The organism is Streptomyces sp. NPDC030838 (genome assembly GCF_055572035.1).
In genome coordinates this window covers 1-57,671 of the sequence record NZ_JBVIED010000015.1, presented here as the reverse complement: position 1 = coordinate 57,671, position 57,671 = coordinate 1, and the positions used below count along the sequence as shown (strand labels likewise).

Here is a 57,671-nt window from a genome sequence, read left to right as displayed (position 1 = left end):
GCGCTCGCGGTCTACGGCGCGGTGTCCGGCGCCGGCGGCGCCGCCGGCATGATCCTCGGCGGTCTGCTCACCGACTGGTTCGGCTGGGAAGCCGTCTTCTACGTCAACGTCCCCCTCGCCCTGATCGGCGCCCTGCTCGCCCCCCGGCTGCTGCCGGCCGGCGAGGTCGGCGGCCCGCGCGGCGGCTTCGACCTGCTCGGCGCCATCACCGTGACCGGCGGCCTCGGCCTGCTCGTCTACGTACTGGTGGAGGCCGAACGGCAGGGCTGGGCCTCGCTGCACACCCTGGGCCTCGGCGCCGTCGCCCTGGTCATCCTGGCGCTCTTCCTGGTCATCGAGGCCCGCTCCGCCCAGCCGCTGGTGCCGCTGCGCATCTTCCGGCGCCGCACCCTGCGGGCCGCGAACCTGGTCGGCGCGCTGACCCCGATGGCCATCGTCCCGGCGATCTTCTTCCTCACCCTCTACACCCAGCTGGTTCAGGGCTACTCGCCGCTGCGCTCCGGCTTCGCCCTGCTCCCGCTGGCCACGGCGGTGGTCATCGCCGCCACGAACGTGGGCCGGGTGATCCCGAGGATCGGGCTGAAGGCCACCATGGCCCTCGGCACCCTGCTGGTCGTCGTGGGCATGCTGTGGATCAGCCGGATCGACGGCGGCTCGTTCTTCGCCGAGCAGTTCGGCCCCGAGATCCTGATCGGTCTCGGCGGCGGCACCGTGTGGGTCACGGCCACCGTGTCCGCGACCGCGGGCGCCGCCGAGGACGAGGCCGGCCTCGCCTCCGGCCTGTTCAACACCGCCAACCAGATCGGCGCGGCGCTCGGCCTCGCCATCCTGGTGTCCATCGCCGCCCAGCAGACGACGGACGCCACCGCCTCGGGCGCGAGCCCGGCCGCCGCGCTGACCGACGGATACAACGTCGCCCTGCTCGGCTCCGCCTGCTTCGCGCTCCTCGCCACGCTGGTCGTGCTGTTCCTGCTGCCCGGCCGGAACGCCACGGCGGGCCCGGCCGCGGCGGAGGCCGAGCAGCACGAGGCCGCCCCCGACTCGGCCCGCATCCCCGGCTGACCCGCCCGGGAGGGGTGCCCACGCCGCTCACCGCCGCACGGGCACCCCTCCCGGCACGGCAGCCGCACCGAAGGAGAGGACACCCGATGTCCCAGAAGAGCTTCATGGAGTTCCTGACAGCGATCCGCGACGACCCCGCGAAGCTGTCCCGGTACAACGGCCGCAACCTCGCTCAGCTGCTCTTCCACGCCAAGAACGAGGGCTTCGACTTCACCTCCGACGACATGTCCGCCGTGATCTTCAAGCTGGAGATGGGCGTCATCGTCGAGCGCGACAAGGAGGAGGTCGACGGCAACAGCAGCCTGTGGCGCGAGATGTGGGGCCGCTTCCACCTGGAGTACCTGATCGTCTCCGTGCTGCCCCGCTACACCGACGCCGAACTGTGGGCGCTCGTCGAGGACGGCGGGGTGGCGGCATGAGCGAGAGCAACGTCATCGCGTTCCTGCGCACCGTCGCCGTCCGGCCCGACGTGCTGGACAGCCTGAAGGTGCAGAGCAAGGAGGCCGTACTGGAGGCCGCCGAGGCCTTCGGACTGCCGTTCACCACCGAGGAGTTCGACACCCTGGTCTGGGACCTGGAGATCAGGCTCGCCGAGCGCCGCGAGGAGCCCTTCGACGGCACCTTCCCGCTCTGGCAGACCATGTGGGGCCAGTACTACCTGGAGTACCTGGTGCTCGACCTGGTCCCGGCGCTCCAGGAGACCGGTCTCCTGCCCGACCGGCAGCCGACATGACCGAGGACCGCGCCTACGACTACATCGTCGTCGGCGCCGGCTCCGCCGGCTGCGTCCTGGCCCGCCGGCTCGTCGACGCCCTGGACTGCTCCGTGCTGCTCCTGGAGGCCGGCGGCCCCGACGACCAGGAGCGGATCCACCGCACCGACCTGCCCTCGCTGTTCTCGCTGTGGGGCGACGAGGCACTGGTCTGGCCGCATCTGACCACCCCGCAGCCCGGCCTCGGCGGACGCCGGATCCCGCTGGCACAGGGCAGGGTGCTCGGCGGCGGCAGCTCGGTCAACGCCCTGATGTACGTGCGCGGCAACCGCCGCGACTACGACGGCTGGAGCGCGCTCGGCAACGACGGCTGGAGCTACGACGAGGTCCTGCCGTACTTCAGGCGCTCCGAGGACTACCAACGGGGCCCCTCGAAGTACCGGTGCGCCGGCGGCCCCCTGTCGGTCGTCGACCACACCGACCCCGCCCCGGTCTCGCGAGCCTTCGTCCGCAGCGCCGGCACCGCCGACGAGCACCGGGACTACAACGGCGCCGAACAGGAGCCCGGCGGCTTCTACTACCAGTCCACGCGCACCCCCGACGACCGGCGGGCGAGCACCGCCCGGGCCTTCCTGGCCCCGGTGCTCGACCACCCCCGCCTCACCGTGGAGACCGGCGCGCACGCCACCCGGGTCCTGTTCGACGGGACCCGCGCGGCGGCCGTCGTCTACCGGCGTGACGGGCGGGAGCACACCGCCGCGGCCCGCGCCGAGATCGTCGTCACGGCCGGAGCGCTGGCCACCCCGCAGCTGCTGATGCTCTCCGGCATCGGACCGGCCCGGCACCTGGTACCGCACGGCATCACACCCTTGGTGGACCTGCCCGGAGTCGGCGCCAACCTCCAGGACCACCTGCTGCTCGGCGTCGGCTACACCAGCCCGGAGCCGCTGCCGCCGGCCGGACTGCTCGCGGAGGCGGGACTGTTCCTGCGCACCCGCCCCGGGGGCACCGGAGGCGGACCGGACCTCCAGTTCTTCTTCGGACCGATCCCCTTCGTGCCCGAGGAGTATGCCACCGACGAGCCGGTCTTCACCGCCGTACCCGTGCTGATCCGCCCCGAGAGCCGGGGCACGGTACGGCTGCGCTCGGCCGACCCGGCGGAGCTGCCCGAGGTGGACCCGCACTATCTGGAGGCCCGCGCGGACGTGGACGTCCTGGTGCGGGGCATCCGGATCGCCCGCGACCTCATCGCGAGCCCCGAGTTCGACGCCTACCGCGGGCGGGAGATCGCCCCCGGACCGGACGTCACCGACCGGGCCGCGCTCGCCGCGTACGTCCGGCGGCACGTCACCACCGTCTGGCACCCGGCCGGCACCTGCGCCATGGGCACCGGGCCCGAGGCCGTGGTCGACCCCCGGCTGCGGGTGCGCGGCGTCCGCGGGCTGCGGGTGGCCGACGCGTCCGTGATGCCCACCATCACCAGCGGCAACACCAACGCCCCCACGATCATGATCGCGGAGAGGGCCGCTGACCTGATCATCCGGTCCGCCGAGGGCCCCTGAGGCCGCGCCGGACACGGCCGGACCGGCGCACCCGCGGGTGCGCCGGCCGAGGAAAGGATGCGAGTGAAATGCCCGAATCCTACGACGTCGTCATCGTCGGCGGAGGCACCGCGGGCCTGGTGGTCGCGAGCCGGCTGACCGAGCTGCCCGACCTCACCGTCCTCGTCCTGGAGGCGGGAACGGCCGAGAACCACATCATGCTCGAGGACCCCGAGCTGTGGTCGGCGACCAACCTGAGCCAGTACGACCGGGCCTATCTCACCGAGCCCCAGCCCGAGATGGGCGGGGAGACCGTCTACAGCCCGGCCGGCCTCGGGCTCGGCGGGAGTTCGAACATCTACCACATGATCCACCAGCGGGGCCGGGACGCCGACTACGACTTCTGGGCCTACGGCGGCGCCGCCGGCTGGACCGCCCGGGACGTCCTGCCGTACCTCCGGAAGCTGGAGAACCAGGAGGACGGCACCAATCCGACCGCGGGCCTGGGCGGCCCGATCAACGTCATCAACGGCGGCCACGAGGGCAACCCGGTCTCGCAGAGCTTCCTCGACGCCTGCGCCGAGCTGGGCTATCCGATCGTCGAGGACACCAACGCCGAGCAGTTCGGCGCCACCTGGCACCACCTCGACATCCGCGACGGCAAGCGCAACGGCGTCCGCATGGGCTACTACGAACCGGCCGCCGCCCGCCCCAACCTCACCGTGCGCACCGAGGCCACCGCGAGCCGGCTGCTGTTCGAGGGCGACCGCTGCGTCGGCGTCGAGTACCTGCACGGCGGCCGGGTGCACACCGTCCGTGCCGAGCGGGAGGTCGTGGTCAGCAGCGGGGCGATCGAGTCCCCGAAGCTGCTGCTGCTCTCCGGCCTCGGAGACCCCGCGCAGCTCGGCGAGTTCGGCATCCCGGTCGTCGCCGACCTGCCCGGCGTCGGGGAGAACTTCCAGAACCAGCCCCTCGTGGTCGGCCCCACCGGCTACATGGACAAGCCGGGACCGACCGAGGGCACGGTCAACGAACCGGTCCTCTACTGGGGTTCACAGCCCGGCCTGCCCGCGCCCGACCTGGAGCTGTGGCTGCTGCCCCGCGCCCCGTGGGGCGAGAAGCTGATCGCCAAGCTCGCCCACTGGAAGCGCACCGGCGAGCGCTCCGCGGTCCTGGAGCAGAACGACGTCGACCCGCACCTGGTCATCCTGCTGTGCGGGGTGGTCCGTCCGCTCTCGCGCGGCTGGGTCCGGCTGGCGAGCACCGACCCCACCGCCCAGCCCCGTATCAACCCCAACTTCTACGCCGAGCGCGCCGATCTGACCCGGGCCGCCGACCTCACCGAGATCGGCCGCGAGGTGCTGCGCAGCAAGGCGTTCACCGACTCCTGGGGCATGAAGGAGGTCGCGCCCGGCCCGGACGTGGCCGGCCGCGCCGAGCTGGAGCACTGGGTCTCCCGCAACACCGGCTCGTTCCACCACTACGGCGGCTCCTGCAAGATGGGCATCGACAGCCTGGCCGTGGTCGACCCCCGGCTGAAGGTGCACGGGGTGAGCGGCCTGCGGGTCGCGGACGCCTCCGTCATGCCGACCGTGCCCGGCGGACACACCCACACCACCACGGTGATGATCGGGGAACGGGCCGCCGCGTTCATCAAGGACGATCTCCGCTGACGACCTCTGAGAGGCTGCCATGATCCATCAGCTGATCTTCGCCCACCCCAAGCCGGGGATGAGCGAGGAGGAGTTCCAGAAGTACTGGGTGGACGTGCACGCGGTGAACTACGCGAGCAAGATCCCCCAGATCCGCAAGTACCTCATCGACACCCGCATCCCCTTCGGCCCCGAGCCGGAGGACCCGATGTGGAGCGGGATCGCCGAGATCTGGCTGGCGAACGAGGAGGAGCAGCTCGCCTCGCTGCAGACCCCCGAGTTCCTGGAGGGCGCCCGCCTCGACGAGCCGCGCTGGGCGGCGTTCTGGCGGACCGTCGTGCTGGACACCGACGCCCATGTGGTGCGGTCCGGCGACCACCCGATGCCGGCCGACGGCGTCAAGCTGGTCGTCCTGGTCAAGCGCCGCAACGGCACGACCGTCGAGGAGTTCCGCACCCGCAGCCGCGACGAGCACGCCCCGCTGATGAACCAGGTGCCCGGCCTGCGCCGCTACCTCCAGTGCTTCGTCCGCGACGGCGCCTACGCGGTCGGGGAGTCCCTCCTGGACGCCGCGTACCTGCTGTCCTTCGACAGCGCCGCCGCCCTGGAGGAGGCCGTGGCCTCGCCCGAGTACGCCAAGGCCACCGAGCACCTGCTGGAGCTGGTCGAGCCGCGCTATGTGCACCGCATGGCGGTGCGGGAGCACTGGATCATCGGCGAGGAGAGCGACGAGAGCGAGGAGGGCGACGACTGACCCTCGCCCCCCTCGCCCCCACGCACCACCCGGGACGCACTGCGCCGGTACCGCACCGCCGGTACTTGACGCAGTGCGTCCTCGCATGTCGCGCAGTCGGCCGCCGAGATCGCCGTACGAGGAAACAGGAGCGGATCGTTCCGGAGACTGCTGAGTCGGGCGCCCCCCAGTCCTGATGTCCCGTCGTCAGGTCCCCGACCCGAGAAGGACAGCCATGTCTGCGACCGTTGCCGCGTACGCCGCCCCCGCTCCCGCGGCACCCCTGGAACCCACCACCGTCACCCGCCGGGCCACCGGGCCCTCCGACGTGCGGATCGACGTCCGCCATGTCGGCCTGTGCCACTCCGACCTGCACCAGTTGGCCGGCGCCTGGGGCGGGAGCTTCCCCATGGTGCCCGGCCACGAGATCACCGGGATCGTCCGTGAAGTGGGCGACGAGGTCACCCGGTTCGCCGCCGGGGACCGCGTCGGCGTCGGCTACTTCGTCGACTCCTGCCGTGCCTGCGCCGCCTGCCGCGGCGGCGAGGAGCAGTACTGCGTGCGCGGCGTGGTCACCACCGCCGGCGGCACGGGCCGCGACGGCACACCCACCCAGGGCGGCTGCGCGGCCGGCATCGTCGTCGACGAGCGGTATGTGCTGCGCGTCCCCGACGCCCTCCCGCTGGACGCGGCGTCCCCGCTGCTGTGCGCGGGCGTCACCGCCTACGCGCCCCTGCGGCGGTACCAGGCGGGCCCCGGCCGGCATGTCGCGATCCTCGGCATGGGCGGCCTCGGCCACCTCGGGGTGCGGATCGCCCACGCGCTCGGCGCCGAGGTCAGCGTGGTCAGCGGCTCGCCGCACAAGCGGGCCGACGCCCTGCGCCTGGGCGCCGACCACTACCACACGGCCGCCGACCCGGCGACCTTCGAGGCCCTCGCCGGTCGCCTTGACATGATCCTCTCCACCGTCGACCACCTCGACCTCGACGCCCACCTCGCCCTGCTGCGCACCGGCGGCACCCTCGTCAACGTGGGCGCCCCGCGCGAGGCGAGCACGCTCAACCTGTTCTCCCTGATCACCGGGGGCCGGCAGCTCGCCGGATCGCTGGTCGGCGGGATCGCCCGCACCCAGGAGACGCTGGACTTCTGCGCCGAGCACGGCATCGTGGCCGAGATCGAGCCGATCGCCGTCGAGGAGATCAACGACGCCTACAAGCGGATGCGGGCCGGCGACGTCCGCTACCGATTCGTGGCGAACCTGACATCCCTGGGAATGCCGGACTTGCCGTAGTGCCGCCACCCACTTGAGTATGTGCGCCCTCCGCGCGCCCCCGCTCTGGTGGCGCGCGGACCGCGAAAAATAGACAGGGGTTCGGTAGTTCACGCGTCCGAGCGCGGCCGTCCGCGAACGGCCCGGCGCCGACCGAGAGGAACCCCCATGAGCAGGCGCATCCTCGTCGTCCTGTCCGAGTACGGCTACTGGGGCGAGGAACTGATCGGCCCCCTCGAGATCTTCGACAAGGCCGGCTATCACGTCACCTTCGCCACCCCCACCGGCAAGCGGCCCGTGGCGCTGCCGCCCAGCATGGACCCCGACTACGTCGACCCGCCGCTCGGGCGTTCCGTCACGACGCCCGAGATGGCGGCCAAGGTCAAGGCGGTCGAGGCCTCCGACCGCCTCGACCACCCGCTCGACCTGTCCTCCTGGCTGCCCGACCGCCCGTACCGCTCCAAGCCGTACTTCCTGCGCGACTGGGAGGCCTACAACACCCGGCTGGAGAAGGTCCAGGAGCAGATCGCCGACCGCTACGACGCCCTGCTGATCGTCGGCGGCAGCGGTCCCATCGTCGACCTGGGCAACAACTGGCGGGTGCACGACCTGGTCCTGGCGTTCTACCGCCTGGACCGGCCGATCGCCGCCGAGTGCTACGGCGTCACCTGCCTGGCCTTCGCCCGCGATCAGGAGGACCGGCAGAGCATCATCCGGGGCAAGCACGTCACCGGGCACTGCATCGAGTACGACTACCTGGCGGACACCGGGTTCGTCGGCACCGACTTCGTCATCGGCCCGCCGCCCTACCCGCTGGAGTACATCCTGCGGGACGCCACCGCGCCCGGCGGCGCCTTCCACGGCAACTTCGGCAAGACCACCTCGGTGATCGTCGACTACCCGTTCATCACCGGGCGTTCCACCCCCGACTCCTACCTCACCGGCCAGAAGACCGTCGAGGTCCTCGACCACGGCCTGCGGCAGTGGGGATTCAAGGCGCAGCCGCAGAACTGACGGCCCGCCGCGCACCCCGACGGACGACTGAGAGGCGTGAGGACATGGACAGCAGGCCGGCCCGGGCAGCGTTCCTGGAGCAGTTGGCGGCCGACGGCGTCACCCATATGTTCGGCAACCCCGGCACGGTGGAGCAGGGATTCCTCGACGAACTGCGCCATTTCCCCGGCATCGAGTACGTGCTGACCCTTCAGGAGTCCGTGGCCGTCGGCATGGCGGACGGGTACGCGCGGGCCACCCGCCGCCCGGCCGTCGTCCAGCTGCACTCCGGGGTGGGGCTCGGCAATGGCATCGGCATGCTCTACCAGGCCATGCGCGGCCACGCCCCGCTGGTCGTGGTGGTCGGCGAGGCCGGACTGCGCTACGAGGCGATGGAGGCGCAGATGTACGCCGACCTCGTCGGCATGGCGAAGCCGGTGACCAAGTGGGCCACCCGCGTGGTCGACCCCGACTCCACCCTGCGGGTGCTGCGCCGCGCCTTCAAGGTGGCCGGCACCCCGCCGTACGGGCCGGTGCTCGTGGTGCTGCCCGCCGACGTGCTGGACCGGCCCACCCGCGAGGAGGCGGTGCCGGTGTCGTACCCCGACACCGCCTCCGCACCAGACCCGGCGGCCCTGGAACGGGCCGCGGGGCTGCTGGCCGGCGCCCGGCGACCCATCGTGATCGCCGGGGACGGCGTCCACTTCTCGGGGGCCCAGCCGGAACTGGCCCGGCTGGCCGAGATCTGGGGCGCCGACGTGTGGGGGGCGGACTGGGCCGAGGTCAACCTGTCCGTCGAACATCCCGCGTACGCCGGCCAGCTCGGCCACATGTTCGGCGCGAACAGCCGCCGGATCACGGGCGCCGCCGACGCCGTGCTGTTGTGCGGCACGTATGCGCTGCCCGAGGTCTTCCCGGCCCTCGACGGCGTCTTCGGCGACGGCGTCCCGGTGGTCCACATCGACCTGGACACCGACGCCATCGCCAAGAACTTCCCGGTGGACGTCGGCCTGGTGGCCGACCCCAAACGGTCCCTCGGCCTGCTCGCCGACCTGCTCGCCGAGCGGATGAGCGAGGCCGAACGGGAGGCCGCGACCCTGCGGCTGCGCCGGACGGCCGCCGAACGCGAGGTGAGCCGGGCCGTCGCCGCCGAGCGCGCCCAGGAGGCGGCGGTCCGCCAGGACCTGCCGCACATCGCCTTCGCCGAGGAGCTGGCCCGGCAACTGCCGGACGACGCGGTGCTGTTCGACGAGGCGCTGACCGCCTCCCCGGACCTGTTCCGGCCGCTGCCGCCGACCCGGCCCGGCCACTGGCACCAGACCCGCGGCGGCTCCCTCGGCGTCGGCATCCCCGGCGCGCTGGGCGCCAAGCTGGCCCACCCGGAGCGCACGGTGGTCGGCCTCACCGGCGACGGCGGCAGCATGTACACGGTCCAGGCCCTGTGGACGGCGGCTCGCCACGGCATCGGCGCCAAGTTCGTGATCTGCAACAACGGGAGCTACAAGCTCCTGGAGGACAACATCGAGCAGTACTGGCGGGAACAGGACATCCCCGCGCACGCGCACCCGGAGATCTTCGATCTCTCCCGGCCCGCCATCGACTTCGTCGCCCTGTCGGCGTCGCTCGGCGTGCCCGCGCTGCGCGTGGAGAAACCGGGCCGGGCGGCCTCGGCGGTCGCCGAGATGCTGTCCCACCCGGGCCCGTTCCTGATCGACCTGGTGACCGGACGGGGGAAGGGACGGTAACCGTGCGACTGACGGGGCACAAGATCGCCGTACTGATGGAGAGCGACTTCTACGAACCAGAGATCCTGTACTACCGGCACCGCTTTCCCGAAGAGGGTGCGGAGATCCACTTCCTGTCCCGGCTGTGGGGCGAGGCCCGGCAGACCTTCACGGGCCACGAGCACCGGATGCCCTTCACGGTCACCGAATCCTTCGAGGACGTCGACGAGTTCGCGCTGAAGGAGTTCAGCGCGGTCATCGTGCCGTCCGGCATGGTCGCCGACCGGCTCCGCTACACCGAGGACCCGCGGCGGCTGCCGCCCGCGGCCCTCTTCCTGCGCCGGGCGTTCGCCGACCCGGCCATCGTCAAGGGCATCATCTGCCACGGCATGTGGCTGGCCGCCCCGGTCGCGGGCATGGTCCGCGACCGGCGCGCGGTGGTGCACAACAACCTGCTCGGCGATCTGCGCAACATGGGCGGGGTCTACGTCGACCAGGACGTGGTCGTCGACGACGACCTGGTCACCGCTCGCACCGGCGACCACTGCCATCTGTTCGCCCGTACGATCATCGACCTCCTCGCGACCCGGCCGCACGGCGGCACGGCCCACCGAGGAAACGGTTCATCCGCCGTGGCGGCACCACGATGAGCGCCGCCACGCACCACGGAGCCGCGGTCGGCGGCACGGGCCGCCGCCCGGCAGGCGCCACCGTGCGGCAGGGGGAGACCGTGCGGCAGGGGGAGGCCGTGCGGGTGGGGGAGACCGCCCGCCCGCACGCGGAGGCACTTCTCCGCCCGCTGCTCCCGGTCCTGACCCCCTGGCTGGCGACCCGTCGCTGGTACCAGGGGGCCTCTTCGAGCACCCTGCGCCCGGTCGAGGCCACGGTGATCGGCGGCGAGGGCCGGCCCGACCTCCTCGTCGCCGTCGTCGAGACCGACTCCGGCACCGCCTACCACCTGCTGCTCGGCGTCCGCCGCGAGCTGCCCCGGCGCCTGGAGCCCGCCGCCATCGGCACGGTCCCGTACGGCCCGTGGGCCGGACACCGGCTGTACGACGCCGTCGCCGACCCCGTCCTGATGGGCGCCCTGCTGCGGGCGCTCGCGGCCCGCCGGGCGGGGGCTCTGCACCTGGACCCCGCCGGCCGGCATCCGCTGCCGGTGGGCCTGATCCCGCGCCCGCTCGCCGCCGACCAGAGCAACAGCGCGGTGGTGTACGGCGACCGGCTGCTGCTGAAGCTCTACCGCCGCCCCGAACCCGGCCCGAACCCCGAGGTCGAGGTGTTGCGCGCGCTCACCGACCAGGCCTGCCCGCGCACCCCCCGGCTGTACGGCTCCCTGCACCTGGACGGGCTCACCCTCGGCCTGGTCGAGGAGTTCCTGCCCGCCGCCGAGGACGGCTGGCAGCGCGCGGTCGCCCACGCCCGAGCCCACCTCACCGGCTCCCCGGACACCGGTCCGGCCGACGCCTTGACCTCGGGCTCGTGGGGCACTGGTCCGGACGACGGCTTCATCTCCGGTTCGTACGGCACCGGTTCGGTCGGTGGCCTGGCCTCCGGCTCCTTGGGAACCGGTCCGGTGGGTGGCTTCACTTCCGGTTCCCCGGGGACCGGTCCGGCCGGCGGCGTGACCTCCGGCTCGTATGGCACCACCCCGACCGGCGCCTCGCCCACCGGCTCGCGGGCCGCCGGCCAGGCCGGTGGCTTCACCGCCGGTGCGCAGGCGCTCGGACAGGCCGTCGCCGAGCTGCACGCGGCGCTCGCGCAGGCCTTCCCGCGGACGCGGATGAGCGCCGAGGAGATCGCCGCGGACGCGGCCCGGATGAAACGCCGGCTCGCCGCCGCCGTCGCGGAGGTGCCGCAGCTCGCCCGCCATCGCACCCGGCTCGCCGCGCTGTTCGACGAGTACGGCCGGCTGGCCGCCCGCGGCTGCCCCGTCCTCGCCCAGCGCACCCACGGGGACCTGCACCTCGGCCAGGCCCTGTACGCCGACGGCGGCTGGCACATCGTCGACTTCGAGGGCGAACCGGCCACGCCCGCCGCCGAACGCGCCCTGCCCCAGCCGGTGCTGCGCGATGTGGCGGGCATGCTCCGCTCCTTCGACTACGCGGCCCGCGCGGCCCTGCTCTCGCTCGACGCGGACGACGGCCCGGCCGACACGGACACCGGACCCGGGCGCCGGCTCAGCCTGCTGCGCCGCGCCGGGGCCTGGGCGCTGCGCAACCGCCGTGCCTTCTGCGCCGGTTACACCGCCGCCGGCGGCGAGGACCCGGCCTGCCGGGCCGCGCAGCTCACCGCCTTCGAGGCGGACCGGGCGGTGTACGAGGCCGTCTACGAGGCGAGACACCGGCCGCACTGGCTGCCGGTGCCGCTGGCCGCCGTGCACCGGCTCGCGGGCCGGGTTCGCTGATGAGGGCCGACGGGGGAGTGCGGCCCGGCGAGCACGGTGTTCCCGCGCGCCGGGCCGGGTCAGCCCAGGGGCTGCTGGGTCAGGGTCAGCGCGGGGTCGTAGGTCATCGGCATACCGGAGGCCAGCAGCGCCTGGTCGTAGGCCTCCAGGGCCTCCTTCGGGCGGTCCTGCCGCTTCCACACGTCGCCGAGGTGGCGCCATTCCTGCGCGGTCTCGTACGACGGCGTGAAGTGCCGCAGCTGGCGGGTGGCCGCGTGCAGCGTCTGCAGGCCCTGCTCCGTCTCGCCGCGCAGCAGATGGATCTCGGCGAGCCTGATCCGCGCCGCGACGGCCTCCACCCGCGGGCCGGAGCTGAGGAGCCCGATGGCACGCTCGGCGTGCGCGGCGGCCGCGTCCCACCGGCCGAGCTGGGTGCTCGCGTCGACCATGACGATCTCGCACCGGGCCTGTTCGACCGCCGTGCCGGCCTCCGCGAGGGTCTGCGCGGCGTCCTCCAGCAGCTCCAGGGCGCGTTCCGGGTCCGGCCGGTCGGACTGCAGCTCCAGCCAGGCGACGTTCACCTTGAGGATCGCCACGTGCCGCAGATTGTCGTCGTCGGCCATCAGCGCGAGGGCACGCTCGGTGAGCGCGAGCGCCTCGGGGAACTGCCGCCGGGAGAGCGCGACGAGGCCGGCGTTCCAGTACACGGCGCCGCGTCCGGTACGGCCGCCGTGCTCCTCCGCCACCGGGATCAGCCGCTGGGCCAGCAGATGCGCCCGGGTCAGGTCACCGCGCATGAAGTACGAGCCGATGAGCGTCGAGCCCACCTGGATGTGGTCCACGGTGACGTCGAGGCCGAGCGAGTCGAGCGTGGCCATGGCCTTCTCGCCGATGTCGATGCTGAGGGCGATGTCGCCCATGGTCCGGTAGCAGCGGCTGAGGGCGACCGAGACACGGCACCACTCGTCGGAGCCGGCGGCCAGCGTGGGCTCCTTGAGAAGGTCCTCCAGCACCGGGATCGCGGCCTCGATCCGGTCCAGCTTCTCCAGGGCGCTGGCCTGGCCGATGCGGGCGCGCAGCAGCATCGGCCGGTCGAGCAGGTCGGGCTTCGCGAGGAGTTCGCCGAAGGACTGGAGCGCCGCCCCATTGTCCCCGTTGCGCAGGGCCATTTCCGCGAAGGAGAGCTTCAGTCTGGCGTCTTCCAGGGCATGGTCGTCATGCCCGGTGCGCAGATGCTCCGGGGAACATCCCAGTTTCTTGGCGAGAGCGGCCAGGACCGCGTCCGAGGGGGCCCTTTTGCCTGATTCGATGAGCGAGATGTAGCTCGCGGAGATATCGGTGGAAGCGAGGTCCTGTTGTTTCAGGCCGAGCTTGACCCGAAGGTTTCGGATGCGCCTGCCCACCTGCACGGGAGATGCGCCTTCGACATGATCCATGTGGCTTCCCAGTGTGCGCGCATGACTTGAGATGTCATAGATCACGATACCAGCATGACTGGGGCACGCCAATGGGTTGGTGCATCTTTGCATCATCGATGGGCGAAAGTAGCTGCTCGCATGGCTGTCATATGCCCGGCCGCAGGAAATGGAAATTCCGATTCCTATGCCGCATCTTTTACTCGAATAAACTTGACTTGACCTGTCGAGTCCCATGACCATATAAGTAATCCACTCGCCATTAAGGATCGTCAAAGAATGGAGAAAAGGAGTGAATTCAAAAGCGTTGGTGACTCTCGTGGCGACTCTCTTCGTCACCGGTCTGCTCTGCGGTCTGGCCTACATCACGGCAGGTCAGCCTGAGTACAGCAGGGTCCAACCCGCAAAGGAAGCCGCAATAGGCGGGGGCCCCTGCTGCCGTTAGCGACAGGCGGGGAACCGGCCTGCCGGTCACCCGGCGGAATGCGCCCCGCTCACCCTTGTGGCCCCGCGGGAAAATGACAGGCGACCGATCGGCCGCCTCCGGCGGATATATCCGCCACCGGCGGAGCCTCCCGCTCGCAGCGGATCCGCTGCCCGGGCTCCAGCCCTGTGAACCGCGGACAACATGGCCGGAACCAGCACCCCGCCGCGCTCTCGCCGACCGCAGGCGGGTCGCCCCGCGAGGCGGAGGATCCCGCCCGCGCCACCGCCGGATCCGGGACCGGAACGGCCGCCAGCAGCGCCTGGGTGTACGGATGCCCGGGCCGCCCGAACACCGCACGGACCTCGCCGGTCTCGACGACGCGACCGGCGTGCAGGACCGCGACCCGGTCGGCGATGTGCCGCACCGCCGCCAGATCGTGGGAGACGAACAGACACGCCGGGCCCGGGTCCTCCCTCAGCCTGCGCAGCAGATCGAGGATCCCGGCCCGTACCGACACGTCCAGCGCGGAGACCGGCTCGTCCAGCAGCAGCAGCTCCGGCTCGACCGCCAGCGCGCGGGCGATGGCGACGCGCTGCCGCTGTCCGCCCGAGAAACGATGCGGATACGCGGCGGCGTCCCGCGGGTCGAGGCCCACCAGACGCAGCACCCGCGCCACCCGGTCGGCGACTTGGTCGGCCGGCCACCGGTGCGCCAGCAGCGGCTCGGCGACGATGTCACCGACCGGCATCCGCGGATCGAGGCTCGACATCGGGTCCTGCGGCACGAACTGCACCGCGGCCCGCAACCGCCGCTCCGCGGCCCGGGAGAGCGCCGAGACGTCCTGACCGAGGACCTCGATCCTACCGCGCTGCGGCGCCGTCAGGGAGATCACCTCCAGGAGCGTGGTCGACTTCCCGCTCCCGGACTCGCCCACCAGGGCGAGCGTCTCGCCGCGGCCGACCTCCAGGTCCACCCGCTCCACGGCGCGCACCTCACCCGACCGCGCCCGGCCCCGCCGCCACCCGCCGGCACCGGGCGCGGGAAACGACCTGGCGAGCCCGGTGATCCTGAGCACGGGGTCCGGCCCGGCGCCCCGCACCGGGGGCGCCGGCCGGTGCCTGGACGGCGGGAACAGCTCGACGGCGGTGCGCCGTTCGGCCTCCCCGCCGCGATGACAGGCGGCCAGATGCCCGCCTTCCCCGAGGAGTTCCGGCTGGGCCACCTCGCACTCCGGCACCGCGAGCGGACAGCGCGGCGCGAAAGCGCACCCCGGCCCGGCCTCGCCCGCCGCCGGCGCGACACCCGGCATCGGCGTGGGCGGGACGTCCGTGTCGATCCGCGGTACCGAGCCGATCAGCCCCTTGGTGTACGGCATCCGGGGCCGGGCGAAGAGCGCCGCGGCCGGAGCGCTCTCGACGATCCGCCCGCCGTACATCACCGCGACCCGGTCCGCCGCCCCGGCCACCACCCCCAGATCGTGGCTGACCAGCAGCAGCGCCGCACCCGTCGCGCGCCGCGCGGTCACCAGGGCCCGCAGCACCTGGTCCTGCACCGTCACGTCCAGGGCGCTGGTGGGTTCGTCGGCCACGATGACGTCCGGGCGGTTGGCCATCGCCATGGCGATCATCGCCCGCTGCCGCGTCCCGCCCGACAGCTGGTGCGGATAGGAGTCGGCGACCCGGCCCGGCTCGGCCACGCCCACGGCGTCCAGAAGCCCGGCCGCCACCCGCCGCGCGGCCGCCCGGCCGGGACGCGGGCGCTGATGGATGCGCAGTGCCTCGCCGATCTGGTCGCCGATCCGCTGCACCGGGGAGAGCGCGGTCAGCGCGTCCTGGAAGACCATCGCGATACGCCGGCCCCGCAGCCGCGCCAGCTCCCGCGCCGGCAGACCGGTCGACTCCCGGCCCAGCAGCCGGACCGAGCCCGACACCCTCAGCTCCGGCGGGCACAGCCCGAGCAGGGCCAGCGCGGTGAGGCTCTTGCCCGCACCCGACTCGCCCACCAGCGCCAGCACTTCACCCCGGCGCAGCTCCAGGTCGACCCCGCGCACCAGCGGCAGCGCGGGGCGGCGGCGGCCCGCGGGCCGCTCGATCCGCAGTCCCCGGGCCGCCAGGAGCACCTCGTCCGGGCCCGCGGTCACGGTGTGCTCCGCACGGGCGCGGCCGTCGCCGACTCCGCTCCGGCCGGGTCGAGCGCCGTGCGCAGCGCGTCCCCGATCAGATGGCACGCCAGCACCAGCAGCACCAGCAGCCCGGCCGGGACGCAGAACATCCACGGATAGGTGGTCGGCACGTCGGAGGCGTCGGCGATCAGCGTCCCGAGCGACACGTCCGGCGGCTGCACTCCGAAGCCGAAGTACGACAGCCCGGTCTCGCCGATCACCGCCGCGGCCACCGTCACCGTCGCGTCCGTGATCAGGAAGGACGCCAGGTGCGGCAGGATGTGCCGCCGGATCACCGTGATCGGGCCGACCCCCGTGTACCGGGCCACCGCCACGAACTGACGCTCCTTCAGCGACCTGGTCTGGGCGCGCACGGCCCGCGCGGTGACCATCCAGCCGAAGGCCGCGATCAGCCCGGCGTACGCGAGCCAGCCGGCCCCGCGCAGCCGGGGCGCGACGGCCATCAGCACGAGGAACGCCGGCACCACCAGCATCAGATCGACGAGGAACATCAGCGCCCGGTCGGTCCAGCCCCCGACATACCCGGCGCACACCCCGACGGCCGCCGCGAGCACGGTCGACACGGCCGCCGCCAGCGTCCCGACGAGCAGCGACTTCTGCAGGCCCCGCGCCGCCTGGGCGAAGACGTCCTGGCCGATCCGGTTGGTGCCGAGCCAGTGCCGGGCGGAGGGCGGGCTGTGCAGCGCCCCGTAGTCGACGTCGGCGTATCCCCACCCGGTCAGGTGCGGTCCGGCGAAGGCGAACGCGCACAGCGCCAGCAGCAGCGCCGTACCGGCCACCGCCCCCGGGGAGCGCACCAGCCGTCGCCGTACCGCCGTGCCCCGCGCGGAGCTCACGCCCGCCGCACCCGCGGATCGAGCGCCCGGTGCAGCGCATCGGCGAACAGCCCGGCCAGCAGCACCAGCGCGGCGGCGAACACCTCGACGGCGACGACCGCGTGCACATCGCCCTGGTGCACCGCGTCGACGAACCAGCTGCCCAGACCGTGCCAGCCGAAGATCCGCTCCGTGAACACCGCCCCCGTGAACAGGGCCAGGAACCCGAACGAGAAGACCGCCGTCAGCGGGATCAGGGAGATCCGCAGCCCGTGCCGCAGCAGCGCCCGCCCGGGGGTGAGCCCCTTGGCCTGCGCGGTGCGCAGATGCTCCGAGGCGAGGACGTCAAGGGTCGCCGCCCGCTGATACCGGCTGTACAGCGCGATCGCCCCCAAGGCGACGGAGACCGTGGGCAGCGCCAAGTGGACCAGAGCATCGCGGAGTTGGGTCAGCGGGCCGCCGTCGAGGCCGGGGGTCCGTTCGCCGGTGTAGCGGATCACCGGACGGCCCGCCGCGTCGTTGACGGCGAGCGCCCCGGCCTGCAGCAGCAGCCCGAGCACGAAGGGCGGCACCGCCAGCACCGCGAACGAGAAGACGGTCAGCGCCCGGTCCGGCAGCCGCCCCCGCCGCACCGCCGCCCACACCCCGGCCAGCACCCCGAGCACCGTCCCCACGACGGTGCCCGCCAGCAGCAGGCGCGCGGTGACCCCGACCCGCCGGCCGAACTCGGCGCTCACCGACGTCCCGTCGAGCGTGCGGCCGAGATCCCCGTGCAGGGCCCGCCACGACCAGTGGACGAACCGCTCGGTGACCGGGACCCGGTCGCTCAGCCCCAGCTCCTCGAGCCGCCGGTCGACGACCGCGGCGGGCGGACGCGGAGTCCGCTCCTCGAAGTAGGCGCGCGGATCGAGAGCGGCGGAGGAAATCAGATAGGAGAGAAAAGTTGAAGCGAGAAGCAATATCAGACAGCGTGTCAGCCGTATTGCCGACGTTACGAGCATCGGGCATCCGTCCCCCCGGCAACGGGGGCGTTCCCCAACGTTCCCCCCCGTGCGCTTCACCAGCGTGACATGGGCCAATGCTAGGCTCTCGGCCCGCTCCCTGAAGACGTGTTCGTATTTCCGCGTGGCGGCGCCGGAGTTCGGCCAGGATGACTTCACGCCGAGGAGAGGGCAGCGCGATGACAGGGTTCCCGGGCCGCAGCGGACTGCTGGCGGCATTACTGGCGTGGACCACGCTGTGCGGTCTGCTGAGCGGATGCAGCCCCTCCGGACCCGGCACCGCCGACGGCCGGCCCTCGCGGCCCGCCGTCCCGGCCTACGGCCGCACCGACGTCAACCCCCTGCCCCGCCACGAGCTGCGGCAGGGCGGCACCCTCACCCTGCCGATGCACCAGTGGCCGACGCAGTTCAACCACCACCACATGGACGGCGCGCTCGACGAGATCTGGACCATCACCGGCCTGCTCGAGCCACGGCTGTTCGCCCGGGACGCCAAGGGCGTGCCCCGTCCCGTGCCCGACTACCTCCGCTCCGCCACCGTCACCTCCACCTCCCCCCAGACCGTCACCTACCGGCTCAACCCCAAGGCCCGCTGGTCCGACGGAAGATCCCTCGGCTGGCGCGACTTCGACGCCCAGTGGCGGGCCCTCGGCCGGGGCGACACCCGCTACCGGATCGCCGACCCCACCGGCTACGAGGACATCGCCTCGGTGCGCCGAGGAGCCGACGCGCACGAGGTGCGGGTGACCTTCAAGGAGCCGTTCGCCGACTGGCGGCGGCTGTTCACCCCGCTCTATCCGGCCGCCGCCTTCGACACACCCGAGCGGTTCAACGAGGACTGGCGGGAGCACGCGCCCATCACCGCCGGCCCCTTCCGGATCGGCGAACGCGACGCCACCGGACGCACGTTGACACTGGTCCCGGACCCCGACTGGTGGGGGACCCGCCCCCTCCTGGACCGCGTCGTCTTCCGCACCCTCGACCCCACCACCGCCGTCCAGGCCTTCCTCAACAAGGAGATCGACGCGGTCAACGCCGCGGCCGCCGATGTGTACGACCGGCTCGAAGGCGCCCGTGACACCGACATCCGCACCGGCTCCGCCTGGGACCACGTCCAGGTCGCCCTCAACGGCGCCGCCGGCCCCTTGGAGGACCCCGAGGTACGCCGGGCCGTACTGCGGGCCATCGACCGCCGTGCCCTCGCTGACGTGGCCGGCCAGGGTCTGCCGGTCGGCGTGCCCCTGCTCGGCAACCACTTCTTCATGACCAACCAGCCCGGCTACGCCGACCAGTCGGGGCGGTACGGCACCCACGACCCGGCCGAGGCCGAGCGCATCCTGGAGCGGCGCGGCTGGCACCGGGACGGCGACGGCGGAACCCGCACCAAGAACGGGCGGCCGCTGAAACTCCGCTTTCTCCTCAGCCAGTCAACCAACCGTCTCGGCCTCGATCTCTCCCAGCTGATCCAGCAGATGCTCGAACAGGTGGGATTCCAGGTGGAGATCCGGAAAGTCCCTGCGGACGACTACCTTCCGACATATCTCAACCGCGGGAATTTCGACCTGGCGATCTTCCGTTTCGTCGGCCTGACATTTCCCAGCTCCCTGCACCCCGTCTACCGGCAGACCGACGGCGAACAGATCTATGCGAACTACGGCAGGATTTCCAGCCCCCGCCTCGACGCCCTGCTGCGCGAGGCCGGCCACACCCTGGACGAAGGGCGCCGCACCCGGCTCTACCACCAGGCCGACGCCCTGATCTGGGAACTCGCCCACGACGTCCTGCTCTACCAGCGCCCGCAGGTGCTCGCCGTCCGCGAGGGCCTCGCCAACTACGGCGTCCCCGGCCTCGGCGACATCGACTTCACCGCCGTCGGCTGGGAACGGTAGGGCGCCGGCCGGGACCGGGACGGCCCGCACAGCGCGTCGAAGCCCAGCGCCACCGAGGCGAGGGTGACGTGATGGTGCCAGCCGCGGAACGACCGGCCCTCGAAGTCGGCCAGCCCGAAGTCCTCCTGCATCCGGCTCAGACTCCGCCCGGACAGCGCCCGCAGCTGGGCGAGCGGCAGCACGTCCGCCAGATTGCGGGCCGGCAGATTGGTCAGCCAGTAGGTGCGCGGGGTCGGCCGGCCGTACGGCCAGTCGGTGACCAGATGCCGGGGCCGGCGCGCCGGGCGGGACTCGGCCGGCCGTCCGGCCGCACCGGCCGGCTGCGCCTCCGTCTGCAGCAGCGCCGGCATGGACAGCACCTGAGACTGCCGCATCCGCGCCGTCGCCCGGTCCTGCCAGGCGATCGGCGTCCGCCCCCGGTGCTGCGCCGCGTGCACGGCCAGCTCCACCAGGGTGCCGCTGCCCTGCGGGGACCCGGCGCACGGCCGCGGCAGGGTCACCGCGACCGTGGGCGAGACCTCGACCAGGTAGACCAGGCCGCGCGCCTCGAGACCGCGCAGCAGCGGCGCCACATCGCCCTCGCCGCGCCAGTCGACCAGCACCGGAAGCGGCTCGAGGCACCACTCCTCCAGCATCTCGTCGACCGCTTCGAGGATGTACCGCCAGCGCGGCCGGCTGCGCTCGCCCTCCGGCACATGCGCCTGCCGGCGTAAGTCCTCGTCCCGGTCCCAGCGCTGCGGCAGCAGCAGCCGCCAGCTCACCGGCACCCCGCCGTGCCGGCCCACCAGCGAGGTGGCCAGCGCCAGCTGGCAGTTGACGGTGCGCTCCAGCGACGGCGCGTACTGCCGGGCCACCCCGACCGAGCGGTCGCCGTTCTTGGCGAAGACGACCTCGTCGACGCACCAGGCCTCGGTGGCGAAGGCCTGGTCCAGCTGCCCGGCCAGCCTCCGCCGCACCGGGCCGCACGGCCACGGGCTCTGGTTGACGAACTGCTGGATCTGCTGGACAGCCCGGCGCCCCAGGACCTGCTCGGAGATCCGGGCCGGCGTCTTGCGGCCCGGTACGTCCAGCAGTCCCCGGACGTACACCTCGCCCCAGCGCCGCTGGTCGGAGCGGGCCAGTGTGCCGAAGAGGTCCTGACAGTAGGCGGAGAAGTCCACCGGCTCGGCCGGCATCCCGGCCGGCATCGGCCGGAGCGCGGAGTCGTCCGCCCCGGCGGTGCGGTACAGGGGAGGCAGGGTGGTGGTCACGTCTCTTCAGTCCTCCTCGCCTTCCAGCACGAAGGCGTCGGTGGCCAGCAGGGCTTCGCGGACCTCGGGCAACACGGAGCCGACGACGACGAAGTCGACGTCCAGGCCCGCCTTGGTGCGCTGCACGAGCAGTTCGTTGACGGCGGGCCGGCACATCTCGGTGACCTCGCCCAGGTGGAACTCCACCCGCTGCGGACCGGCGGCCATCACCTCGCCGAGCACCCGGCGGAACTTCTCCAGCTCGGTGCCGTCGACCGCGCCGCCGCACCGCACATGCGCGGTGCCGCCGTCGAACTCGCCGCGGATCCGCAGCCGCATCCGCACCGGCTCCAGCTCCACACGCACCCGGAGCGGTCCGTCGCTCTCCGGGAGCCGCACCGTCAGCTCCTTGGCGTCGAAGTGGTGGTGCGGGCGGTCCTCGACCCACACCCGGGTCAGCTCCACCGAGCCGGGCGGCAGCAGATCGGGCGCCACCCGCAGCTCGCGGTTCGGCAGATCGCCGGGCCGCGGCCGGAAGTGCAGGGTGAGCGGTTCATGGCTGATCAGCAGCCCGGTGTAGGCGGCGGCCAGGTAGCACAGCTCCAGCGCGTGGTAGCCGGCCATGGCGTGCGAGCCCTTCAGCCGCTCGGTGCCCACCAGATACGGGATGCCGTCGGCCAGCACGTTGAAGTAGACCCCGCCGTCCTGGTGGTCGAGGAAGAAGGCGTTGTAGAACGCCGCCGCCTCCCGCGCCAGCCGCAGCGAATCCGGGTCGCCGGAGGTGCCGGCCAGGATCAGATAGGCGAGGATCGCCTGCTCCTGCTGCCACCAGGCCTTGCGGTCGTGCCAGACCATGCGGTGGATGCCGCTGTCCGGGTCGGGCCGCCGCTCCACCACGTCGTACCAGCCGCCGCGCTGCTGGTCGCTGCCGACCGGCGGCATGATCTCCCCGATCCGGCGGGCCGCCTCGGCGTACTCGGGCTTGTCGTGCAGGGCCCGGATCCGGGTCAGGTTCCAGGCGATCTTCAGGTTGTGCCCGACCACCGCCCGGTCCTGCTGCCAGCCCCAGGTGCGGTCCGGGCTCCAGTCCTCGTGGAAGCGCTCCTGGACGAAGGGGCTGTCCGGCTCGTCCGGGAACCGGGCCACGATGGTGTCCGCGGTCTCCTCCAGCAGCTCGGCGAAGTCCTCGCGGCCGGTGGCCAGATAGGCGTTGATCAGATACGCCGGGGCGTGGTCGCCGATGGAGTTCCAGTTCTTGCGCGAACGGTTGCGGCCGAGCGCGTCGTCGCACGGGCTGAGGTTGATCGGGTCGATGTGCGAGAAGAAGCCCCCGCGCTCCTCATCGCGGAAGTACCGCTGGAACAGGGCGACCGTGCGGTCGATGTCCTCCAGGATCCGCGGATCCCCGGTGACGCGGTACGTCTGGGTGGGACCGGCCAGCGCGTAGATCTGCTCGTACATCGGGATGGCGTCGAAGTCGTCGCCGAACTCCGAGGCGAAGACCTTGCGCCGCCCGGTCGGGGTGATGTCCATCCCGTGGTACCAGTAGACGATCCCGTCCTGCTTGTCGTCCACGCGCATGTACTGCCGGAGGTACTCGGTGCCGCTCTCGGCGGCGTCCAGGAACCGGTCCTCGCCGGTCAGCAGATACGCCGTGGACAGCCCGTAGACCAGCCGGGAGATGGTGTCGGTCTCCTGGCGCACGTTGTCCCCGGCGTGCTCCGGCAGATGGGCGCCGTCGAGGGTGAGGTGGGTGCGGTAGTTGCGCCAGTCGTACTTGCCGTCCGGGAACTGCCCGCGCAGATAGAAGTCGGCGATCGCGGCGGCCTGCTGCACCCACCACCTCGGGTGCTCGAAGACGTACTGGCCCCGGCTCTCCTCGGGAAAGGTGATCTCCTTCGCCTCGAACCGGGAGCCGCCCGGCCACTCGTAGAAGATCCCGTACGCGAACAGGAACCGCCCGGAGCCCAGCATGTCCCGGGTCTGTCCCGTGGTGTCGCGGTAGGGGTCGCCGAGATTGCGGACGATCCGGGAGACCACGTTGCGGGCCAGGTGCACGGTGTACTCGCGGCCGTCGGAGGTGCGCAGCCCGAACCGGTGCTGGGTGGGGCTGAAGTAGGTGACGTAGCCGGCGAGCGTGTCGGAGTAGGTACGGCGGTCGGCGTCAGTGCTCATCTGACGTGCCCTTCTCGTCGGGTAAGGCCACGAGCAGCACGACGCTGCGGCCGTGGGCGTGGAAGACATGGCCGTCGACGGCCTCCTCGTCGCCGGGGCCGAGCAGGTCGTGCGGTCCGGGGCAGGCCGTGTCCAGGACCCGGTACCAGCGGTGGCCGTCGACGGCCGGCAGCTCGAAGTCCAGGCCCAGGTGATACATGTTCAGGATCAGATGCAGATCCGGGTCGCCCTGGAAGCCGCCGAAGGTCGCGGCGAGGACCCGGGCGTCGGCGTGGTCCCAGCCGGGGCAGTCCAGCCGGGTGCCGTGCCAGGTGACGTCGGGCAGGCCCCGCTCGTTCGGGCGGGCGGTGAAGAAGCGCGGCTCGCGGAAGGTGCGGAACCGTTTGCGCAGGCCGATCACCCGTTCCGTGAAGGAACGTATCTCCGTCTCCTTCTCGGCCTGGTCCCAGTCCAGCCAGGAGGTCTCGTTGTCCTGGCAGTAGGCGTTGTTGTTGCCGTGCTGGGTGTTGCGGAACTCGTCCCCGGCGAGCAGCATCGGCACGCCCCGGCTGAGCATCAGGACCGACAGGAAGTTCTTGATCTGCCGCACCCGCAGCCGCTCGATCTCGGCCGAGTCCGTCGGCCCCTCGACCCCGCAGTTCCAGCTGAAGTTCTCGTGTGCCCCGTCCGCGTTCGCCTCGCCGTTGGCGTGGTTGTGCTTGTGGTTGTACGAGACCAGGTCGTTGAGGGTGAACCCGTCGTGACAGGTCACGAAGTTGATGCTGTTGGTGGGCAGCACCTGCTGCGGATAGAACAGGTCCGCCGAGCCGCCCAGCCGGGAGGCGATCTCCCCGACCAGCCCGGCGTCCCCGCGCACGAAGCGCCGTACGTCGTCCCGGAAGGGCCCGTTCCACTGCGCCCAGCGCTTCCCCGGGAACCGGCCGACCTGGTAGAGGCCGCCGCCGTCCCAGGGCTCCGCGATGATCTTCGTCTCGGCGAGCACCTGGGACAGCTCGATCGCCCACAGCGACGGCGGCACCGCCATCTCGTAGCCCATCGGCCCCCGGGACATCTCCGAGGCCAGATCGAACCGGAACCCGTCCACATGGTGCTCGGTGACCCAGTACTCCAGGCACTCCAGGATGAACTTGGTGACCATCGGGTGGTTGGCGTTGACCGCGTTGCCGCACCCCGTGAAGTCCATGTACCGGCTGCGGTCCTGCGGCCACAGGTGGTAATAGGCCTCGTTCGCGGCGCCCCGGAAGCTGATCGTCGGCCCGAACTCGTTGCCCTCGCTGGTGTGGTTGAAGACCACGTCGAGGATGACCTCGATGCCGGCCCGGTGCAGCGCCTTGACCATGTCGCGGAACTCGGTGATGTGCGCGGCCAGATGGGGTGCCGAGCAGTAGCCGGTGTGCGGGGCGAAGAAGCCGTACGGGTCGTAGCCCCAGTAGTTGCGCAGCGGGGTTCCTGCCGGTCCGGTGCGCAGCACGTGGGTGTCGTCGAAGTCGAAGACCGGCAGCAGCTCCACGGCGGTGATGCCGAGCCGCTTCAGCTCGGGGATCTTCTCCACCACGGCCGAGAAGGTGCCGGGATGGGTGGTCCGTGAGGTGGGGGAGGCGGTCAGCCCCTTCACATGCATCTCGTAGATGACCGTGTCCGCCATCGGGATGCGCAGCGGCTTGTCGCCCTCCCAGTCGTAGTCGTCCAGGTCGACGACCAGACTGCGCATGGAGTGCTCGACGTTGTCCGCCGCGCCGAGCGCCCGGGTGCGGTCCCAGCGGGTGTTGATGTTGGCCCGGGCGTACGGGTCGAGCAGCACCTTGCGGTGGTTGAACCGGGCCCCGGAGTGCGGGGTGTTGCGCGGGCCGTCGATCCGGTACGCGTACACCTGGCCCGGGCCGAGGCCTTCCACATGGCAGTGCCAGAAGTGGAAGCTGCGGTGCTGTTCCGGGTGCAGCCGGATCACCCGGGAGGGGAAGGGCGCGTCGCAGCGGTCGAACAGCAGCAGATCGACGCGGGTCGCGTGCTCCGAGAAGATCGAGAAGTTCACGCCGTCCGCGTCGACGGTGGCGCCCAGCGGCTGTGGGTGCCCCGGCGTGACTCTCGAGACCCTCTCCGGCCGGTGCTCCGTCATCAGGCTTGCCTGGGTCGTCACAGAGCGTCACCTCTTGTCACCTGGATTGTCGAGCACAGTCAAGTCACGAACCGGACAGCCCCCGTAGCCCGTCCGGCCTGCCGTTCACACGGCGCCTGACTGCGCCGGAATTAGTCAACAAGCTCAGTAAGATTCAGTCAAGCGCGTTGTAAAACCGGAGGGTTGCGCAGAGCGCGGCCCGTTCGGCGGGGAGCTGGGGGAGCAGGACTTTCCCGGCATGCGGCGGTCGCTCGGAAAACTTGCGGAACCTCCCGCGGCGCGGCGCGGAGGCGGGCGTTTCGGCCGTGTGTGGCGGAGGGGCGGGCGGAAAGCGGTTGCCGGAAGGGGGCCATTACGGGTCCCGGGCTCCCGGGCCACCCGTACACGACGGATCCCCCGGCCGCCGTAGCAGCCGGGGGATCCGGTTGGTGTCCGAGGGGGGACTTGAACCCCCACGCCCGATAAAGGGCACTAGCACCTCAAGCTAGCGCGTCTGCCATTCCGCCACCCGGACAAGGTGTCTGTCGTGCGGGGCGGTTTCCCCCGCGGCGACGACGTAAACATTACCAGGCTTTCGGGGGTGGCTGATCACCCCCGGGTCTCGGCCCGGTCTCACGTGAACGGCGTGTGACGGACCGGGCCCGCACTTGGGCCCCGCGGAACCGAGGAGGAGGATGTGGGGGAACCATCAGCGGCGACAGCGGGAGGAACCAGCGTGAGCCAGACGGGCACCGGCCAGGGCGTCACCGGCGAGGACGAGGTCGTCGACCTCTGCCGCGAGCTGATCCGCATCGACACCAGCAACTACGGCGACCACTCCGGCCCCGGCGAGCGCAAGGCGGCCGAGTACGTCGCCGAGAAGCTGGCCGAGGTGGGTCTGGAGCCGCAGATCTTCGAATCCCACGCGGGCCGCGCGTCCACCGTGGCCCGGATCGAGGGGGAGGACCCGTCCCGGCCCGCCCTGCTCCTCCACGGCCACCTGGACGTCGTACCGGCCAACGCGGACGACTGGACCCACCACCCCTTCTCCGGCGAGGTCGCCGACGGCTGTGTCTGGGGGCGCGGGGCCGTCGACATGAAGGACATGGACGCGATGACCCTCGCGGTCGTCCGCGACCGGCTGCGCAGCGGCCGCAAGCCCCCGCGCGACGTGGTGGTCGCCTTCCTCGCCGACGAGGAGGCGGGCGGCACCTATGGCGCCCGGTACCTGGTCGACCGGCACCCCGACCTCTTCGAGGGCGTCACCGAGGCGATCGGCGAGGTCGGCGGCTTCTCCTTCACCGTCAACGAGAAGCTGCGGCTCTATCTCGTCGAGACCGCCGAGAAGGGCATGCACTGGATGCGGCTGACCGTCGAGGGCACGGCCGGCCATGGCTCGATGACCAACAACGACAACGCCATCACCGAGCTGTGCGAGGCGGTCGCCCGGCTCGGCCGGCACACGTGGCCGGTCCGGGTCACCAAGACCGTACGGTCCTTCCTGGACGAGCTGTCCGACGCGCTCGGCACCGAACTCGACCCCGAGAACATGGACGAGACCCTCGCCAAGCTCGGCGGTATCGCCAAGATGATCGGCACCACCCTGCGCAACTCGGCGGCGCCCACCATGCTCGGCGCCGGCTACAAGGTCAACGTCATCCCCGGCCAGGCCACCGCGCACGTCGACGGCCGCTTCCTGCCCGGCTACGAGGAGGAGTTCCTCGCCGACCTCGACCGGATCCTCGGCCCGCGGGTGAAGCGGGAGGACGTGCACGCCGACAAGGCCCTGGAGACCGACTTCGACGGGCGGCTCGTGGACGCCATGCAGAGCGCCCTGAGCGCCGAGGACCCGATCGCGCGCGCCGTGCCGTACATGCTCTCCGGTGGCACCGACGCCAAGTCCTTCGACGACCTCGGCATCCGCTGCTTCGGCTTCGCCCCGCTCCAGCTGCCGCCGGAGCTGGACTTCGCCGGGATGTTCCACGGTGTCGACGAGCGGGTGCCGGTCGACGGGCTGAAGTTCGGGGTCCGGGTGCTCGACCGGTTCCTCGACGCGTCCTGATTCGTCCCGCTGAAACGAGACTTCACTTTTCGTCCGCGTGTACGGAACGGAGCTGGGAAGAGTGAATGCGCTCATAGGGTCGTAGCTCTATTAGTCCCTCCTCGTTTCTGATGATGCGATCCGAGGCTTGGATTCGCATTGCCAACTAGGAGGAATAAATGATCAAGAAGGTCGTCGCTGCTGCGGCCGCCACCGGTGGGCTCGTTCTGGCCGGCGCGGGCATGGCCGTCGCCGACGCCGGTGCCCAGGGTGCCGCCGTGCACTCCCCGGGTGTCGCGTCCGGCAACGTTGTTCAGGTGCCCGTGCACGTCCCGGTGAACGTCTGCGGCAACACGGTCTCGGTGATCGGGCTGCTGAACCCCGCCTTCGGCAACTACTGCGTCAACAAGTGACGTCGGGCCTCGCCTCATGAGGGTCTGAGCCCTTCGGCCCCGGAGCGCACGCCATGCGCTCCGGGGCCGAGCGCTCTGCCCGGTTCTGTCACGAAGTCGAAGGGGGATTCATCACATGCGACAGGCCACCCGCAAGGGCCTGATGACCGTGGCGGCCGCGACGGGGGTGATCGCCGCCGCGGGCGGGCAGGCGCAGGCGCACTCGGGCGCGAGCGGCGCCGCCTCCAACTCGCCCGGCGTGCTGTCCGGCAACAGCGTGCAGGCGCCGGTCCACGCACCGGTCAACGTCTGCGGTAACACCGTCAACGTCGTCGGGTTGCTCAACCCGGCGGCCGGCAACTCCTGCGGCAACCACAGTCACGGTCACGGTGACTCGGGGGGTTACGGAGACTCGAGCGGCTCCGGTGGCGGTGGCGCGCACGCGAGCGGACACGCGTCCGACTCGCCGGGCGTCGCCTCCGGCAACCACGTCCAGGCGCCGGTGTACGCGCCGGTCAACGCCTGCGGCAACAGCGTCGACGTCGTCGGGGTGCTCAACCCGGCGGCCGACAACTCCTGCGGCAACCACAGCCACAGCGGTCACAGCAGCCACGGCGGCGCGCACGCGGACGGACACACGTCCGACTCCCCGGGCGTCGGCTCCGGCAACCACGTCCAGGCGCCGATCCACGCGCCGGTCAACGTCTGCGGCAACAGCGTCGACATCATCGGCGTCGGCAACGCGACGTGGGGCAACGACTGCGCCAACGACGGCAGCGGCTCCGACGGCGGTCACACCACCCCGCCGGGAGACGACGGCGGTACGACGCCACCCGGCACGAACCCGCCGGGCGGGGAGCTCCCCGCGCACCCGCCGGAGACGACGCCCCCGGGCACCACCCCGCCGGGCACCCCGGAACAGCCCGGCACCCCGGGCAACCCGGTGACCCCCGGCACCCCGAGCACCCCGCCCGCCGTCGGTGACGCGACGCCGGGCGAGAACGGCTCCGGCAACCGGCCCGGCGCCCGGTCCGTCACCCAGCCTCAGGCCGACGCCCAGCTCGCGGACACCGGCAGCGGCCTGGTGGGGGCCGCGGCGTCCCTCGGCGCGGGAGCGCTGCTGGCGGGCGCCGTCCTCTACCGCAGGGCCCGCGCGTCCGCGTAACGCACACACCGGAAACGGAGCGGGCCCCGCCGATCGGCGGGGCCCGCTCCGTTTCGCCTCTCACCTCACCACGTGGCGCGCACCTGGCGGATGATCCGCCGGCGCAGCCGCACCTTGCGGCTGCCGTCGCGCAGCAGGCTCAGGCGGTGCAACTCCCAGTGTCCGTACTCGGCATGGTCCGTCAGCAGACGTGTGGCGTCCTTGCGGGAGACCCCGCGCGGTACGTACACGTCGACAAATTCGTATTCCGGCATCGCATCTATTGTGCGTGCTGGGGCCCGGTACGGATAGCGTCTGCAGTATGTCTGATGCTGCGCAGCCCACCGCTGCCGAGGTACGCGCCGCCGCCGAGGCGGTCAAGACCGCGCTCGACCGCCATCTCGCCGCGGTCGAACGCCGGTCGGGGGAGGACGACCCGGCCGTCTACGAGGCGTTCAACCAGCTGGCCGCGGCCGCAGAGGCGTACGACGAACTGCTCTACGACCGCTACGACGAGGTCACACCCTTCGAGATCCCCGGCGCGGAGGACTCGCTGCCGCCGTACACGGGGCCCGAGGAACCGAACGCGCTCAGTGTGCTGATCCGCCGCGACTACGCGGTGGCGGAACCACAGCGGCTGCTGGCGCAGGCCCAGCGGATCGAGGCGGTGGACGAGGGCGCGGACGCGGACGCCGCGGAGTCCGTCAACGGGGCGCTCGGCATCCTGTTCGGCGAGTTCGAACCGGACGAGATCGCCTCCCGGCACAAGGAGTTCGGCCTCGAGGAGGGCGACTCCACGCTGTGGGTGACCGCCGCGGACGAGCTGCCGGAGCCCGGCGAGTGGCTGTCGGCACCGTTCGAGACCGTCGACCCGCAGCGGGTGGTGTGCCGCTTCGACGTCAGCGCGGTCTTCGACGAGGACCTCGACCACGACGTGGACGACGATGTGGACGATGACCCGGAGGACCCCGACGAGCCCGACGACGCCGACTCCGACGATCTGGAGGAGGACGACGACCTGGATCTCGACGAGGACGAGGACGAGGAGGATCTGGAGCCGTTGGACGCCGACCGCTGACGAGTCCCACCGCTGACGCGTCGCACCGCTGACGTGGTCCACGCCACGCATCCCGCCGACGGCGGCACGGCGGCCACGGGGAAGCCCCCTGTGGCCGCCGTGCCGTGTCCGCCGGGCTACTCCGCCGCGGGCGTCTCGGGGCGCAGCAGGTCGGGCAGGCGGGTGGTGCGCGGCCTGGCCAGGCCCTCCGCGACGGCTCTCGGGAGGGCCTGCTCCACGCCGTGGACCACGGAGAGATGGCGTTCGGCCCGGCCGAAGGCGGTGTAGACCCAGGGCCGGGTCAGGGTCTGGGCGGCGTCGCCCGGCAGCACCACGACCACCGCGGGCCACCGGCCGCCCACCGCCTGGTGCGCGGTCAGCGCCCAGCCGTGCCGCACGCACTGCTCCACCCGCTCCCGCGGGACGACGACGGCCTCGCCGGCGCACGACAGACGCAGCCCGTCGGCGTCGGCCCCGACCACACGCCCCGGCAGCGTACGGCCGGGTGCGGGGGAGTAGGCGACCCGGTCGCCGGGGTCGAAGCCGCCGAAGCGCCCGGGGCCGGGGTTCAGCCGCTCCTTCAACGCGGCGTTCAGCGCGCGGGTGCCGGCCGCGCCGCCGTGGCCCGGCGTGATGACCACCGTCTCCTCGGCGGGCACGCCGATCGCCCGCGGCACCGAGTCGGCGACGAGCTGCACCGTCCGGTGCACGGCCTCGCCCGCGTCCCGCACCGGCACGATCACGATCTCCTTGCCGGGGGCCTCGACCTGGTGCAGCTCGCCGATGCCGATCCCGGACACCAGCTCGCCCAGCGGACCGGGATCCGGGCGCCGGGAGGCGATCTGCGGCACCCGGCGCGCCGCCAGCAGATCGGCGAACACCCGTCCCGGCCCGGCCGACCACAGCACCGCCGGGTCCCCGGACAGCACCAGCCGGGCCCCGTCCGGCAGCGACTCGACGAGCGACGCACCCGTCTCCACATCCAGCTGGGGCGCGTCCAGCACCACCAGCAGATCCAGGTCCAGCGCCCCGTCGGCGTCCCGGCCCGGTCCCTCGGCACCGGACAGCAGCCCCGCCACGGTGGCGACCCTGGCCTGTTCCGCGAACCGCCCCCGTCCCAGGGGGCTGTGCACGGCCGCCCAGGCCCGCAGTCCCAGCTCCCGCGCCGCGCCCAGCAGCTCCGCGGCCTCGGCACGGGACGCCTCGCCGCCCGTGTGCAGCACCAGGCCGTGCCCGGCGACCGCCCGGATCAGCTCGGCGGCGGAGCCCTGTGCCGCGGCGGCGGCCCGCTCCCACTCCGCGCCCGAACCGTCCTCCTTCGGCACCGAGTTGATCAGCCGGGCGAGTCCGTCGGCCAGGCTCTCCTCGGCCAGCGCGTACCGCTCCAGACCGACCAGCACCCGCACGGGCTCGCCCGCCGCCTCCTCGCCCTCCCCGGACTCGGACGCCGACTCGGCCGCGGACTCCTCCAGCCCGTCCTGGAACGCCAGCACCTCACCCTCCGCGAGGGCGCTCTGCACCGCCGCGTCCGGATCGGGGACGCCCCGCTGGGCCAGGGCCGCGGTCAGCGCCGGCATCTCCAGCGCGGTGTGCCCGGCCAGCGCCGCCTGCTCCAGCAGCCAGACGGTGACCGCCCGCAGCCGCCGCTCGTCGTCGGGGCCGCACTGCGCGCCCAGCAGCGCCCGCGCGAACCCGTCGGCCTGCTCCGGCCGCACCCCGGCGACCTTCAGCAGCAGCCACGGATCCGCCCGCAGCCGCTCCTGCGCGCCGTCCCCCAGCACGGCGGCGACCTGCGGCGCCAGTGCCTCGGGAGCACCGCCCTCGGCCAGCACCCGCCGGACCCCCTCGACCGTCTCCGCCGCGGGCGCGGCCACGACCGCCGGGGTCACCGGCTGGGTCCGCCGCACCGGCTCCGGCGCCGGCCGCCGCACCGGCGCCTCGGGCTCGGCGAAGACCGCGGCCACGGGCTTCTCCCCGCTCTCCACGGCCCGCACGGCGGCGAGCAGATCGGCCGCCTTCCCGCTCAGCTTGGCGCCGCTCTCGATGCGCCCCTTCTTCTCCGCCTTGCGCCGCTCGATCCGCTCCCGCTCCAACCGCTGAGCGGCCAGCTCCGCCTCGGCCTCGGACAGCTGCGACGCTTCACCCTCGGCCGGCTGCGCCCCCTCGGTCCCGTCGGTCCCGGCTTGCTCCGCGTCGTCGGCCCCGGTCCCATCGCCCTCGGCCGACTTTGCGTCGTCAGCGCCGGTCCCATCGCCCTCGGCCGACTGTGCGTCGTCAGCCCCGGTCCCGCCGGCCTCGGTCGACTGCGTGTCGTCGGCTTCGTCGGCCTCCGCTGCCCCGGACCCCCGCGCCCCCTCCGTCTCCTCCACCTCGGGGATGCCGCCCTCCGCCGCGGCGCCCGGCGTCTCCTGCGCGGCGTCCTCGGTGGTCTCCGGCTCCGTGCTCACAGCGTGCTCCAGTCGTGATCGGGATAGCGGTGCACGGGCGCCGACACATCGTCGAGCGCCCGGCAGATCTCGTCAGGAAGACTAAGGGCCTCCACTGACAATGCCGCCGTGAGCTGCTGCGCGTTGCGCGCGCCGACGATCGGCGCGGCCACTCCGGGCCGGTCGCGCACCCAGGCGAGCGCCACCTGCAAGGGCGTCACCGCGAGCCCGTCCGCCGCGGTCGTCACGGCGTCCACGATCCGGCCGGCCGTGTCGTCCAGGTACGGCTCCACGAACGGCGCCAGATGCTCGGACGCACCGCGCGAGTCCGGCGGCATGGCGTCGTTGCGGTACTTCCCCGTCAGCACGCCGCGCCCCAGCGGCGAGGACGGCAGCAGCCCGATCCCCAGATCGATCGCCGCGGGCAGCACCTCCCGCTCGACCCCGCGCTGCAGCAGCGAGTACTCCATCTGCGTACTGGCCAGCCGGGTCCGCGCGCCCGGCGCGGCCAGCTGCCAGGTCGCCGCCTTCGCGAGCTGCCACCCGCAGAAATTGGACACTCCCGCGTACCGCACCCGCCCGCTGCTCACCGCCAGATCCAGCGCCTGAAGCGTCTCCTCCAGCGGCGTGTCGGGATCGAAGGCGTGAACGTGCCACACGTCGACGTAGTCGGTGCCCAGCCGCGCCAGGGAGGCGTCCAGCGCGGCCAGCAGATGCCCGCGTGACCCGTCGAACCGCCGATCGGGATCCGGAACGCTCCCGGCCTTGGTGGAGATCACCAGATCGCGCCGCGGCACCAGCCCGTCTATCAGGCGCCCGAGCAGATACTCGGCCTCCCCGTCCCCATACACATCCGCCGTGTCGACGAGCGTCCCGCCCGCTTCCCAGAACGTCTTCAAGAGGTCCGCGGCGTCATGCTCGTCGGTGTCCCGGCCCCACGTCAGGGTGCCAAGGCCGATACGGGACACGCGAAGGCCGGTGCGGCCGAGATGCCTCTGCTCCATGTCCGCCGAGATTACTGGCCAGAACTGGTGCCGTGGGTTGCCTGTGGACAACCGATTTCCCCGGCGTCCACCCGTACGGGCCGCCCAGGGCGTGCCACCCGGTAGGGTCGACCCACCAGGGACGTTACTCATCAGTAAGGGGAAGGCATGCAGCTCGGCATCAACCTCGGCTACTGGGGCGCCGGAATGGACGCGGACAACCTCGCCGTCGCCCAGGAGGCCGACCGCCTCGGCTACGCGGTCTGCTGGGCCGCCGAGGCCTACGGCTCGGACGCCGCGACCGTGCTCACCTGGGTCGCCGCCCAGACCACCCGGATCGACGTCGGCTCGGCCATCTTCCAGATCCCCGCCCGCCAGCCCGCGATGACCGCGATGACGGCGGCCACCCTCGACTCCCTCTCCGGCGGCCGCTTCCGCCTCGGCCTCGGCGTCTCCGGTCCCCAGGTCTCCGAGGGCTGGTACGGCGTCAAGTTCGACAAGCCGCTCTCCCGCACCCGCGAGTACGTCGAGATCGTCCGCAAGGCCATGTCCCGTGAACGCCTCACCCACGACGGCGAGCACTGGACCCTGCCCCTCCCCGGCGGCCCCGGCAAGCCCATCAAGCTCACCGTCCACCCCCAGCGCGAGCACATCCCGCTCTACATCGCCGCGATCGGCCCCAAGAACCTGGAACAGACCGGCGAGATCGCCGACGGCGCCCTGCTGATCTTCCCCTCCGCCGACCACCTCGAGGACACCGCGATCAAGCACCTGCGCGCGGGCCGCGAGAAGGCCGGCAAGACCCTCGACGGCTTCGACGTCTGCCCGACCCTCCCGCTCGCCCTCGGCGACGACAAGGACGTCACCACGCTCGCCGACACCTTCCGTCCCTACACCGCCCTGTACGTCGGCGGCATGGGCAGCCGCAAGCAGAACTTCTACAACCAGCTCGCCCAGCGCATGGGCTACGAGCAGGAGGCCGCCGAGATCCAGGACAAGTACCTGTCCGGCGACAAGCAGGGCGCCGCGGCCGCCGTCCCGCACGACCTGATCGACAAGACGACCCTGCTCGGCTCGGTCGACCGCATCGCCGACCGGATGAAGGCCTACGCCGAGGCCGGAGTCACCACGCTCACCCTCGCCCCCGCGGGCTTCACTCTCGACGAGCGGATCGCCTCGCTCCGGGCGGGCACCGAGGCCCTGGAGCGCGCCGGCCTCGCGTAGCGCCACCGGCAACCGCTCGACCGCCGGAGGTTCCACGGCCGTGGTGGGGGCTCGGGGTCTACCCCGCCACGGCCGTCACGCGGAACAACGCGCCGCCCCGCGCGCGGTTACGCCTCCGGCACACCCCAGGGCTCCTTCTTTCGGCGGAGATGTCCGACCGACCTGTTGCAGCACCTCTCGCGCCGCATTTGACTCGTTCTTTGCGGCCTGCGGAATCTGCAGAGAGGTGCTCCAGATGCTTTCGGCCAAGAGTCTGTTCCAGGAGATCCTCGACAACGACGAGTCCTACGCCCTGTTCTGCTCCATCGCCGCCAGCGGAGAGACACAGGGCGGCTGGGAGAACGCCCGCATCGCCACGCTCGTTCCCGCGAGCGAGCGCGCCCTCGCCCCCAAGATCACCCGCCACGGCGCCGACGAGGACAAGCACGGACGCATCTTCAACGCCCTGATGAAGAAGCGCGGCCTCGAGCCCGTCCCCGTCCCGCCCGAGACCGACTACACGATGCTGCTGGAGCGCGCCGGCATCGGCCTCGCCCACGACAAGCTCAAGCGCGACGAACCCCTCACCGTCCAGGACATCGTCACCTACCTCGCGCACAGCCGGGTCACCGAACAGCGCGCCTCCGAGCAGATGGAGCTGCTCCGCAAGCACTTCGCCGACCACCCGGACCTCGGCCGGGCGGTCAGGATGATCTCCAACGACGAGGACAACCACCTCGCCTACTGCCACGAGGAACTGCTCCGCTTCGCCCAGGCCGGCCACGGCCGGGCCATCCAGCGCACCCTGCGCGAATGCGCGCTCGCCGAGATCCGTATCTACCGGGACGTCAGCCTCGCCGTCATGGCCCACATGGGCCGCATCCTCCGCTGGCCCAGGCCCAAGTCCGCGGTGCTCGCGGCCGGCATCCACGCGGTCTACGCCTACGAACGCCTCGGCGGCTGGCGGCGCATGGTCTCCCTGCGGACGCCGGAACGCCGCAACGCCCTGGGCGGCCCCGCGGAGGCGGCCCCGGAATTCGCGTGAGGCCCCCTCACATCCACCCGCGCCCCTTGAACAACCGGTAGAGCGCCACCTCCAGGGCGGCCATGACCGCGATCACCGCCGGATAGGACCACGTCCAGTGCAGCTCCGGCATGTGGTCGAAGTTCATGCCGTAGATCCCCGCGATCATCGTGGGGACCGCGGCCATGGCCGCCCACGCGGAGATCTTCCGCATATCGTCGTTCTGCCGCACGCTCATCTGCGCCAGATGCGCCGACAACACGTCGGACACCAGCCGGTCCAGCCCCTCCACGGACTCGTTCACGCGCGTGAGATGGTCCTGTACGTCCCGGAAGAACGGCCGCGCCCTGTCGTTCACGAACGGCACCGCCCCGCCGAACGGCCCGGTTCCCGCCAGCCGGTTCAGCGGCAGCGTCAGCGGGCCGGTGGCCCTCCGGAACTCCAGGATCTGCCGCTTGAAGCCGTAGATCCGCGAGGCGGCGTACCGGGAGCCGCCGCCCTCCGGCGAGAACACCTCCGCCTCCAGCTCCTCCAGGTCGTTCTGCAGCTCGCCCGCGACGTCCAGATAGTGGTCGACGACGGCGTCGGCGATGCCGTAGAGCACCGCCGTAGGGCCCTTGCCCAGCATCTCCGGCTCCCGCTCCAGCCGCTGCCGTACGGCGGCCAGCGGCGCGCCCTCGCCGTGCCGCACGGTCACCACGAACGCGTCGCCGAGGAAGACCATGACCTCGCCGGAGGACACCGCGTCGCTCTCCGGCTCGTACACCACCGGCTTCAGCACCAGGAACAGCGAGTCGTCGTACACCTCCAGCTTGGGCCGCTGGTGGGCCTTCAGGGCGTCCTCGACGGCCAGCGGATGCAGCCCGAACTCCTCGGTGACCAGCCCGAACTCCCCGGGGCTCGGCTCGTGCAGCCCGATCCACACGAACCCGCCCGCCGCCCGCGCCTCGGCCAGGGCGTCGGAGAGGTCCGCGGGCCCGTCCGCGCGATGCCCGTCCCGGTAGATGGCGCAATCGACGATCACGGAGCGCATTCTCCCCTCGCCTCCACGCCACCGCAGCCCGGCGTACGCCTACGCTGGGCGGCATGCCCACGCTGATCCTCGTCCGGCACGGACGTTCCACCGCCAACACCGAGGGACTGCTCGCCGGCTGGACGCCCGGCGTGCGGCTCGACGAGCGCGGCGCCGCACAGGCCGCCGCCCTGCCCGCGCGCCTCGCCGGGCTGCCGCTCGCCGAGGTCGTCACCAGCCCGCTCGAGCGTTGCCAGGAGACGATCCGGCCACTGCTCGACGCCCGCCCCGGCCTGACCGCGCACACCGACGAACGGATCGGCGAGTGCCACTACGGCGACTGGTCCGGCCGCAAGCTCGCCGAGCTCAAGGACGAGCCGCTCATGGAAGTGGTGCAGGCGCATCCGTCGGCCGCGCAGTTCCCCGGCGGCGAGTCGATGCGCGCCATGCAGACCCGCGCCGCCGAGGCCGTACGCGAGTGGAACGCGCGCGTGGAGCGCGATCACGGGCCTGACGCGGTGTACTTGATGTGTTCGCACGGCGACATCATCAAGTCGCTCGTGGCGGACGCCCTCGGACTCCATCTCGACCTCTTCCAGCGGATCGCCGTCGAACCGTGTTCCATCACGGCGATCCGCTACACCCGGCTGCGCCCCTTTCTCGTCCGCCTCGGCGACACCGGCGACTTCGCGTCCCTGGTGCCGCGCGAGGAGCCGCCGGCCGAGGACGCACCTGTCGGGGGCGGTGCGGGCGCACCGTGATCGTCGGCCGCAGTAGGGTGAAGCGGTCAGTCGGTCCCGAAGTCGATGCCGATCCACAAGTCCAGACGATTCCAGGAGACAGGACGTGTCCCGTCAGGTGTTCCTCTACGACCCACCGGACCGCTTCGTGGCCGGCACGGTCGGACTGCCCGGGCGCCGTACCTTCTTCCTCCAGGCCACCGCCGGCTCCCGGGTGACCAGCGTGGCCCTCGAGAAGACACAGGTCGCCGCGCTCGCCGAGCGCATGGACGAACTCCTCGACGAGGTCGTACGGCGCAGCGGCGGCAGCGCCGCCGTGCCGGCCGTCGCCCCCGCCGAGATCACCGACACCGCCCCGCTGGACACCCCCGTCGAGGAGGAGTTCCGGGTCGGCACCATGGCCCTCGCCTGGGACGGCGAGGAGCAGCGCATGATCGTCGAGGCGCAGGCCCTCGTAGAGATCGACGCCGACTCCGACGAGGATCTCGCCGAGGCCGAGGAGCGGCTGCTCCAGGACGAGGAGAACGGGCCCCCGATGCTGCGGGTCCGGCTCACCGGCGCCCAGGCCAGAGCCTTCGCCAAGCGCGCCCTCGACGTCGTCAACGCCGGCCGGCCGCCCTGCCCGCTGTGCAGCCTGCCGCTCGACCCGGAAGGACACGTATGTCCGCGCCAGAACGGATACCGCCGCGGAGCCTGACGTCGGCGGACCTGCTCGCCGAGGGCGAGCTGACCGTCCGCGGACGCATCCGGGAGGCCTCCAACGCGGCCCTCTACTGCACGGTGACGTACGACGGCCAGGAGGCGGCCTGCGTCTACAAGCCCGTCGCCGGGGAGCGCCCGCTGTGGGACTTCCCGGACGGCACGCTCGCCGGCCGCGAGGTGGCCGCCTACCTGGTCTCCGAGGCCACCGGCTGGGGCCTGGTGCCGCCGACGGTGCTGCGCGACGGCCCGTACGGCGAGGGCATGGTCCAGCTGTGGATCGAGGCCGTCCAGGGCGACGGGCTGCTGGCCCTCGTCGACGGCGAGGAGCCGGAACCGGGCTGGAAGGCGATCGGTTTCGCCGAGGTGGGGGAGGGGCGCACCGCGCTGCTGGTGCACGCCGACGACGAGCGGCTGCGGCGGCTCGCCGTGCTCGACGCGGTGATCAACAACGCCGACCGCAAGGGCGGCCATCTGCTGCCCGCCGGGGACGGCCGGCTCTACGGCATCGACCACGGCGTCACCTTCAACGTCGACGACAAGCTGCGCACCCTGCTGTGGGGCTGGGCCGGGGAAGCGCTCACCGAGGAGGCCGTCACGGTCCTCGGCGGGCTCCGGGAGCAGCTGCGGGAGGGCGGGACGCTCGCCGAACGCCTCGCCGGCCTGATCACCGCGGCCGAGCTGGACGCCACGCGCGCGCGGGTCGACGCGCTGCTCACCACCGGCGTCCACCCGGAGCCCAGCGGGGAGTGGCCCGCCATCCCCTGGCCGCCGGTGTGACGCACACCTCGCCCGGCACATCCGCCGGGAACGCGCAAGAGCGCCTTCCCGGCCATCCGGCCTGGTCCGGTTCGTATACGGAACTCCAGTCCGGTTAGGCTCAAGACATGCATGCCTGGCCCGCTTCCGAGGTCCCCGCCCTGCCTGGTCAGGGCCGCGACCTGAGGATCCACGACACCGCGACCGGCACCCTGGTCACCCTCGATCCCGGTCCCGTCGCCCGTATCTACGTCTGCGGCATCACCCCGTACGACGCGACCCACCTGGGTCACGCGGCGACCTACAACGCGTTCGACCTCGTTCAGCGCGTCTGGCTGGACACCAAGCGGCAGGTCCACTACGTCCAGAACGTCACCGACGTCGACGATCCGCTGCTGGAGCGGGCGCAGCGCGACAACGTCGACTGGGTCGCGCTCGCCGAGAAGGAGACCGCCCTCTTCCGCGAGGACATGACCGCCCTGCGCATGCTGCCGCCGCGGCACTACATCGGCGCGGTCGAGGCGATACCCGGCATCGTGCCGCTGGTGGAACGCCTGCGCGACATGGGTGCCGCCTACGAGCTCGAGGGCGACATCTACTTCTCCGTCGAGGCCGACCCGCACTTCGGCCAGGTCTCGAACCTCGACGCCGCCGCGATGCGGCTGCTCTCCGCCGAGCGGGGCGGTGACCCGGACCGGCCGGGCAAGAAGAACCCGCTCGACCCGATGCTCTGGATGGCCGCCCGGCCCGGCGAGCCCAGCTGGGACGGCGGCTCGCTGGGGCCCGGTCGCCCCGGCTGGCACATCGAGTGCGTCGCCATCGCCCTCGACCACCTCGGGATGGGCTTCGACGTCCAGGGCGGCGGCTCCGACCTCGCCTTCCCGCACCACGAGATGGGCGCCTCGCACGCCCAGGTGCTGACCGGCGAGTTCCCCATGGCCACGGCGTATGTGCACGCCGGCATGGTCGCCCTGCACGGCGAGAAGATGTCCAAGTCCAAGGGCAACCTGGTCTTCGTCTCCCAGCTGCGCCGCGACGGCGTCGACCCGGCCGCCATCCGGCTCTCGCTGCTCTCCCACCACTACCGCTCCGACTGGGAGTGGACCGACCAGGTGCTGCGGGACGCCGAGGCCCGGCTGGCGCGCTGGCGGTCCGCCGTCTCCCGGCCCGACGGGCCGGGCGCCGACGCCCTCGTCGAGGAGATCCGCGAGGCCCTGGCCAACGATCTCGACGCCCCGGCCGCGCTGGCCGCCGTCGACCGCTGGGCCGCCCTCCAGCACGAACAGGGCGGCGAGGACACCGGCGCGCCCGGCGTCGTCTCCCGCGCGGTGGACGCGCTGCTCGGCGTGGCGCTCTGACGTCCGTGTCCGGGGCGCCGCTGAGGCGGCGCCCCGGCTCAACTCGCCCGAGAACAAGCGGAATCGGCTCTCGGGTGCCCTCCGCCCTGTGATGGGGTGGAAGCGTTTGCTGACCGTTCGGCCGGCCGTTCGGGCCGGCCCTCGCGGAAGGACGCACAGTGGCACCCACGGACCGTTCCTTCGCACGGCGAAGACTGCTCACCACGACCGCCGCCCTCACCGGGGCGGCGCTGCTCGGCGGCACCGCGCACGCGGCCGGGACCCCGGCCGCGACCTGGCCCGCCCGCTTCCCGCTGCCCGACGGCTTCCGGCCCGAGGGCATCACCATCGGCGCGGAACCGTACGCCTACGTCGGCTCGCTCGCGGGCGGCGACGTCTACCGGGCGAGCCTGGCCACCGGCCGCGGCCGGATCGTCCACCGCGGACTCGGCCCGGACCGTCCCGTCGTAGGCCTCAAGATCGACCGGTACGGGCGGCTCTTCCTCGCCGGCGGCTCCGGCGGCGACCTGCGCACCGTCGACGCCCGCACCGGAGAGATCGAGCGGATCGAGAACGTCGGCGGCACCTTCGTCAACGACGTCGTCCTCACCCCGGGCGCCGCCTGGTTCACCGACTCCTTCCTGCCCCGGCTCTACCGGCTCGCCCTCGGCCGCGACGGCGCCCCGCGGGGCGTGCAGACCGTGCCGCTGAGCGGCGACTGGGAACAGGGCCCCGACTTCACCGCCAACGGCGTCGAGCGCACCCCCGACGGCAGCGCCCTGCTGGTGGTGAACGCCTTCGCGGGCGGCGGCAGCCTCATGCGGATCGACCCGCGCACCGGCGCCGCCCGCGTCGTCGACCTCGGCGGCGCGCCGCTGCCGAACGGCGACGGACTGCTGCTGCTCGGCCGCACCCTCTACGTCGTCCAGCAGTGGCAGAACGCGATCGACGTCTTCCGGCTGAACTCCGCCGGCACCCGCGGCACCCTGATCACCCGCATCACCGATCCGCGGTTCCGCATCCCGACCACGGCCGCCGCCTGGGGCGACCGCCTCTATCTGCCCAACGCGCGCTTCGACGTGGACCCGCCGCTCCCCGACACCGAGTTCGACGCGGTGGCCGTGCCGCAGGTGTGAGAAAGGGCGGTGCGGACACACCCCGCACCGCCCTCCTCCGGGAGCCCTCAGTCCTCCGACGATTCCCCGTCGTCCGTGCCCGGCTTCGGCGGCATCGGCGGGCGCGTGCGGTCGCCCGGGTTGTCCCGGCCGCCGTCCCGGCGCCGCAGATACCGCTCGAACTCGCGCGCGATCGCCTCGCCCGACGCCTCCGGCAGCTCGGCGGTGTCCCGGGCCTCCTCCAGCGTCTGCACGTACTCGGCGACCTCGCTGTCCTCGGCGGCCAGCTGGTCCACGCCGAGCTGCCAGGCGCGCGCGTCCTCCGGCAGCTCGCCCAGCGGGATGCGGACGTCGATCAGGTCCTCCAGGCGGTTGAGGAGGGCCAGCGTCGCCTTCGGGTTGGGCGGCTGCGACACGTAGTGCGGTACCGCGGCCCAGAGGCTGACGGCCGGTACGCCCGCGTGCGTGCACGCCTCCTGGAGGACGCCGACGATGCCCGTCGGGCCCTCGTACTTGGTCTCCTCCAGGTCCATCCGGCGGGCCAGGTCCGGGTCGGACGTGGTCCCGCTGATCGGAACCGGACGGGTGTGCGGGGTGTCGCCGAGCAGGGCGCCCAGGATGACCACCAGCTCCACGCCCAGCTCGTGGGCGAAGCCCAGCAGCTCGTTGCAGAACGAGCGCCAGCGCATGGACGGTTCGATCCCGCGCACCAGCACCAGGTCACGCGGCTTCTCGCCGCCGACCCGGACCACCGACAGCCGGGTCGTCGGCCAGGTGATCTTGCGTACGCCGCCGTCCATGAACACCGTGGGACGGTTCACCTGGAAGTCGTAGTAGTCCTCGGCGTCCAGCGCCGCGAACACCTCGCCCTTCCACTCACGTTCCAGATGCGCGACCGCGGTGGAGGCGGCGTCGCCGGCATCGTTCCAGCCCTCGAACGCGGCCACCATGACCGGGTCGATCAGCTCGGGAACCCCCTCGAGCTCGATCACCCAGTGCCTCCTTCCGACGTGCCCTCGCTTGACGTCCCAACCTTACGGCGTGCGGCGCGGGCGCCCGCAGCCCCCTTGCACGGGGGAGTGAACGGATCACTGCCCCGATCGCCACCCGGGAACACCCGGCGATCCGTACCGTCCCCCGGCCTATACTCCGGACCCATGGCCGACGCAGCGATCTCACCGGACCCGGGGCTGGTCGACGCGCTGCGCGCGCTGTCGAACCCTGTGCGGTTGCAGCTGCTCCAGTGGCTGCGGGAACCCGAGCGCCACTTCCCCATGGAGGCGGCCATCGCCGACCCGGCGGAGGTCGGGGTGTGCGTGAGCCATATCCAGGCCAAGGCGGGGCTCGCCCAGTCGACGGTGTCGGCGTATCTGGCCGAACTGCAGCGGGCGGGGCTGGTGCGGGCGACGCGCGTCGGCAAGTGGACCCACTACAAGCGGGACGAGGAACGGATCGCCGCGCTCGTCGAGCAACTGGGCCGCACGCTCTAGTCGTTGAGGTGTCGTCACTTCTCCGGGGCCGCCTGTTGGACTTCATATCGAGTATCTGCGATATTCCGATGCGTGCGACGTGTGCGACGTGTGCGGCGCGCACGACGCGTACGCAGGTGACGCAGGGAACACGAGGGGGGAACCCATGAGCGGCATCGACGGCCTGGACCTGGGCACGTTCGGCATCTACACCTTCGACTTCGAGCACCAGTCCGCCGGGCAGGTACGGGAGTCCGTACAGGAGCTGGAGGAACGCGGCTGGCGGGCCGTCTGGTTCCCCGAAGTGCAGCGACGCGAGGCGCTCAGCCTCGCCGGCCATCTGCTCGCCGCGACCGAGCGGCTGCACGTCCTCAACGGCATCGCCCAGATCTGGGCCCGCGACGCCCGCGCGGCGCAGGGCGGGGCGCTGCTCCTCGCCGACGCCCACCCCGACCGGCACGTCCTGGGCCTCGGCTTCGGCGGCGCCCCACGCCCCGGCGTCAAACCCCTCGCCGCCATGGCCGCGTACCTCGACGAGATGGACGCCCTGGACGTCCCCGCGCCCAAGTCCCCGGTGCGCCGCCTCCTCGCGGCCTACGGCCCCAAGATGCTCGAACTAGCCCGCGACCGCACGGCCGGCGCCCACACCTACCACGTCAGCGTGGCCCACACCGCCCAGGCCCGCGAGATCCTCGGCCCGGACGCCTTCCTCGGCGTCGAGCACGCCGTCCTGCTGGAGACCGACGCCGAGCAGGCCCGCGCGACCGCCCGCGAGCACCTGCGCCCCTACCTCGACACCCCGTACAACCTCGCCAAGTTCCGCAGGCTCGGCTACACGGAAGACGAACTCACCGGCGGCGGCAGCGACCGCCTCGTCGACGACCTGGTCTTCTGGGGCGACCCGGACACCGTCGCCGCCAAGCTGCACGCCCACGTCGAGGCGGGCGCCGACCATGTCGCCGTCCAGGTCATCGGAACCCCGCCGGGCGCCTCCTCGATGCCGTCCTGGCGCCTGCTCGGCGAGGCCCTGCTGGGCGGCTAGGGCCTGTCTTCCGGATCAGGCCGGCTGCGTCCGGACAGGCGAAAGGGGCGGCTCCATCGGCGAGGAGCCGCCCCTTTCTTACGGGCCCCCTAGTGCGGAGGGGGCCGTTCCGCGGTGCCGGCGGCGGTCAGGGAAGAGCCGGCACGCGAGATCTCCTTCTCGTCCCTACTTCTCGTCGAGCAGGTCCTGGACCTTCGCGCGGACCTCGTCCGTGGCCAGGCCGCGGATCGTCAGCGTCGTACGGCGGCGCAGCACGTCGTCCGCCGTCTCCGCCCACTCGTGGTCGCGGGCCCAGACGACCTGCGCCCAGATCTCCGGGGCGTCCGGGTGGACGCGCCGGCCCAGCTCCGGGTTCTCGTTGGCGAGGCGGGCGATGTCGAAGGCCAGCGAACCGTAGTGGGTGGCCAGGTGCTTGGCGGTGTCCGCCGCCATGCGCGGGCCGGGCGCCGGGCCGTCGGTCAGCAGACGGTGGGCGACCGCGCGCGGGTTGGCGACACCCGGCAGCGGCAGCTTCTTCGGCAGCGACGAGATCGGCTCGAAGTCCTCACCCAGCGGGTGGCCCGGCAGCGCCTCCAGCTTCTTCATGACCGTACGGCCGATGTGACGGAAGGTCGTCCACTTGCCGCCCGCGACGGACAGCATGCCGCCCTTGCCCTCGGTGACGACCGTCTCGCGCTTGGCCTTGGCGGTGTCGCCGGGGCCGCCCGGCAGCACCCGCAGGCCCGCGAAGGCGTAGGTGATCAGGTCGCGGTCCAGCTGCTGGTCGCGGATGGAGAACGCGGCCTCGTCGAGGATCTGGGCTATGTCCTTGTCGTTGACCGCGACGTCCGCCGGGTCGCCCTCGAACTCATCGTCGGTGGTGCCCAGCAGCAGCATGTCCTCCCAGGGGAGGGCGAAGGTGATGCGGTACTTGTCGATCGGGGTGGCGAGCGCGGCCTTCCACGGGGAGGTGCGCTTCAGGACCAGATGCGCGCCCTTCGACAGACGGATCGACGGCGCGGCATCCGGGTCCTCCATACGGCGCAGGTGGTCCACCCACGGGCCGGTCGCGTTGAGCACGAGCCGGGCGTTGACGCCGAACTCGTCGCCGGACAGCCGGTCCTTCAGCTCGGCGCCGGTCACCCGGCCCTTGGTGAAGCGCAGGCCGGTGACCTCGGCGTGGTTCAGGACGACCGCACCCGCCTCGACGGCCGCGCGGACCGTCATCAGCGCCATGCGGGCGTCGTTCATCTGGTCGTCGCCGTACACGGCCACGGCCTTCAGGTTCTCGGTGCGCAGCTCCGGCACGTCCGCCGCCGCCTTGGCGGGGGAGAGCAGGTGCCCGACGCCGTCGCCGAAGGCCGACAGCATCGAGTACGCGAACACACCCGCGCCGAGCTTCGCGGCGCCGTGCGGCCCGCCCTTGTACACGGGGAGGTAGAAGGTGAGCGGGTTCGCCAGGTGGGGGGCCACCTGGCGGGATACCGCACGGCGCTCGAAGTGGTTCTCCGCCACCAGCTTCACCGCGCCGGTCTGCAGGTAGCGCAGACCGCCGTGGAGCAGCTTGGAGGAGGCGGAGGACGTGGCACCGGCGAAGTCGCCGGCGTCGACCAGGGCCACCCTGAGCCCGGACTGCGCGGCGTGCCAGGCGGTGGAGATGCCCAGGATGCCGCCGCCGATCACAAGAAGGTCGTACGACGCCTTGGCGAGCCGCTCCCGGGTCTCGGCGCGGCTCGGGTTGGAGCCGGAGGCCGGGCGCGTACCGAGGGCAGGCACGGACTGCAGGGTGGACTGACTGGTCATGTCGGGTTCTTACTCCTCATCAGAGCTCGTCTGAGAACTCGCCTCAGAGCTGGGCGCCAGCTCTCGTCAGTTCTCTTCCTCGAGCCAGCCCATGGTCCGTTCGACGGCCTTGAGCCAGTTCTTGTACTCACGGTCGCGGGTCTCCGCGTCCATGCGGGGGGTCCACTCGGCGGCCCGCCGCCAGTTGGCGCGCAGGTCGTCGGTGCTGTTCCAGAAGCCGACGGCGAGGCCGGCGGCGTAGGCGGCGCCGAGGCAGGTGGTCTCGGCGACCATCGGACGCACCACGGGGGCGTCCAGGAAGTCCGAGAGGGTCTGCATCAGCAGGTTGTTGGAGGTCATGCCGCCGTCGACCTTGAGGGCCACCAGCTCGTCGCCGGAGTCCTTGACCATGGCGTCGGCGATCTCCCGGGTCTGCCAGGCGGTGGCCTCCAGGACGGCACGGGCCAGGTGCGCCTTGGTGACGTACCGGGTCAGACCGGCGATCACACCGCGGGCGTCGGAGCGCCAGTGCGGGGCGAACAGACCGGAGAAGGCCGGCACGAAGTAGGCGCCGCCGTTGTCCTCGACGGACAGGGCGAGCGTCTCGATCTCGGCGGCGGTGGAGATCAGGCCCATCTGGTCGCGCATCCACTGCACCAGGGAGCCGGTGACGGCGATCGAGCCCTCCAGGGCGTAGACCGGCTTCTGGTCGCCGATCTGGTAGCCGACGGTGGTCAGCAGGCCCGCGTAGGAGTTGATGATCTTGTCACCGGTGTTCATCACCATGAAGGTGCCGGTGCCGTACGTCGACTTGGTCTCGCCCTCGGCGAAGCAGCACTGGCCGAACAGGGCCGCCTGCTGGTCGCCGAGCGCGGAGGCGACCGGGATGCCGCCGAGCAGGTCGCCGAGCTTGCCGCCCTTGATCTCGCCGTAGACCTCGGCGGAGGAGCGGATCTCGGGCAGGATCTGCGTCGGCACGCCGATGGACTCGCAGATCTTCTCGTCCCACTCCATGCTGTGCAGGTTCATCAGCAGGGTGCGGGAGGCGTTGGTGACGTCCGTGACGTGCTTGCCGCCGTCGACACCGCCGGTCAGGTTCCAGATGACCCAGGTGTCCATGGTGCCGAAGAGGATGTCGCCCGCCTCGGCGCGCTCCTTCAGGCCCTCGACGTTGTCGAGCAGCCAGCGGGCCTTCGGCCCGGAGAAGTAGGAGGCGAGGGGGAGACCGGTCTCGCGGCGGAAGCGGTCCTGGCCGACGTTGCGGCCCAGCTCCCGGCAGAGGGCGTCGGTGCGGGTGTCCTGCCAGACGATGGCGTTGTGGACGGGCTCACCGGTGTTCTTGTCCCACAGCACGGTGGTCTCGCGCTGGTTGGTGATGCCGATGGCCTTGATGTCGTCGCGGGTGATGCCGGCCTTCTCGATGGCTCCGGCGACGACTTCCTGGACGTTGGTCCAGATCTCGGTGGCGTTGTGCTCGACCCAGCCCGGCTTGGGGAAGATCTGCTCGTGCTCCTTCTGGTCGACGGAGACGATCCGGCCGTCGCGGTCGAAGACGATGCAGCGGGACGAGGTGGTGCCCTGGTCGATGGCGGCGATGAACGGGCCGGCGGTGTGGGCGTCGGTCACTGTGTGCTCCTGGGGGTCACGGAAACGGACTGGGGATCGTGCGCTGATGCTTTGGCGGAACCTCTACGCGAAAGCCAGCTTGTAGAGGCCTGCCGCGAGAGCGGCGCCGATCAGCGGACCGACCACCGGGATCCAGGCGTAGCCCCAGTCGGAGCCGCCCTTGTTGGGCAGGGGGAGCAGCGCGTGCACGATGCGCGGGCCGAGGTCACGCGCCGGGTTGATGGCGTATCCCGTGGGACCGCCCAGCGAGAGACCGATGCCGACCACGACGAGCGCGACCATCAGCCCGCCGACGACGCCCAGACCGTTGCCGTTGTCGTTGAGACCCTGGGTGAGGACCGCGAGGACCAGCACGAAGGTGCCGATGATCTCGGTGGCGAGGTTCATCGCCACGTTGCGGATCTCGGGGCCGGTGGAGAAGACGCCGAGCACCGGTCCGGCCTGGGCCTCCTGGGCCTCTACGGCCTTGGTGGACTGGGTGCCCGGGCCACCGACGATCTCGCGGTCGGTGAGGTGGGCGTGGAACTGGCCGTAGTACGCCACCCAGGCGAGCGTGGCACCGATCATGGCGCCGAGCAGCTGTCCCGCGAAGTACGTGGGGACGTTGCTCCACTCGCCGTCCTTGATCGCGATACCGAGCGTCACGGCCGGGTTCAGGTGGGCCCCGGAGAGAGGGGCCGAGATGTAGACGGCCGTGAGCACGGCGAAACCCCACCCGAAGGTGATGGCGAGCCAGCCGGCGTTGCGGGCCTTGGAGGCCTTGAGCACGACGGCGGCCACAACGCCGGCGCCGAGCAGGATGAGTATGGCGGTACCGATGGTCTCGCCGATGAAGATGTCGGAGCTGGACACCCGCGACTCCTTTGTCCTTCGTCCAGGGGAAGCCGAACCCCGTGTCCCTACGGAGGTTCCGCGCCCTCGGGGGTGAGAGCTGTGCCGGCCCTTGGCGTTGTCACACTCTAGCGCGTATTGCCGGTAGGTGTTCGACAATGCCGACCGATGGACGGGAGTCTTGTCGGGCGGTCGCGCATGCGTCAAGGGTTCCGTTATCGAAAATCCGATCGTTATTGATCGCGCGGAGTTATCGATCATCGATGCCGCTGTGGGCTGGGCAACGCCGGATATGCCCGCTTCAGGTTATGGCGATCACCGGAACGCCGCCTGGCGTCCCGGTGTTCGTGTCCTGCCCTGGGGCTTGCCTACGTGCCGGCGTACGGCCCGGAAGGCGCGCCGCGCCTCAGAAGCGCCCCGCGCCCAGGTCCCGCGACACCGCGCGGGCACAGTCCCGTACCGCCGCGATCAGCTCGGGGCGCAGCTCGCCGTCCCGGCACACGCGCTCCACCGCGCCGGTGATGCCGACCGCGCCGACCGGCATCCGGCGCCGGTCGTGGATGGGGGCGGCGATGGACGCGACGCCCTCCCAGGTCTCCTCCACGTCGGCCGCGTAGCCACGCGCGCGCGTGAGGTCGAGGATCTGCTCGAAGGGGCCCAGGTCGCAGACGGTGCGGTCGGTGAAGGCCTTGCGGTCGGCATCGAGGGCCTCGCTGTGCGCGACCGGGTCGTACGCCGAGAGGACCTTGCCGAGCGCCGTGGAGTGCAGCGGCTGCATGGCGCCGATCTCCAGCACCTGCCGGCTGTCGTCGGGGCGGAAGACGTGGTGGACGATCAGCACGCCCTGCTGGTGCAGCACGCCCAGATGGACGCTCTCGCCGCTGGAGCGGGCCAGGTCGTCGGCCCAGACCAGGGCGCGCGCCCGCAGTTCGTGGACGTCGAGGTAGGTGGTGCCCAGGCGCAGCAGCTCGGCGCCCAGCTGATAGCGCCCGGAGGCGTCGTCCTGCTCGACGAAGCCCTCCTGCTGGAGGGTGCGCAGAATGCCGTGGGCGGTGCCCTTGGCGAGACCCAGGGACGAGGCGATGTCCGACAGGCCCAGCCGCCGCTCGCCGCCCGCGAGCAGTCGCAGCATCGCGGCCGCCCGCTCGAGCGACTGGATGTTCCGTGCCATCGCCGTCCTGCCTCCGTCCCCTTCGACCGTCGAGCTGCGACGTCGCTGCCGCCGTTCGGCAATGTCGAACACTACCGGTCGATGCCGACCTCTCGCTAATGGTCGGTCGGCAGCTGTTCGCCGTCCGTCCACCGGTGGTGGCCGAAAACAGACGGTCGCGCTTCGGCCATCTGCCTCGTCCGCCTCGTGGACGCCCCTGACCATAGGCCCCCGTCGCCGGTTACCCTGACGGCGTGCGCCCGCCCCGGGACGGTGCCCGACCGTGCCCCGAGGCGACGCAAAGCCGACAGCCGTCGCATCTCAGGGAGCCCTTACATGGCCTCGTTGCCGCCGACCCCTTCCGCCGACAGCCGGACCCGTGCGTCCGCGCTCCGAGAGGCGCTCGCCACCCGTGTGGTGGTCGCCGACGGAGCGATGGGCACCATGCTCCAGGCCCAGGAACCCACCCTCGAGGACTTCCAGAACCTGGAGGGCTGCAACGAGGTCCTGAACGTCACCCGGCCCGACATCGTCCGCTCCGTGCACTCCGCCTACTTCGACGCGGGCGTGGACTGCGTGGAGACCAACACCTTCGGCGCCAACCTCACCGCCGCGGCGGAGTACGAGATCGCCGAACGGGTGCTGGAGCTGTCCGAGGCCGGTGCCCGCATCGCCCGGGAGACGGCCGACGAGTACACCGCCCGTGACGGCCGCCAGCGCTGGGTGCTGGGCTCGATGGGCCCGGGCACCAAGCTGCCGACCCTGGGCCACACCACCTTCGGCGCGATCCGCGACGCCTACCAGCAGAACGCCGAGGGCCTGCTCGCGGGCGGCGCGGACGCGCTGATCGTCGAGACCACCCAGGACCTCCTCCAGACCAAGGCCTCCGTCATCGCCGCCCGCCGCGCGATGGAGGTCGCCGGATACGACGTACCGCTGATCGTCTCGGTGACCGTCGAGACCACCGGCACCATGCTGCTGGGCTCCGAGATCGGCGCCGCGCTCACCGCGCTGGAGCCGCTCGGCATCGACATGATCGGCCTGAACTGTGCGACCGGCCCGGCGGAGATGAGCGAGCATCTGCGGCATCTGTCCCGCCATGCCCGTATCCCGCTGTCGTGCATGCCGAACGCCGGCCTGCCCGAACTGACGAAGGATGGCGCGTACTACCCGCTGTCCGCGCCGGAGCTGGCGGACGCCCAGGAGAACTTCGTCCGCGACTACGGCCTGTCCCTGGTGGGCGGCTGCTGCGGCACGACGCCGGAGCACCTGCGCCAGGTGGTCGAGCGCGTCCGCGACCTGCGCCCGGTCGAGCGCGAGCCGCGTCCCGAGCCGGGCGCCGCCTCGCTGTACCAGTCGGTGCCGTTCCGCCAGGACACCTCGTACCTGGCGATCGGCGAGCGCACCAACGCCAACGGCTCCAAGAAGTTCCGCGAGGCCATGCTGGACGGCCGCTGGGACGACTGCGTGGAGATGGCGCGGGAGCAGATCCGCGAGGGCGCGCACATGCTCGACCTGTGCGTGGACTACGTCGGCCGGGACGGCGTGGCGGACATGGAGGAGCTGGCCGGACGGTTCGCCACCGCCTCCACCCTGCCGATCGTGCTGGACTCCACCGAGGTCGACGTGATCCGGGCGGGTCTGGAGAAGCTGGGCGGCCGCGCGGTCATCAACTCGGTGAACTACGAGGACGGCGACGGCCCCGACTCCCGCTTCGCGCGCGTCACCCGGCTCGCCCGGGAGCACGGCGCCGCGCTGATCGCCCTGACCATCGACGAGGAGGGCCAGGCCCGCACGCCGGAGAAGAAGGTCGAGATCGCCGAACGGCTGATCGCCGACCTGACCGGCAACTGGGGCATCCATGAGGAGGACATCCTCATCGACACCCTGACCTTCACCATCTGCACCGGTCAGGAGGAGTCCCGCAAGGACGGCATCGCCACCATCGAGGCGATCCGCGAGCTGAAGAGGCGCCACCCGAAGGTGCAGACCACCCTGGGTCTGTCGAACATCTCCTTCGGCCTGAACCCGGCCGCCCGCATCCTGCTGAACTCCGTCTTCCTCGACGAGTGCGTCAAGGCCGGCCTGGACTCGGCGATCGTGCACGCCTCCAAGATCCTGCCGATCGCCCGCTTCACCGAGGAAGAGGTCCAGACGGCCCTCGACCTCGTCTACGACCGCCGCAGCGAGGGCTACGACCCGCTGCAGAAGCTGATGGCCCTGTTCGAGGGCGCCACGGCGAAGTCCCTCAAGGCCGGCAAGGCCGAGGAGCTGGCCGCGCTGCCGCTGGAGGAGCGCCTCAAGCGCCGCATCATCGACGGCGAGCGCAACGGCCTGGAGGCCGACCTCGACGAGGCCCTCCAGGAGCGCCCCGCCCTCGACATCGTCAACGAGACGCTGCTGGACGGCATGAAGGTGGTCGGCGAGCTGTTCGGCTCCGGCCAGATGCAGCTGCCGTTCGTGCTCCAGTCCGCGGAGGTCATGAAGGCCGCGGTCGCCTACCTCGAGCCGCACATGGAGAAGTCCGACGCCGAGGGCAAGGGCACCATCGTGCTGGCCACCGTGCGCGGCGACGTCCACGACATCGGCAAGAACCTCGTCGACATCATCCTGTCCAACAACGGCTACAACGTCGTCAACCTCGGCATCAAGCAGCCGGTCTCCGCGATCCTGGAGGCCGCCGAGGAACACAGGGCCGACGTCATCGGCATGTCCGGGCTCCTGGTCAAGTCCACGGTGATCATGAAGGAGAACCTGGAGGAGCTCAACCAGCGCGGCCTGGCGGCGAATTACCCGGTCATCCTCGGCGGAGCCGCCCTCACCCGCGCCTACGTCGAGCAGGACCTGCACGAGATCTACGAGGGCGAAGTCCGCTACGCCCGCGACGCGTTCGAGGGCCTGCGCCTGATGGACGCCCTCATCGGCGTCAAGCGCGGCGTGCCCGGCGCCAAGCTGCCCGAGCTGAGGCAGCGCCGGGTGCGGGCCGCCACCGTCGAGGTGGAGGAGCGCCCGGAGGAGGGCCACGTCCGCTCCGACGTCGCCACCGACAACCCGGTGCCGACCCCGCCCTTCTGGGGCACCCGCGTCGTCAAGGGCATCCAGCTCAAGGAGTACGCGAGCTGGCTGGACGAGGGCGCGCTGTTCAAGGGCCAGTGGGGCCTGAAGCAGGCGCGCACCGGCCAGGGGCCGACGTACGAGGAACTGGTCGAGACCGAGGGCCGGCCGCGGCTGCGCGGCCTGCTGGACAAGCTCCAGGCGGAGAACCTGCTGGAGGCGGCCGTCGTCTACGGCTACTTCCCGTGCGTCTCCAAGGACGACGACCTGATCATCCTGGACGAGGCGGGCCACGAGCGCACCCGGTTCACCTTCCCGCGCCAGCGCCGGGGCCGCCGCCTGTGCCTGGCCGACTTCTTCCGCCCCGAGGAGTCGGGCGAGACGGACGTCGTCGGACTCCAGGTCGTCACCGTCGGCTCCCGCATCGGCGAGGAGACCGCGAAGCTGTTCGCGTCCGACGCCTACCGCGACTACCTCGAACTGCACGGCCTGTCCGTGCAGTTGGCCGAGGCGCTGGCCGAGTACTGGCACGCGCGCGTGCGCTCGGAGCTGGGCTTCGCCGGTGAGGACCCGGCCGACATCGAGGACATGTTCGCCCTGAAGTACCGCGGCGCCCGCTTCTCCCTCGGCTACGGCGCCTGCCCCGACCTGGAGGACCGCGCGAAGATCGCCGACCTGCTCCAGCCGGAGCGCATCGGCGTGCGGCTGTCGGAGGAGTTCCAGCTGCACCCGGAGCAGTCGACGGACGCCATCGTCATCCACCACCCCGAGGCCAAGTACTTCAACGCACGCTGAGGCACGCAACGCTGAGGCACGCAACGCCGAGACAAGCGGACACACGCTGAGGCACGCCCCGGCGTATCCGACCGACTGCCCCGACATCCGCCTTTCAAACGAGGCGGTTCGTCCGCACAAGTCGTACACTGGTCGGTCCACCGCAGGCCGGTTCCCCTCACGGGAACCGGCCTGCTCGTCCCTCAAGGAGGTACGCCGGATGACGACCACCGTCCCCGCGCTCGGCACCCGTACGGCCGAAGGCTCCGCCCTGCAGGCCGTGCTCCTCGACATGGACGGGACCCTGGTGGACACCGAGGGCTTCTGGTGGGACGTCGAGGTCGAGGTCTTCGCCGGCCTCGGGCACACCCTCGACGACTCCTGGCGCCATGTCGTGGTCGGCGGCCCCATGAGCCGCAGCGCGGGGTTCCTCATCGAGGCCACGGGAGCCGACATCACCCTGGCCGAACTCACCGTCCTGCTCAACCAGGGGTTCGAGGACCGGATCGACCGCGCGCTGCCGCTGATGCCCGGGGCCGCCCGGCTGCTGGCCGAACTGGCCGCGCACGAGATCCCCACGGCCCTGGTCTCCGCCTCCCACCGGCGCATCATCGACCGTGTGCTGACCTCGCTCGGCCCTCAGTACTTCGCCCTGACCGTGGCCGGAGACGAGGTGCCGCGCACCAAGCCGCACCCCGACCCGTATCTGCTGGCCGCGGCCGGACTGGGTGCGGATCCGGCCAGATGCGCGGTCGTCGAGGACACGGTGACCGGTGTGGCCGCGGCCGAGGCCGCCGGCTGCCGGGTGGTCGCGGTGCCGTCCGTCGCCCCCATCTCCCCGGCCGCCCGGCGCACCGTGGTGACCTCTCTCGAAGAGGTGGACCTCCCATTTCTGCGCGGGCTGATGACGGAAATGGGCTAGCTCTTCACCCACCGTGCAACACGGATAGACCGGGAATTCATCGAACGCGCCCGCGCAGGAATTCGAACCGCTCCGGGTGGCCGAATTCCAGCTCCTTCACCGCCCGTTGGCTATGTGACGTTCGCCACTCCAGCGCGCCTCGACAGGCTGCTCCGCGCGTGCTCCTTGCCCGCTTCCTGCGGGTTGTGCCGTGTCCTTGTGTCCCGATTGGTGGAACGCTGCACGAATCCTTCCGCTGTCGGGTTTTCGGTGTGTCCACGCCCGGTTTCGCTGCGTGATGGGCGTTCAACTCCAGTGCCCGCGAACCGCGCTGCGGGCGCGCACTAATCTCGTCGCGAGAACATCACCCCCTGGTCCCGTGTTCCGCCGCGACACCCCTGCATGCCGGATACACGGACTCGACAGCTCTGGAGAAACTCGAGCATGAACCGCAAGACTTTGGTGCTGCCGGCCGTGGTCGGCCTGCTCGCGCCCGCGCTCGCCGCCTGCGGCGGGTCCGACAGCGGGAGCGACGGCGGCGACGCGATCGCCGTCGGCACCACGGACCGGTTCATCGCCTCCAACGACGCCCCCGCGCCCCTCGACCCGGCCTACGCCTACGACGTCGGCACCTGGAACGTGCTGCGCCAGACCGTGCAGACGCTGATGATCCAGCCGCGCGGCGAGGGCGAGCCCGTTCCCGAGGCCGCCGAGAGCTGTGGCTTCACCGACACCGGCAACGAGCGCTACTCCTGCCGGCTGCGCGACGACCTGACCTTCGCGAACGGCGACCCGATCACCGCCGCCGACGTGAAGTACTCCATCGACCGCGCCCGCGCCCTCAAGGCCGACAGCGGCGTCTTCGCCCTGCTGTCCACCATCGACACCGTCGAGACGCAGGGCGACCGCGAGGTCATCTTCCACCTCAAGACCGCGGACGCCACGTTCCCGTACAAGCTGTCCACCCCGGTCGCCGGCATCGTCAACCCCGACGACTACCCCAAGGACAAGCTGCGCGACGGCTTCGCCGTGGACGGCTCCGGCCCGTACACCCTGAAGGCCGAGGAGAAGAACGGCGAGCTGGTCAAGGCCGTGTTCACCAAGAACCCCGCCTACAAGGGCACCTTGACGGTGAACAACGACAAGGTCGAACTGGTCTCCTACGCGGACGCCGACGCCATGAACGACGCCCTCGGCAAGGGCGACATCGACCTGATGTCCCGCACCATGACGCCGCAGCAGATCCAGCAGCTGGGCACCGACGCCCCTGAGGGAGTCGACCTCGTCGACATGCCCGGCCTGGAAATCCGCTACCTGGCCTTCAACACCAACGCCCCGGCCGTCCGCGGCAAGGCCGTACGCCAGGCCATGGCCCAGATCATCAACCGCGGCGAGATCGTCTCCGAGGTCTACGGCTCCCAGGCCGAACCGCTGTACTCGCTGGTCCCGGCCACCATCACCGGCCACTCCAACTCGTTCTTCAACCGCTACGGCGACCCGAGCGTCGCCAAGGCCCGCGGCATCCTCGCCAAGGCCGACATCACCACCCCGGTGAAGCTGACGCTGCACTACACCACCGACCACTACGGCGCCGCCACCAAGAAGGAGTTCGAGCTGCTCCGGAAGCAGCTCAACGACAGCGGCCTGTTCGACGTCGACATCAAGGGCGCCCCCTGGGCGACGTTCCGCCCCGCCGAGCAGAAGGGCGAGTACGAGGTCTACGGCATGGGCTGGTTCCCGGACTTCCCGGACGCCGACAACTTCCTCGCGCCCTTCCTCGACAAGGACAACTTCCTCGGCTCGCCGTACGCCAACAGCCAGATCCGCAACAGCCTGATCCCGCAGTCCCGCCGCGAGGCCGACCGGATCTCCGCCGTCGACTCCCTGACGCGGATCCAGGACATCGTCGCCGAGGACGTCCCCGTGCTGCCCCTGTGGCAGGGTAAGCAGTACGTGGCCGCGCGTGACGACATCACCGGGGCCGCCTACGCGCTGAACTCCTCCTCGACCCTTCAGCTGTGGGAGCTCAGCCGCGGTGTGAGCGGCTGACATCCGACATCTCCCCCGACGTTTGCCCGGGAGCCGCACGGGCGCCCGGGAGTTCGAGAACGACGTAAGGCACACGCACGTGAACATGCGCAAGCAGTGGCCCGTCCTGCCCATCGCGGCGGGACTGGCCTCCGGCCTGCTGACCGGATGCGGTTCGGAGAACGGTGACGCGGGGGAGAACGGCTCCTCCGTCGTCATGGGAATGTCCGACGACGTCCTGGCGACGGACCCCGCGTCCGGCTACGACCCCGGCTCCTGGTTGTTGTTCAACAACGTCTTCCAGTCGCTGCTCAGCTTCCCCAAGGGAGGCACCGAGCCCGAGCCGGAGGCCGCGGAGCAGTGCTCCTTCACGGACACCACGACCAAGGTGTACGAGTGCACGCTCAAGGACGGGCTGAAGTTCAGCAACGGTGACCCGCTCACCTCGCAGGACGTCAAGTTCTCCTTCGAACGCATGCTGAAGATCAACGACCCGGACGGGCCGGCGATCATGTTCCCCATGCTCGACTCGGTCGAGACGCCGGACGACAAGACCGTCGTGTTCAAGCTGAAGGTCGCCGACGCCACCTTCCCCAGCAAGATCGCCTCCGGTGCCGGCTCCATCGTCAACCACCGCGAGTACGACGGCACCAAGCTGCGCGAGGACGGCGAGGCGATCGGCTCCGGCCCCTACAAGCTGGACTCCTTCGACGACGACAAGGCCGTCTTCTCCGTCAACGAGCACTACCAGGGCGCCGCCGAGACCAAGAACTCCGGCGTCACCCTGAAGTTCTTCCACGGCGACCGCACCGCGCTGAAGCAGGCACTCCTCGACGACGAGATCGACATCGCCTACCGAGGCCTGAGCGCCGGCGACATCGCCGACATCGAGAAGGCCGACGCCGACGCCGGCGTCGAGGTCATCGAGGGAACCAGCGCCGAGGTCCAGCACCTGGTCTTCAACATGGACGACCCGGTCGCCGGAAAGCTCTCGGTCCGCAAGGCCATCGCCCACCTGATCGACCGCGAGGCCCTCGTCGAGGACGTCTACCAGGGCACCGCCACCCCGCTCTACTCGATCATCCCGGCCGGTATCGCCGGCCACAACACGGCCTTCTTCGACACCTACGGCGCCAGCCCGTCCAAGTCCAAGGCGGCCGCCGCCCTGCGCGCCGACGGCATCACCGGCAAGGTGAAGCTCACCCTCTGGTCGACCCCGTCCCGCTACGGTCCCGCCACCGACCAGGCGCTGCAGGCCATCGCCGGCCAGCTCAACGACAGCGGCCTGTTCGAAGCCCAGGTCAAGTCGGTCGCCTTCGACCAGTACGAGAAGGACATCGAGGCCGGCAAGTACGGCGTGTACGTCAAGGGCTGGGTGCCCGACTACCCCGACGCCGACAACTTCACCGCCCCGTTCTTCGGCGACGGCAACGTGCTCGCCAACAACTACGCCAACGGCACCATCACCGGCACGCTCATCCCGCGCACGGCCGCCCAGTCCGACCGCGCGGCGACCGACAAGGACTTCGGCACGCTGCAGGACATCGTCGCCGACGAACTGCCCGTCCTGCCCGTCTGGCAGGCCAAGCAGTACGCGGTCGTCCGCGAGGGCGTCTACGGCCTGGAGTACTGCCTGGACGCCTCGACGGTGTTCCGGTTCTGGGAGCTCAGCAAGGGCTGAGCGGTGACGGACGCGAGGGGCGGGGCTTCCCCCCCGGGGGAAAGGGCCGCCCCCCCCGCCCCCCTGCCAACTCTCTCTCCTCCAGGGAGACCAACCCCCTCCCCCTCCCCCTCCCCACTGG

Annotated in this window: 45 protein-coding genes and 1 tRNA gene (1 of these 46 running past the window's edge); 29 read left to right on the top strand and 17 right to left on the bottom strand. The window is 71.6% G+C overall.

What is annotated here, in order from left to right; translation table 11 throughout:
- From ACZ42A_RS31255 to ACZ42A_RS31205, 11 genes are all read left to right on the top strand, one after another.
- Positions 1-1,062: the 3' portion of an MFS transporter gene (locus tag ACZ42A_RS31255; RefSeq protein WP_468530652.1), read on the top strand. The gene continues 444 nt to the left of window position 1, outside the view; only the last 1,062 of its 1,506 coding nucleotides appear in the window; the start codon falls outside the window, past its left edge; the stop codon is at positions 1,060-1,062.
- Positions 1,063-1,148: 86 nt separating this feature from the next.
- Positions 1,149-1,481, top strand: a complete 333-nt coding sequence (locus ACZ42A_RS31250) for a Nif11-like leader peptide family natural product precursor (protein WP_468530651.1) — start codon at positions 1,149-1,151, stop codon at positions 1,479-1,481.
- Positions 1,478-1,795, top strand: coding sequence for a Nif11-like leader peptide family natural product precursor (locus ACZ42A_RS31245; RefSeq protein WP_468530650.1), 318 nt, complete (start codon positions 1,478-1,480; stop codon positions 1,793-1,795). The genes ACZ42A_RS31250 and ACZ42A_RS31245 overlap by 4 nt, the downstream gene beginning before the upstream one ends.
- Positions 1,792-3,336 (top strand): GMC family oxidoreductase, encoded by a 1,545-nt coding sequence (locus ACZ42A_RS31240; protein ID WP_468530649.1) that lies wholly within the window; start codon positions 1,792-1,794, stop codon positions 3,334-3,336. The genes ACZ42A_RS31245 and ACZ42A_RS31240 overlap by 4 nt, the downstream gene beginning before the upstream one ends.
- Before the next feature lie 68 nt (positions 3,337-3,404).
- Complete coding sequence (locus ACZ42A_RS31235) at positions 3,405-4,988, top strand: GMC family oxidoreductase (RefSeq protein WP_468530648.1); 1,584 nt, start codon at positions 3,405-3,407, stop codon at positions 4,986-4,988.
- Positions 4,989-5,007: 19 nt separating this feature from the next.
- The gene (locus ACZ42A_RS31230) at positions 5,008-5,721 is read left to right on the top strand and encodes an EthD domain-containing protein (RefSeq protein WP_468530647.1); all 714 of its coding nucleotides are present in this window, start codon (positions 5,008-5,010) and stop codon (positions 5,719-5,721) included.
- Between the two features lie 214 nt (positions 5,722-5,935).
- The gene (locus tag ACZ42A_RS31225) at positions 5,936-6,991 is read left to right on the top strand and encodes an NAD(P)-dependent alcohol dehydrogenase (protein ID WP_468530646.1); all 1,056 of its coding nucleotides are present in this window, start codon (positions 5,936-5,938) and stop codon (positions 6,989-6,991) included.
- Positions 6,992-7,138: 147 nt separating this feature from the next.
- Complete coding sequence (locus ACZ42A_RS31220) at positions 7,139-7,984, top strand: type 1 glutamine amidotransferase domain-containing protein (RefSeq protein ID WP_468530645.1); 846 nt, start codon at positions 7,139-7,141, stop codon at positions 7,982-7,984.
- 44 nt (positions 7,985-8,028) lie between these two features.
- Entirely contained in the window at positions 8,029-9,708 is a 1,680-nt protein-coding gene (locus ACZ42A_RS31215) for a thiamine pyrophosphate-binding protein (protein WP_468530644.1), read from the top strand.
- 2 nt (positions 9,709-9,710) lie between these two features.
- The gene (locus ACZ42A_RS31210; protein ID WP_468530643.1) at positions 9,711-10,337 is read left to right on the top strand and encodes a DJ-1/PfpI family protein; all 627 of its coding nucleotides are present in this window, start codon (positions 9,711-9,713) and stop codon (positions 10,335-10,337) included.
- Positions 10,334-12,094, top strand: coding sequence for a maltokinase N-terminal cap-like domain-containing protein (locus ACZ42A_RS31205; RefSeq protein WP_468530642.1), 1,761 nt, complete (start codon positions 10,334-10,336; stop codon positions 12,092-12,094). Before ACZ42A_RS31210 ends, ACZ42A_RS31205 begins: the two co-directional genes overlap by 4 nt.
- Positions 12,095-12,153: 59 nt before the next feature.
- On the opposite strand, the gene ACZ42A_RS31200 is transcribed toward ACZ42A_RS31205, so the two are convergent.
- The 4 genes from ACZ42A_RS31200 to ACZ42A_RS31185 all read right to left on the bottom strand — a co-directional run bounded on the left by ACZ42A_RS31200 (position 12,154) and on the right by ACZ42A_RS31185 (position 17,913).
- Entirely contained in the window at positions 12,154-13,509 is a 1,356-nt protein-coding gene (locus tag ACZ42A_RS31200) for a helix-turn-helix domain-containing protein (RefSeq protein WP_468530641.1), read from the bottom strand.
- Positions 13,510-13,982: 473 nt separating this feature from the next.
- On the bottom strand, positions 13,983-16,055 hold the full coding sequence (locus ACZ42A_RS31195) for a dipeptide ABC transporter ATP-binding protein (RefSeq protein WP_468530640.1): 2,073 nt from the start codon (positions 16,053-16,055) through the stop codon (positions 13,983-13,985).
- A complete protein-coding gene (locus tag ACZ42A_RS31190; protein ID WP_468530639.1) occupies positions 16,052-16,933 on the bottom strand; it encodes an ABC transporter permease in 882 nt (293 codons plus the stop codon). Before ACZ42A_RS31190 ends, ACZ42A_RS31195 begins: the two co-directional genes overlap by 4 nt.
- Complete coding sequence (locus ACZ42A_RS31185; RefSeq protein WP_468530638.1) at positions 16,930-17,913, bottom strand: ABC transporter permease; 984 nt, start codon at positions 17,911-17,913, stop codon at positions 16,930-16,932. Before ACZ42A_RS31185 ends, ACZ42A_RS31190 begins: the two co-directional genes overlap by 4 nt.
- Positions 17,914-18,092: 179 nt before the next feature.
- Here ACZ42A_RS31185 and ACZ42A_RS31180 point away from each other — a divergent pair, with 179 nt between their 5' ends.
- Positions 18,093-19,802: an ABC transporter family substrate-binding protein gene (locus ACZ42A_RS31180; RefSeq protein WP_468530637.1), complete on the top strand. Its 1,710-nt coding sequence runs from the start codon at positions 18,093-18,095 to the stop codon at positions 19,800-19,802.
- On the opposite strand, the gene ACZ42A_RS31175 is transcribed toward ACZ42A_RS31180, so the two are convergent.
- The 4 genes from ACZ42A_RS31175 to ACZ42A_RS31160 form a co-directional block, all read right to left on the bottom strand.
- Positions 19,745-20,989, bottom strand: coding sequence for an IS701 family transposase (locus ACZ42A_RS31175; protein ID WP_468530806.1), 1,245 nt, complete (start codon positions 20,987-20,989; stop codon positions 19,745-19,747). The genes ACZ42A_RS31180 and ACZ42A_RS31175 overlap by 58 nt on opposite strands.
- 69 nt (positions 20,990-21,058) lie before the next feature.
- Positions 21,059-23,206 carry an AGE family epimerase/isomerase gene (locus ACZ42A_RS31170; protein ID WP_468530636.1) on the bottom strand — a complete coding sequence of 716 codons (2,148 nt, stop codon included), beginning with the start codon at positions 23,204-23,206 and terminating at the stop codon, positions 21,059-21,061.
- On the bottom strand, positions 23,196-25,343 hold the full coding sequence (glgX, locus tag ACZ42A_RS31165) for a glycogen debranching protein GlgX (RefSeq protein ID WP_468530635.1): 2,148 nt from the start codon (positions 25,341-25,343) through the stop codon (positions 23,196-23,198). The genes ACZ42A_RS31170 and glgX overlap by 11 nt, the downstream gene beginning before the upstream one ends.
- A 405-nt stretch (positions 25,344-25,748) precedes the next feature.
- Positions 25,749-25,836: transfer RNA gene (locus ACZ42A_RS31160), tRNA-Leu, on the bottom strand.
- A gap of 201 nt (positions 25,837-26,037) precedes the next feature.
- Between ACZ42A_RS31160 and ACZ42A_RS31155 the strand changes: the two genes are divergently transcribed.
- From ACZ42A_RS31155 to ACZ42A_RS31145, 3 genes are all read left to right on the top strand, one after another.
- Entirely contained in the window at positions 26,038-27,363 is a 1,326-nt protein-coding gene (locus tag ACZ42A_RS31155; RefSeq protein ID WP_468530634.1) for a M20/M25/M40 family metallo-hydrolase, read from the top strand.
- 158 nt (positions 27,364-27,521) lie between these two features.
- Complete coding sequence (gene chpH / locus ACZ42A_RS31150) at positions 27,522-27,755, top strand: chaplin ChpH (RefSeq protein ID WP_468530633.1); 234 nt, start codon at positions 27,522-27,524, stop codon at positions 27,753-27,755.
- A 115-nt stretch (positions 27,756-27,870) separates the two neighbouring features.
- Entirely contained in the window at positions 27,871-28,899 is a 1,029-nt protein-coding gene (locus ACZ42A_RS31145) for a chaplin (protein ID WP_468530632.1), read from the top strand.
- Between the two features lie 65 nt (positions 28,900-28,964).
- On the opposite strand, the gene ACZ42A_RS31140 is transcribed toward ACZ42A_RS31145, so the two are convergent.
- Positions 28,965-29,153, bottom strand: coding sequence for a DUF5703 family protein (locus ACZ42A_RS31140; RefSeq protein ID WP_324940905.1), 189 nt, complete (start codon positions 29,151-29,153; stop codon positions 28,965-28,967).
- A gap of 47 nt (positions 29,154-29,200) precedes the next feature.
- Here ACZ42A_RS31140 and ACZ42A_RS31135 point away from each other — a divergent pair, with 47 nt between their 5' ends.
- On the top strand, positions 29,201-29,956 hold the full coding sequence (locus tag ACZ42A_RS31135) for a hypothetical protein (RefSeq protein WP_468530631.1): 756 nt from the start codon (positions 29,201-29,203) through the stop codon (positions 29,954-29,956).
- A 116-nt stretch (positions 29,957-30,072) separates the two neighbouring features.
- On the opposite strand, the gene ACZ42A_RS31130 is transcribed toward ACZ42A_RS31135, so the two are convergent.
- On the bottom strand, positions 30,073-32,382 hold the full coding sequence (locus ACZ42A_RS31130; protein ID WP_468530630.1) for a helix-hairpin-helix domain-containing protein: 2,310 nt from the start codon (positions 32,380-32,382) through the stop codon (positions 30,073-30,075).
- On the bottom strand, positions 32,379-33,365 hold the full coding sequence (locus ACZ42A_RS31125) for an aldo/keto reductase (protein ID WP_468530629.1): 987 nt from the start codon (positions 33,363-33,365) through the stop codon (positions 32,379-32,381). The genes ACZ42A_RS31130 and ACZ42A_RS31125 overlap by 4 nt, the downstream gene beginning before the upstream one ends.
- A 147-nt stretch (positions 33,366-33,512) precedes the next feature.
- On the opposite strand from ACZ42A_RS31125, the gene ACZ42A_RS31120 reads away from it, so the two are divergent.
- Entirely contained in the window at positions 33,513-34,568 is a 1,056-nt protein-coding gene (locus ACZ42A_RS31120) for an LLM class F420-dependent oxidoreductase (RefSeq protein WP_468530628.1), read from the top strand.
- A 235-nt stretch (positions 34,569-34,803) separates the two neighbouring features.
- Positions 34,804-35,592, top strand: coding sequence for a ferritin-like domain-containing protein (locus tag ACZ42A_RS31115; protein ID WP_468530627.1), 789 nt, complete (start codon positions 34,804-34,806; stop codon positions 35,590-35,592).
- Between the two features lie 7 nt (positions 35,593-35,599).
- On the opposite strand, the gene corA is transcribed toward ACZ42A_RS31115, so the two are convergent.
- The gene (corA, locus tag ACZ42A_RS31110) at positions 35,600-36,595 is read right to left on the bottom strand and encodes a magnesium/cobalt transporter CorA (RefSeq protein ID WP_468530626.1); all 996 of its coding nucleotides are present in this window, start codon (positions 36,593-36,595) and stop codon (positions 35,600-35,602) included.
- A gap of 62 nt (positions 36,596-36,657) precedes the next feature.
- On the opposite strand from corA, the gene ACZ42A_RS31105 reads away from it, so the two are divergent.
- The 5 genes from ACZ42A_RS31105 (at position 36,658) to ACZ42A_RS31085 (ending at position 41,254) form a co-directional block, all read left to right on the top strand.
- Positions 36,658-37,344, top strand: coding sequence for a histidine phosphatase family protein (locus ACZ42A_RS31105; RefSeq protein ID WP_468530625.1), 687 nt, complete (start codon positions 36,658-36,660; stop codon positions 37,342-37,344).
- Between the two features lie 85 nt (positions 37,345-37,429).
- The gene (locus ACZ42A_RS31100; protein ID WP_468530624.1) at positions 37,430-38,020 is read left to right on the top strand and encodes a DUF3090 domain-containing protein; all 591 of its coding nucleotides are present in this window, start codon (positions 37,430-37,432) and stop codon (positions 38,018-38,020) included.
- Positions 37,984-38,802 carry an SCO1664 family protein gene (locus ACZ42A_RS31095; protein WP_468530623.1) on the top strand — a complete coding sequence of 273 codons (819 nt, stop codon included), beginning with the start codon at positions 37,984-37,986 and terminating at the stop codon, positions 38,800-38,802. Before ACZ42A_RS31100 ends, ACZ42A_RS31095 begins: the two co-directional genes overlap by 37 nt.
- Before the next feature lie 107 nt (positions 38,803-38,909).
- On the top strand, positions 38,910-40,139 hold the full coding sequence (gene mshC, locus ACZ42A_RS31090; protein WP_468530622.1) for a cysteine--1-D-myo-inosityl 2-amino-2-deoxy-alpha-D-glucopyranoside ligase: 1,230 nt from the start codon (positions 38,910-38,912) through the stop codon (positions 40,137-40,139).
- Positions 40,140-40,297: 158 nt separating this feature from the next.
- On the top strand, positions 40,298-41,254 hold the full coding sequence (locus ACZ42A_RS31085) for an SMP-30/gluconolactonase/LRE family protein (protein ID WP_468530621.1): 957 nt from the start codon (positions 40,298-40,300) through the stop codon (positions 41,252-41,254).
- Positions 41,255-41,301: 47 nt separating this feature from the next.
- Here the strand turns inward: ACZ42A_RS31085 and ACZ42A_RS31080 are convergent, their stop codons facing one another.
- Positions 41,302-42,225 (bottom strand): PAC2 family protein, encoded by a 924-nt coding sequence (locus tag ACZ42A_RS31080; protein WP_468530620.1) that lies wholly within the window; start codon positions 42,223-42,225, stop codon positions 41,302-41,304.
- A 165-nt stretch (positions 42,226-42,390) separates the two neighbouring features.
- On the opposite strand from ACZ42A_RS31080, the gene ACZ42A_RS31075 reads away from it, so the two are divergent.
- Positions 42,391-42,723, top strand: a complete 333-nt coding sequence (locus tag ACZ42A_RS31075; RefSeq protein ID WP_468530619.1) for an ArsR/SmtB family transcription factor — start codon at positions 42,391-42,393, stop codon at positions 42,721-42,723.
- 145 nt (positions 42,724-42,868) lie between these two features.
- Positions 42,869-43,744 (top strand): TIGR03620 family F420-dependent LLM class oxidoreductase, encoded by an 876-nt coding sequence (locus ACZ42A_RS31070; RefSeq protein WP_468530618.1) that lies wholly within the window; start codon positions 42,869-42,871, stop codon positions 43,742-43,744.
- 165 nt (positions 43,745-43,909) lie between these two features.
- Here ACZ42A_RS31070 and ACZ42A_RS31065 read toward each other — a convergent pair whose 3' ends face one another.
- The 4 genes from ACZ42A_RS31065 to ACZ42A_RS31050 all read right to left on the bottom strand — a co-directional run bounded on the left by ACZ42A_RS31065 (position 43,910) and on the right by ACZ42A_RS31050 (position 49,133).
- On the bottom strand, positions 43,910-45,526 hold the full coding sequence (locus ACZ42A_RS31065) for a glycerol-3-phosphate dehydrogenase/oxidase (protein ID WP_468530617.1): 1,617 nt from the start codon (positions 45,524-45,526) through the stop codon (positions 43,910-43,912).
- A 66-nt stretch (positions 45,527-45,592) separates the two neighbouring features.
- On the bottom strand, positions 45,593-47,131 hold the full coding sequence (gene glpK / locus ACZ42A_RS31060; protein WP_468530616.1) for a glycerol kinase GlpK: 1,539 nt from the start codon (positions 47,129-47,131) through the stop codon (positions 45,593-45,595).
- Positions 47,132-47,194: 63 nt separating this feature from the next.
- The gene (locus ACZ42A_RS31055; protein WP_468530615.1) at positions 47,195-47,983 is read right to left on the bottom strand and encodes an MIP/aquaporin family protein; all 789 of its coding nucleotides are present in this window, start codon (positions 47,981-47,983) and stop codon (positions 47,195-47,197) included.
- A 385-nt stretch (positions 47,984-48,368) separates the two neighbouring features.
- Complete coding sequence (locus tag ACZ42A_RS31050; RefSeq protein WP_468530614.1) at positions 48,369-49,133, bottom strand: IclR family transcriptional regulator; 765 nt, start codon at positions 49,131-49,133, stop codon at positions 48,369-48,371.
- A gap of 315 nt (positions 49,134-49,448) precedes the next feature.
- On the opposite strand from ACZ42A_RS31050, the gene metH reads away from it, so the two are divergent.
- The 4 genes from metH to ACZ42A_RS31030 all read left to right on the top strand — a co-directional run bounded on the left by metH (position 49,449) and on the right by ACZ42A_RS31030 (position 57,550).
- Positions 49,449-52,961 (top strand): methionine synthase, encoded by a 3,513-nt coding sequence (gene metH, locus ACZ42A_RS31045; RefSeq protein ID WP_468530613.1) that lies wholly within the window; start codon positions 49,449-49,451, stop codon positions 52,959-52,961.
- Between the two features lie 199 nt (positions 52,962-53,160).
- Positions 53,161-53,862, top strand: a complete 702-nt coding sequence (locus ACZ42A_RS31040; RefSeq protein ID WP_468530612.1) for an HAD family hydrolase — start codon at positions 53,161-53,163, stop codon at positions 53,860-53,862.
- Between the two features lie 423 nt (positions 53,863-54,285).
- Positions 54,286-55,890, top strand: a complete 1,605-nt coding sequence (locus ACZ42A_RS31035; protein WP_468530611.1) for an ABC transporter substrate-binding protein — start codon at positions 54,286-54,288, stop codon at positions 55,888-55,890.
- A 79-nt stretch (positions 55,891-55,969) separates the two neighbouring features.
- Positions 55,970-57,550 (top strand): ABC transporter substrate-binding protein, encoded by a 1,581-nt coding sequence (locus ACZ42A_RS31030; protein WP_468530610.1) that lies wholly within the window; start codon positions 55,970-55,972, stop codon positions 57,548-57,550.
- Positions 57,551-57,671 lie beyond the last annotated feature (121 nt).

What these genes read in the sequence shown, in the direction of transcription:
- ACZ42A_RS31250 (WP_468530651.1), top strand. Translation starts at nt 1,149, where the DNA reads ATGTCCCAGAAGAGCTTCATGGAGTTCCTGACAGCGATCCGCGACGAC.
- ACZ42A_RS31245 (WP_468530650.1), top strand. Translation starts at nt 1,478, where the DNA reads ATGAGCGAGAGCAACGTCATCGCGTTCCTGCGCACCGTCGCCGTCCGG.
- ACZ42A_RS31240 (WP_468530649.1), top strand. Translation starts at nt 1,792, where the DNA reads ATGACCGAGGACCGCGCCTACGACTACATCGTCGTCGGCGCCGGCTCC.
- ACZ42A_RS31235 (WP_468530648.1), top strand. Translation starts at nt 3,405, where the DNA reads ATGCCCGAATCCTACGACGTCGTCATCGTCGGCGGAGGCACCGCGGGC.
- ACZ42A_RS31230 (WP_468530647.1), top strand. Translation starts at nt 5,008, where the DNA reads ATGATCCATCAGCTGATCTTCGCCCACCCCAAGCCGGGGATGAGCGAG.
- ACZ42A_RS31225 (WP_468530646.1), top strand. Translation starts at nt 5,936, where the DNA reads ATGTCTGCGACCGTTGCCGCGTACGCCGCCCCCGCTCCCGCGGCACCC.
- ACZ42A_RS31220 (WP_468530645.1), top strand. Translation starts at nt 7,139, where the DNA reads ATGAGCAGGCGCATCCTCGTCGTCCTGTCCGAGTACGGCTACTGGGGC.
- ACZ42A_RS31215 (WP_468530644.1), top strand. Translation starts at nt 8,029, where the DNA reads ATGGACAGCAGGCCGGCCCGGGCAGCGTTCCTGGAGCAGTTGGCGGCC.
- ACZ42A_RS31205 (WP_468530642.1), top strand. Translation starts at nt 10,334, where the DNA reads ATGAGCGCCGCCACGCACCACGGAGCCGCGGTCGGCGGCACGGGCCGC.
- ACZ42A_RS31200 (WP_468530641.1), bottom strand. Translation starts at nt 13,509, where the DNA reads ATGGATCATGTCGAAGGCGCATCTCCCGTGCAGGTGGGCAGGCGCATC.
- ACZ42A_RS31185 (WP_468530638.1), bottom strand. Translation starts at nt 17,913, where the DNA reads ATGCTCGTAACGTCGGCAATACGGCTGACACGCTGTCTGATATTGCTT.
- ACZ42A_RS31180 (WP_468530637.1), top strand. Translation starts at nt 18,093, where the DNA reads ATGACAGGGTTCCCGGGCCGCAGCGGACTGCTGGCGGCATTACTGGCG.
- ACZ42A_RS31175 (WP_468530806.1), bottom strand. Translation starts at nt 20,989, where the DNA reads ATGCCGGCCGGGATGCCGGCCGAGCCGGTGGACTTCTCCGCCTACTGT.
- ACZ42A_RS31170 (WP_468530636.1), bottom strand. Translation starts at nt 23,206, where the DNA reads ATGAGCACTGACGCCGACCGCCGTACCTACTCCGACACGCTCGCCGGC.
- chpH (WP_468530633.1), top strand. Translation starts at nt 27,522, where the DNA reads ATGATCAAGAAGGTCGTCGCTGCTGCGGCCGCCACCGGTGGGCTCGTT.
- ACZ42A_RS31145 (WP_468530632.1), top strand. Translation starts at nt 27,871, where the DNA reads ATGCGACAGGCCACCCGCAAGGGCCTGATGACCGTGGCGGCCGCGACG.
- ACZ42A_RS31140 (WP_324940905.1), bottom strand. Translation starts at nt 29,153, where the DNA reads ATGCCGGAATACGAATTTGTCGACGTGTACGTACCGCGCGGGGTCTCC.
- ACZ42A_RS31135 (WP_468530631.1), top strand. Translation starts at nt 29,201, where the DNA reads ATGTCTGATGCTGCGCAGCCCACCGCTGCCGAGGTACGCGCCGCCGCC.
- ACZ42A_RS31125 (WP_468530629.1), bottom strand. Translation starts at nt 33,365, where the DNA reads ATGGAGCAGAGGCATCTCGGCCGCACCGGCCTTCGCGTGTCCCGTATC.
- ACZ42A_RS31120 (WP_468530628.1), top strand. Translation starts at nt 33,513, where the DNA reads ATGCAGCTCGGCATCAACCTCGGCTACTGGGGCGCCGGAATGGACGCG.
- ACZ42A_RS31115 (WP_468530627.1), top strand. Translation starts at nt 34,804, where the DNA reads ATGCTTTCGGCCAAGAGTCTGTTCCAGGAGATCCTCGACAACGACGAG.
- ACZ42A_RS31105 (WP_468530625.1), top strand. Translation starts at nt 36,658, where the DNA reads ATGCCCACGCTGATCCTCGTCCGGCACGGACGTTCCACCGCCAACACC.
- ACZ42A_RS31095 (WP_468530623.1), top strand. Translation starts at nt 37,984, where the DNA reads ATGTCCGCGCCAGAACGGATACCGCCGCGGAGCCTGACGTCGGCGGAC.
- mshC (WP_468530622.1), top strand. Translation starts at nt 38,910, where the DNA reads ATGCATGCCTGGCCCGCTTCCGAGGTCCCCGCCCTGCCTGGTCAGGGC.
- ACZ42A_RS31075 (WP_468530619.1), top strand. Translation starts at nt 42,391, where the DNA reads ATGGCCGACGCAGCGATCTCACCGGACCCGGGGCTGGTCGACGCGCTG.
- ACZ42A_RS31070 (WP_468530618.1), top strand. Translation starts at nt 42,869, where the DNA reads ATGAGCGGCATCGACGGCCTGGACCTGGGCACGTTCGGCATCTACACC.
- ACZ42A_RS31065 (WP_468530617.1), bottom strand. Translation starts at nt 45,526, where the DNA reads ATGACCAGTCAGTCCACCCTGCAGTCCGTGCCTGCCCTCGGTACGCGC.
- ACZ42A_RS31050 (WP_468530614.1), bottom strand. Translation starts at nt 49,133, where the DNA reads ATGGCACGGAACATCCAGTCGCTCGAGCGGGCGGCCGCGATGCTGCGA.
- metH (WP_468530613.1), top strand. Translation starts at nt 49,449, where the DNA reads ATGGCCTCGTTGCCGCCGACCCCTTCCGCCGACAGCCGGACCCGTGCG.
- ACZ42A_RS31040 (WP_468530612.1), top strand. Translation starts at nt 53,161, where the DNA reads ATGACGACCACCGTCCCCGCGCTCGGCACCCGTACGGCCGAAGGCTCC.
- ACZ42A_RS31035 (WP_468530611.1), top strand. Translation starts at nt 54,286, where the DNA reads ATGAACCGCAAGACTTTGGTGCTGCCGGCCGTGGTCGGCCTGCTCGCG.